Annotated in this window: 47 protein-coding genes (2 of these 47 only partly in view); 28 read left to right on the top strand and 19 right to left on the bottom strand. The window is 64.1% G+C overall.

Going from position 1 to position 57,671, the window contains the following annotated elements; genetic code table 11:
• The 3 genes from metH to BLR66_RS02375 all read left to right on the top strand — a co-directional run.
• Positions 1 to 1,347: the final stretch of a methionine synthase gene (metH, locus tag BLR66_RS02385; protein WP_093280028.1), read on the top strand. Its footprint begins 1,368 nt before the window's first position; 1,347 of the gene's 2,715 nt are visible here — the last part of the coding sequence; its start codon lies beyond the left edge, outside the window; the stop codon is at positions 1,345 to 1,347.
• A 241-nt stretch (positions 1,348 to 1,588) separates the two neighbouring features.
• Positions 1,589 to 2,293: a hypothetical protein gene (locus tag BLR66_RS02380; protein WP_093280027.1), complete on the top strand. Its 705-nt coding sequence runs from the start codon at positions 1,589 to 1,591 to the stop codon at positions 2,291 to 2,293.
• Between the two features lie 12 nt (positions 2,294 to 2,305).
• A complete protein-coding gene (locus tag BLR66_RS02375) occupies positions 2,306 to 3,487 on the top strand; it encodes an MFS transporter (protein WP_093280026.1) in 1,182 nt (393 codons plus the stop codon).
• Between the two features lie 63 nt (positions 3,488 to 3,550).
• Here BLR66_RS02375 and BLR66_RS02370 read toward each other — a convergent pair whose 3' ends face one another.
• The 5 genes from BLR66_RS02370 to BLR66_RS02350 form a co-directional block, all read right to left on the bottom strand.
• Positions 3,551 to 4,198: a DUF2058 domain-containing protein gene (locus BLR66_RS02370; RefSeq protein WP_093280025.1), complete on the bottom strand. Its 648-nt coding sequence runs from the start codon at positions 4,196 to 4,198 to the stop codon at positions 3,551 to 3,553.
• A gap of 70 nt (positions 4,199 to 4,268) precedes the next feature.
• Complete coding sequence (locus BLR66_RS02365; RefSeq protein ID WP_093280024.1) at positions 4,269 to 4,505, bottom strand: SlyX family protein; 237 nt, start codon at positions 4,503 to 4,505, stop codon at positions 4,269 to 4,271.
• The gene (locus BLR66_RS02360; RefSeq protein ID WP_093280023.1) at positions 4,495 to 5,847 is read right to left on the bottom strand and encodes a UDP-glucose dehydrogenase family protein; all 1,353 of its coding nucleotides are present in this window, start codon (positions 5,845 to 5,847) and stop codon (positions 4,495 to 4,497) included. Before BLR66_RS02360 ends, BLR66_RS02365 begins: the two co-directional genes overlap by 11 nt.
• A gap of 27 nt (positions 5,848 to 5,874) precedes the next feature.
• Positions 5,875 to 6,765: an FKBP-type peptidyl-prolyl cis-trans isomerase N-terminal domain-containing protein gene (locus tag BLR66_RS02355; RefSeq protein ID WP_255402369.1), complete on the bottom strand. Its 891-nt coding sequence runs from the start codon at positions 6,763 to 6,765 to the stop codon at positions 5,875 to 5,877.
• Positions 6,766 to 6,906: 141 nt separating this feature from the next.
• On the bottom strand, positions 6,907 to 7,437 hold the full coding sequence (locus tag BLR66_RS02350) for a glutathione peroxidase (protein WP_304442085.1): 531 nt from the start codon (positions 7,435 to 7,437) through the stop codon (positions 6,907 to 6,909).
• A 168-nt stretch (positions 7,438 to 7,605) separates the two neighbouring features.
• On the opposite strand from BLR66_RS02350, the gene BLR66_RS02345 reads away from it, so the two are divergent.
• The 7 genes from BLR66_RS02345 (at position 7,606) to BLR66_RS02315 (ending at position 12,225) form a co-directional block, all read left to right on the top strand.
• On the top strand, positions 7,606 to 7,866 hold the full coding sequence (locus BLR66_RS02345) for a hypothetical protein (RefSeq protein WP_093280020.1): 261 nt from the start codon (positions 7,606 to 7,608) through the stop codon (positions 7,864 to 7,866).
• Between the two features lie 6 nt (positions 7,867 to 7,872).
• Positions 7,873 to 8,241, top strand: coding sequence for a GntR family transcriptional regulator (locus BLR66_RS02340; protein ID WP_093280019.1), 369 nt, complete (start codon positions 7,873 to 7,875; stop codon positions 8,239 to 8,241).
• Positions 8,238 to 9,125 carry an ABC transporter ATP-binding protein gene (locus tag BLR66_RS02335; RefSeq protein ID WP_093280018.1) on the top strand — a complete coding sequence of 296 codons (888 nt, stop codon included), beginning with the start codon at positions 8,238 to 8,240 and terminating at the stop codon, positions 9,123 to 9,125. Before BLR66_RS02340 ends, BLR66_RS02335 begins: the two co-directional genes overlap by 4 nt.
• Positions 9,122 to 10,117, top strand: coding sequence for an ABC transporter permease (locus tag BLR66_RS02330; protein WP_093280017.1), 996 nt, complete (start codon positions 9,122 to 9,124; stop codon positions 10,115 to 10,117). Before BLR66_RS02335 ends, BLR66_RS02330 begins: the two co-directional genes overlap by 4 nt.
• Positions 10,118 to 10,195: 78 nt before the next feature.
• On the top strand, positions 10,196 to 11,026 hold the full coding sequence (locus BLR66_RS02325; protein WP_093280016.1) for a DUF4097 family beta strand repeat-containing protein: 831 nt from the start codon (positions 10,196 to 10,198) through the stop codon (positions 11,024 to 11,026).
• A 24-nt stretch (positions 11,027 to 11,050) separates the two neighbouring features.
• Positions 11,051 to 11,722, top strand: coding sequence for a DUF2884 family protein (locus BLR66_RS02320; protein WP_093280015.1), 672 nt, complete (start codon positions 11,051 to 11,053; stop codon positions 11,720 to 11,722).
• Entirely contained in the window at positions 11,719 to 12,225 is a 507-nt protein-coding gene (locus BLR66_RS02315; protein ID WP_218119588.1) for a hypothetical protein, read from the top strand. Before BLR66_RS02320 ends, BLR66_RS02315 begins: the two co-directional genes overlap by 4 nt.
• Here BLR66_RS02315 and BLR66_RS02310 read toward each other — a convergent pair.
• Positions 12,222 to 13,628: a class II fumarate hydratase gene (locus BLR66_RS02310; protein ID WP_093280013.1), complete on the bottom strand. Its 1,407-nt coding sequence runs from the start codon at positions 13,626 to 13,628 to the stop codon at positions 12,222 to 12,224. The two genes, BLR66_RS02315 and BLR66_RS02310, sit on opposite strands and share 4 nt — an antisense overlap.
• Positions 13,629 to 13,845: 217 nt before the next feature.
• Between BLR66_RS02310 and purB the strand changes: the two genes are divergently transcribed.
• The 12 genes from purB to pilH all read left to right on the top strand — a co-directional run bounded on the left by purB (position 13,846) and on the right by pilH (position 27,474).
• Positions 13,846 to 15,213, top strand: coding sequence for an adenylosuccinate lyase (gene purB / locus BLR66_RS02305; RefSeq protein ID WP_093284206.1), 1,368 nt, complete (start codon positions 13,846 to 13,848; stop codon positions 15,211 to 15,213).
• A gap of 143 nt (positions 15,214 to 15,356) precedes the next feature.
• On the top strand, positions 15,357 to 15,755 hold the full coding sequence (locus BLR66_RS02300) for a VOC family protein (RefSeq protein WP_093280012.1): 399 nt from the start codon (positions 15,357 to 15,359) through the stop codon (positions 15,753 to 15,755).
• Positions 15,752 to 16,684, top strand: a complete 933-nt coding sequence (bla, locus tag BLR66_RS02295) for a subclass B3 metallo-beta-lactamase (RefSeq protein ID WP_093280011.1) — start codon at positions 15,752 to 15,754, stop codon at positions 16,682 to 16,684. Before BLR66_RS02300 ends, bla begins: the two co-directional genes overlap by 4 nt.
• On the top strand, positions 16,681 to 17,856 hold the full coding sequence (locus BLR66_RS02290) for a ribosomal protein uL16 3-hydroxylase (RefSeq protein WP_093280010.1): 1,176 nt from the start codon (positions 16,681 to 16,683) through the stop codon (positions 17,854 to 17,856). Before bla ends, BLR66_RS02290 begins: the two co-directional genes overlap by 4 nt.
• Positions 17,856 to 18,764, top strand: a complete 909-nt coding sequence (locus BLR66_RS02285) for a GNAT family N-acetyltransferase (protein ID WP_093280009.1) — start codon at positions 17,856 to 17,858, stop codon at positions 18,762 to 18,764. Before BLR66_RS02290 ends, BLR66_RS02285 begins: the two co-directional genes overlap by 1 nt.
• A gap of 222 nt (positions 18,765 to 18,986) precedes the next feature.
• On the top strand, positions 18,987 to 21,827 hold the full coding sequence (locus tag BLR66_RS02280) for a 2-oxoglutarate dehydrogenase E1 component (RefSeq protein WP_093280008.1): 2,841 nt from the start codon (positions 18,987 to 18,989) through the stop codon (positions 21,825 to 21,827).
• 41 nt (positions 21,828 to 21,868) lie between these two features.
• The gene (gene sucB, locus BLR66_RS02275) at positions 21,869 to 23,098 is read left to right on the top strand and encodes a dihydrolipoyllysine-residue succinyltransferase (RefSeq protein WP_093280007.1); all 1,230 of its coding nucleotides are present in this window, start codon (positions 21,869 to 21,871) and stop codon (positions 23,096 to 23,098) included.
• 194 nt (positions 23,099 to 23,292) lie between these two features.
• On the top strand, positions 23,293 to 24,717 hold the full coding sequence (gene lpdA / locus BLR66_RS02270; protein ID WP_093280006.1) for a dihydrolipoyl dehydrogenase: 1,425 nt from the start codon (positions 23,293 to 23,295) through the stop codon (positions 24,715 to 24,717).
• 100 nt (positions 24,718 to 24,817) lie between these two features.
• Positions 24,818 to 25,411 (top strand): LOG family protein, encoded by a 594-nt coding sequence (locus tag BLR66_RS02265; RefSeq protein WP_093280005.1) that lies wholly within the window; start codon positions 24,818 to 24,820, stop codon positions 25,409 to 25,411.
• A gap of 211 nt (positions 25,412 to 25,622) precedes the next feature.
• A complete protein-coding gene (locus tag BLR66_RS02260) occupies positions 25,623 to 25,919 on the top strand; it encodes a GIY-YIG nuclease family protein (RefSeq protein WP_093280004.1) in 297 nt (98 codons plus the stop codon).
• A 70-nt stretch (positions 25,920 to 25,989) separates the two neighbouring features.
• On the top strand, positions 25,990 to 26,985 hold the full coding sequence (locus BLR66_RS02255) for a YhdH/YhfP family quinone oxidoreductase (protein WP_093280003.1): 996 nt from the start codon (positions 25,990 to 25,992) through the stop codon (positions 26,983 to 26,985).
• Between the two features lie 96 nt (positions 26,986 to 27,081).
• Positions 27,082 to 27,474, top strand: a complete 393-nt coding sequence (pilH, locus tag BLR66_RS02250; protein WP_093280002.1) for a twitching motility response regulator PilH — start codon at positions 27,082 to 27,084, stop codon at positions 27,472 to 27,474.
• Positions 27,475 to 27,511: 37 nt separating this feature from the next.
• Here pilH and BLR66_RS02245 read toward each other — a convergent pair whose 3' ends face one another.
• Together BLR66_RS02245 and BLR66_RS02240 are read right to left on the bottom strand one after the other, a co-directional pair.
• The gene (locus BLR66_RS02245; RefSeq protein WP_093280001.1) at positions 27,512 to 28,405 is read right to left on the bottom strand and encodes a DnaJ C-terminal domain-containing protein; all 894 of its coding nucleotides are present in this window, start codon (positions 28,403 to 28,405) and stop codon (positions 27,512 to 27,514) included.
• A gap of 106 nt (positions 28,406 to 28,511) precedes the next feature.
• Positions 28,512 to 28,964: an Hsp20/alpha crystallin family protein gene (locus BLR66_RS02240; protein ID WP_093280000.1), complete on the bottom strand. Its 453-nt coding sequence runs from the start codon at positions 28,962 to 28,964 to the stop codon at positions 28,512 to 28,514.
• Between the two features lie 147 nt (positions 28,965 to 29,111).
• Here BLR66_RS02240 and BLR66_RS02235 point away from each other — a divergent pair, with 147 nt between their 5' ends.
• Both BLR66_RS02235 and BLR66_RS02230 read left to right on the top strand, forming a co-directional pair.
• Positions 29,112 to 29,594, top strand: a complete 483-nt coding sequence (locus tag BLR66_RS02235; protein ID WP_093279999.1) for a peroxiredoxin — start codon at positions 29,112 to 29,114, stop codon at positions 29,592 to 29,594.
• A gap of 29 nt (positions 29,595 to 29,623) precedes the next feature.
• A complete protein-coding gene (locus tag BLR66_RS02230) occupies positions 29,624 to 30,214 on the top strand; it encodes a ferritin-like domain-containing protein (protein ID WP_093279998.1) in 591 nt (196 codons plus the stop codon).
• An 86-nt stretch (positions 30,215 to 30,300) separates the two neighbouring features.
• Here BLR66_RS02230 and pbpC read toward each other — a convergent pair whose 3' ends face one another.
• The 8 genes from pbpC to BLR66_RS02190 form a co-directional block, all read right to left on the bottom strand.
• Positions 30,301 to 32,673 (bottom strand): penicillin-binding protein 1C, encoded by a 2,373-nt coding sequence (gene pbpC / locus BLR66_RS02225; protein ID WP_176943735.1) that lies wholly within the window; start codon positions 32,671 to 32,673, stop codon positions 30,301 to 30,303.
• Positions 32,674 to 32,776: 103 nt separating this feature from the next.
• On the bottom strand, positions 32,777 to 37,702 hold the full coding sequence (locus BLR66_RS02220) for an alpha-2-macroglobulin family protein (RefSeq protein ID WP_093279996.1): 4,926 nt from the start codon (positions 37,700 to 37,702) through the stop codon (positions 32,777 to 32,779).
• A gap of 229 nt (positions 37,703 to 37,931) precedes the next feature.
• Positions 37,932 to 40,523 (bottom strand): DNA gyrase subunit A, encoded by a 2,592-nt coding sequence (gyrA, locus tag BLR66_RS02215; RefSeq protein WP_093279995.1) that lies wholly within the window; start codon positions 40,521 to 40,523, stop codon positions 37,932 to 37,934.
• A gap of 338 nt (positions 40,524 to 40,861) precedes the next feature.
• Complete coding sequence (gene mtnA, locus BLR66_RS02210; protein WP_093279994.1) at positions 40,862 to 41,920, bottom strand: S-methyl-5-thioribose-1-phosphate isomerase; 1,059 nt, start codon at positions 41,918 to 41,920, stop codon at positions 40,862 to 40,864.
• Between the two features lie 40 nt (positions 41,921 to 41,960).
• Positions 41,961 to 42,671: a DUF3011 domain-containing protein gene (locus BLR66_RS02205; protein ID WP_093279993.1), complete on the bottom strand. Its 711-nt coding sequence runs from the start codon at positions 42,669 to 42,671 to the stop codon at positions 41,961 to 41,963.
• Positions 42,672 to 42,764: 93 nt separating this feature from the next.
• Positions 42,765 to 43,724 (bottom strand): EF-P lysine aminoacylase EpmA, encoded by a 960-nt coding sequence (gene epmA / locus BLR66_RS02200; protein ID WP_093279992.1) that lies wholly within the window; start codon positions 43,722 to 43,724, stop codon positions 42,765 to 42,767.
• 100 nt (positions 43,725 to 43,824) lie between these two features.
• The gene (ligA, locus tag BLR66_RS02195; RefSeq protein WP_093279991.1) at positions 43,825 to 46,167 is read right to left on the bottom strand and encodes an NAD-dependent DNA ligase LigA; all 2,343 of its coding nucleotides are present in this window, start codon (positions 46,165 to 46,167) and stop codon (positions 43,825 to 43,827) included.
• Between the two features lie 121 nt (positions 46,168 to 46,288).
• Positions 46,289 to 46,660, bottom strand: a complete 372-nt coding sequence (locus BLR66_RS02190) for a VOC family protein (RefSeq protein WP_093284201.1) — start codon at positions 46,658 to 46,660, stop codon at positions 46,289 to 46,291.
• 118 nt (positions 46,661 to 46,778) lie between these two features.
• Here BLR66_RS02190 and BLR66_RS02185 point away from each other — a divergent pair, with 118 nt between their 5' ends.
• Positions 46,779 to 47,360: a TetR/AcrR family transcriptional regulator gene (locus tag BLR66_RS02185; RefSeq protein ID WP_176943734.1), complete on the top strand. Its 582-nt coding sequence runs from the start codon at positions 46,779 to 46,781 to the stop codon at positions 47,358 to 47,360.
• A 13-nt stretch (positions 47,361 to 47,373) separates the two neighbouring features.
• Here the strand turns inward: BLR66_RS02185 and zipA are convergent, their stop codons facing one another.
• The 3 genes from zipA to BLR66_RS02170 form a co-directional block, all read right to left on the bottom strand.
• Positions 47,374 to 48,099, bottom strand: coding sequence for a cell division protein ZipA (gene zipA, locus BLR66_RS02180; protein WP_093279989.1), 726 nt, complete (start codon positions 48,097 to 48,099; stop codon positions 47,374 to 47,376).
• A 103-nt stretch (positions 48,100 to 48,202) separates the two neighbouring features.
• Complete coding sequence (gene smc, locus BLR66_RS02175; protein ID WP_093279988.1) at positions 48,203 to 51,706, bottom strand: chromosome segregation protein SMC; 3,504 nt, start codon at positions 51,704 to 51,706, stop codon at positions 48,203 to 48,205.
• 296 nt (positions 51,707 to 52,002) lie between these two features.
• Positions 52,003 to 54,954, bottom strand: a complete 2,952-nt coding sequence (locus tag BLR66_RS02170; RefSeq protein WP_176943733.1) for a DUF748 domain-containing protein — start codon at positions 54,952 to 54,954, stop codon at positions 52,003 to 52,005.
• Between the two features lie 229 nt (positions 54,955 to 55,183).
• Between BLR66_RS02170 and BLR66_RS02165 the strand changes: the two genes are divergently transcribed.
• The 3 genes in view from BLR66_RS02165 to BLR66_RS02155 are tightly spaced (at most 53 nt apart) and all read left to right on the top strand, a layout consistent with a single transcriptional unit that may run on beyond the window.
• Positions 55,184 to 55,594: a GntR family transcriptional regulator gene (locus tag BLR66_RS02165; protein WP_093279986.1), complete on the top strand. Its 411-nt coding sequence runs from the start codon at positions 55,184 to 55,186 to the stop codon at positions 55,592 to 55,594.
• Positions 55,595 to 55,647: 53 nt separating this feature from the next.
• Positions 55,648 to 56,580: an ABC transporter ATP-binding protein gene (locus BLR66_RS02160; RefSeq protein ID WP_093279985.1), complete on the top strand. Its 933-nt coding sequence runs from the start codon at positions 55,648 to 55,650 to the stop codon at positions 56,578 to 56,580.
• Between the two features lie 28 nt (positions 56,581 to 56,608).
• Positions 56,609 to 57,671: the 5' portion of a hypothetical protein gene (locus BLR66_RS02155; protein ID WP_093279984.1), read on the top strand. The gene runs 755 nt beyond the window's last position; 1,063 of the gene's 1,818 nt are visible here — the first part of the coding sequence; its start codon is at positions 56,609 to 56,611; the stop codon falls past the right edge of the window.

Below are 57,671 nucleotides of genomic sequence, written 5' to 3'. Positions count from 1 at the left end.
CAGAAGATCCTGGATAGCGCCCGCGAGCACAACGCCGACCTGATCGGCCTGTCCGGCCTGATCACGCCTTCGCTGGAGGAAATGACCCACGTCGCGCGCGAAATGCAGCGCCAGGGCATGACCATGCCATTGCTCATTGGCGGGGCGACCACTTCCCGCGCGCACACGGCGCTGAAGATCGATCCGCACTACAAGTCGCCCACCGTCTGGGTGAAGGACGCCTCCCGTGCGGTAGGTGTGGCGCAGTCGCTGATTTCCAAGGACCTGCGCGGCCCGTTCATGGCCGCCAACGACGCCGACTACGCGGAGATCCGCGAGCGCCACAAGAACCGCGGCGATGCCAAGCGGCTGGTTCCGCTGGCCAAGGCGCGCGCGCAACGCTTCGATGGCGGCTGGGACAGCTATACCCCGCCGACGCCGAAGCAACCCGGCATCACCGTGTTCGACGACTATCCGCTGGCCGAACTGGTGGAGCTGATCGACTGGACGCCGTTCTTCCAGGCGTGGGAACTGGCGGGCAAGTATCCGGCGATCCTCACCGATGAAGTAGTGGGTAAGCAGGCCAGCGAACTGTTCGCCGATGCGCAGGCGATGCTGAAGAAGATCGTCGAGGAGAAATGGCTGACGGCCAGGGCGGTGTTTGGGCTGTGGCCGGCAAATAGTGTGGGCGATGACGTTGTAGTCGGAGGCGTAGGAGCGACGTCAGTCGCGACTGACGTCGCTCCTACGCGAGTTCTGCACTTTCTGCGTCAACAGGTGGACAAACCCGTCGAACGCCCCGACTTCTGTCTGGCCGACTTCATAGCTCCGAAGGACAGCGGCAAGCAGGACTGGATCGGCGCCTTCGCCGTCACCGCCGGTATCGGCATCGACGAGCACGTGGCCCGCTTCGAGGCCGACCACGACGACTACAACTCGATCCTGCTAAAGGCACTCGCCGACCGCCTGGCCGAAGCGCTGGCCGAGCGCCTGCACCAGCGCGTGCGTAAGGAATTCTGGGGTTTCGCCCCAGAGGAGTCGCTGGACAACGAAGCGCTGATCGCCGAGAAATATCGCGGCATCCGCCCCGCGCCCGGCTATCCGGCCTGTCCGGAACACAGCGAGAAGGGCACGCTGTTCGAACTGCTGGACGCGGGCAACAACGCCGGCATGACCCTCACCGAAAGCTTCGCCATGCTGCCTACCGCCGCAGTTTCCGGCTACTACTTCAGCCATCCGCAGAGCCAGTATTTCGTCGTCGGCCGCGTTTCCAAGGAGCAGGCCGAGGATTACGGCAAGCGCAAGGGAGCGAATCTGGCCCAGGCCGAGCGTTGGCTGGCTTCCAACCTGGATTACGATCCCGAGTAAGGCCGTGGCACTGGAAGCCGCCGGCCTCGCTAGACACGTGACGTGGGAGCGGCGTCCCGCCGCGAGCTCTCGCTCTTCTCTGCGAATCTGCGGAACAGCTCGCGGCGGGACGCCGCTCCCACCGACTGGCGCCTGTTTGTCGGGCGACGACTTGGCAGCTGTGGACACTGTTGGGCCGGTCCCACAAACTTGCCGTCCCGCAGACTTGGCCTCGGATCAACCAGAAGATCGAAACCAGAACATGGACGTCATCGAAAACCACTCCCAATCCGCCAACGCCGCCTTCATCCGCAAGCACGCCGCCCCCGGCCGTATCGGCCTGAGCGGCGGCCGCGACTGGATCAACAAGGCCATCCGCAAGGCGCAGGCGCCGCTGACTAACGACGGGCACCGCAGCCTGTGGTCGCATGCTTTCGTTTTCAGCGAGCAGCGTCTCGACGGGCATTGGTGGATGCTGGAATCCGATCTGGACCTGCGCTACCGGCAAATCCGCCTGGGAGTGCAGGAAAACCGCGCCGACCGCTATTTCGACGACGAACTGTTCCCGAACCTCGCCATTCTCGATTTCGGACTGGACGAAACCAAAATCCGTCAGGTCCAGATCGCGGGGCTGGACCTGCTATCCGGGCTTTCCAGTTATTCGCTCAGCGAACTGGTCGGTACTCTGTTCGCCATGCACAGTACCCGCCTGCGCAAGCGCGACAACCTGCTGGCCAAGGAAGGCGCACTGTACTGCTCGGCGATGGTGCAGCACTGCTACGCGGCGGCCGGCGTGGAATTCATCCCCGGCGTGCACGGCAAGAACATCGCGCCGCAGGACATCTACGACTCCGTGCTCCCGCACCAGACCCATTCGCTGATCCGCGATCTCGGCATTTCCAGCCTGCGCCGTTTCGCCCACGAAGCCAGCGAGTTGCTCAACACGCCGGTCGAGGACCTGCTCTGAGCATCCGCCGCCATGGCTGAGGCAGGACCGCAAGCGATTGCCGACGCGCGCGTGCCCATGGTCCGCCTGTCCAGCTTTTATTTCGCCTACTACGCGGCACTGGGTGCCTTCACGCCCTACTGGAGCCTGTATCTGAAGTCGCGCGGCATGGAAGTGGCCGCGATCAGCGTGCTGATGAGCCTGTGGTACGCCACCCGCATTGTCGCGCCCAGCACCTGGACCACGCTGGCCTCGCGTTCGCCGCACCCCATCCGCTGGCTGCGCCTGGGCTGCCTGCTGACCTTGGCGAGCTTCGCTGTTTTCCTGTTGCCGCTGGATTTCACCGGGTTGTTCGCGGTGATGTGCGCGTTCTGTTTCGCCTACAACGCGGTGATGCCGCAATTCGAATCGATCACCATGTCGCACCTGGGCGCACGCAGCGATCGCTACGGGCATATCCGGGTCTGGGGTTCCATCGGCTTCATTGCGGTGGTCTCACTGTTCGGCGTGTTGCTCGACCGGTTCGGCGTAAGCACCCTGCCCTGGCTGATGCTGCCGCTGCTGGCGGGCTTGCTGGCATCGTCCTTCGCCAACAACTATGCGCATCCCGTCGAAGAAGCGCATGACGAGAACCATGTGGGTTTCCGGGCGCGGCTGAAGCGTCCGCAGGTAATCGCCTTCTTCGTGGCGGCGTTCCTTGCCCAGGTTTCGTTCGGGCCGTACTACACGTTCTTTTCGATCTATCTGACCGAGCACCATTACTCGGCGACCATGCTGGGCGTGTTCTGGACCGTGGGCGTGCTGGTGGAGATCGGGGTGTTCTTCCTTTCCAGCCGCATCTTCCGGCGCTGGGACGCCGGCAAAGTGCTGATGTTCGCCCTGCTGAGCGCGGCATTGCGCTGGTGGGCGACGGCGCTCTGGCCCGACAACATTCCGGTGATGGTCCTGGCTCAGCTGACCCACGCGCTCAACTTCGGCGCGTTCTTCGCGGCGGTAATGCAGTTGCTGGTGCGCTTTTTCCCCGGGCGCATGAACGGCCACGGCCAAGGCGTTTTCTACGGCCTGTCGTCCGGCGTGGGCGGCGTGGTCGGCGCACTGACGGCCGGACAGCTATGGCACTTCGGCGGCAATGTCGCATTCCTGGCGGCAGGCTGCTTTGCCCTGCTAGCCGCTTTCATAGCCTGGTACTGGCTGGTGAGAAACCACACGACGTAGGTCGGGGCTACGTCCCCGACGCACGTGAATGCCGGCGCCGCCCGTCGGGGGCGTAGCCCCGACCTACCAAATCAGGTCATCGGGCACTTGGTACTGCGGATCGGCGTACGGATCGTCGCCAGCCGGCGCGTCCGGATCCACTTTCAAGGCCACGCATGCCGGGAAGATGCTTTCGGCTTCGGCCAGCAACGCCGCAGTGACCAGCAGGTAGCGGCCGTTCTGCTGCACCACCCCTAGTTCGCCGGCATTGAGCGCCTTCAACTGCTCCGCATTGACATGGATGCGCTTGATCTTGCCGCCGTAGGGGAAATGCCGCGCGATCTCCGCATCCGGATCGTTCAACGATTTTCCCTTCAACAGTTCCTCGACGCGGGCCTTGGCTTCGCGGCGCACGCGCGCTTCTTCCTGCTTCAGGCGCTCGGCTTCGATGCGTTCGTCCTTTTCCTTCTGCGCACGGATGGCGTAAGCCTTGGCCAGATCCATTTCCTCGCGCGAACGTGCAGGCTTGGGCTGCGCCGCACGCGGCGCATTGTCCGGCCTGGCGCCCTGGCCCGGCCGGCCAGCGGGTTTGCCGGCGGGTTTGTTGCCGGTGTGCCTGTTGCCGGGCCGGGAGTCGGGTTTGCGCTCCGGCTTACGCTCGGGTTTGCGCTCGGGCTTCGGTGCCGGCTTGAAGCCCAGCCCCAGGAGTTGGTCGCGTAGGGAATCGGTCATGGTCGTAGAGAATGGGGGGAGTCGCTGGTCCGGTATCCATCTCTACCGGAGCCAGCGGAATCGCAGAGTATCAATAGTGCGGCGGCGGCGGTTCGTCCGCGGCATCGGCGTACAGCTCGGTCCGGACCTTGCGCAGATCCGACAGCATGTTGCGCATCAGTTCGGAAGTGCGGTTGCCTTCCGCCCGCGCATCGGCAAGCGCTTCGCTCAACTCGCCAAGCGCGTGTTCCTGGAAGGCTAGCCGGGTCTCCAGTTCGATCAGGCGTTGTTCCAGCGCAGGATCCAGTGCTTTCGGATCACTCTGCATGCACCGATCTCCCCCGGCCTATGCCGTAGTACGCCAGGCCCGCCGCCTCGACGTCGGCGGGCTGGTAAAGATTGCGGCCGTCGAAAACGACCGCATCGCCCAGCGTTGCCTGCAACCGCGCGAAATCCGGACTGCGGAACTGTTTCCATTCGGTGACCACCACCAGCGCGTCGGCGCCCTGCACCGCCGCTGTGGCCGAGTCGCAAAGCACCAGATCCTCGCGCTCGCCGAAGATACGGCCGGCCTCATGCGAAGCTTCTGGATCGTAGGCACGGACCAGGGCACCGGCTCCCCACAACTGCTCCAGCAAACGGCGGCTGGAAGCCTCGCGCATGTCGTCGGTATTGGGTTTGAAGGCGAGCCCCCAGACCGCGAAGGTCTTGCCGCGCACGCCTTCATCCTCGCCCAGGTCGTAGTGGCGCTGGATCAGTTCGAACAGATGGCCTTTCTGCGATTCGTTGACCGCTTCCACGGCGTTAAGCAGGCGCGCGTCGTATTGGTGCTGCTGCGCGGTGCGGGCCAACGCCTGCACATCCTTGGGAAAGCAGGAACCGCCGTAGCCCGCGCCGGGATAGATGAAATGCCAGCCGATGCGCGGGTCGGAACCTATGCCCTGGCGAACCTGTTCGATATCCGCCCCGACACGTTCGGCGATATTGGCGATCTCGTTCATGAAGCTGATCTTGGTAGCCAGCATGGCGTTGGCCGCGTACTTGGTCAGTTCCGCCGAACGCACATCCATCACCACGATGCGCTCGTGGTTGCGGTTGAACGGCGCGTACAGGCGTTTCATCTTGTCGATGGCGCGCGAGCCGTCGGCCCCGATCACGATGCGGTCCGGCCGCATGCAGTCGTTGACGGCGTCGCCTTCCTTCAGGAACTCGGGGTTGGAGACCACGTCGAAGGCCACATCGGCCCCGCGCGACTGCAATTCCGAGGCGATGGCGGCGCGCACCTTGTCGGCCGTGCCTACCGGCACGGTGGATTTGTTGACCACCAGGGTCGGCCTGTCGATATACCGGCCGATGGTGCGCGCGACCGTGAGCACGTACTGCAGATCGGCGCTGCCGTCCTCGTCGGGCGGTGTACCCACCGCGATGAAAACCACTTCGCCATGAGCAATCGCCGAGGCCGCGTCGGTGGTGAAATCCAACCGGCCCGACGCATGGTTGGCTTTCACCATGGGCTGCAGGCCAGGCTCGAAAATCGGCACCACGCCCTGTTTCAGGCCCTGCACCTTGTCTGCGTCGATATCGACGCAGATCACGTCATGGCCTACTTCGGCAAGACAAGTGCCGGTAACCAAACCTACATAACCGGTTCCAAAAATCGCAATCCGCATGGGGGGCTCACTGGATCAGTAAAGGGACTACTGCAGGATACCCATCAGTTCGACATCGAATGTCAGCGTCGCGTCAGGACCGATCGGTCCCTGGCCGCCATTGGGGCCGTACGCAAGGCTAGATGGGATCCAAAAACGGTACTTTGCGCCCACCGGCATCAGCGAAACGCCTTCGGTCCAGCCGGCGATGACCTGGTTCAGGCCGAATTCGGCCGGCTGGCCGCGCTGGTAGGAACTGTCGAACACGGTGCCGTTGAGCAGCTTGCCTTCGTAGTTCACCCGCACCCGGCTTTGCGGCGTGGGACGTGCGCCGCTGCCCTGGCGCAGCACCATGTACTGCAGGCCGGACGGCGTGGTGATGACGCCCTTCTCGCTCTTGTTCTTGGTCAGGAAAGCGGCCCCTTCCTCGCGGTTCTTCTGACCGGCGGTGCTCTGCTTCTTGGTCATGTAGGCCTGCATGGTGGCTTGCGCTTCCTGCTCGGTCATCAGCAACGGGCTCTTGGTGAGCGAGGCGCGCACCGCCTGGATCAGCACGGGCAGGTCGATTTCGTCTTTCAGCGGCGCCAGAGACGGGCCCACAGCGAAACTACCCAGCATCAGGCCCACTTTATCCTTGGCCACGGCCGGCGGCTGCGAACCCGGCGGCATGCCGGGAACGGGCGCGCCCTGTTTCACCGCCAGACTCATGCGCAGGGCTTCATCGGTGGCCTTGGCTTCGGCCTCGGTGATCAGCGGCTGTCCTCCGGCGAAGACGTTGCCGATGGCGCGTTCGAACGCGGCCAGGTCGATGTATTCGCCGATCGGCTGGAAAGACCTGCCCACGTCCATGCCGACCGCGTAGCTGACCTTGTCCTTCTCCGTCACCAGCGCGGCCTTGCCGCCCTTCTCCGCCGTTTGTGCCGACAAGTTGCCTCCCATCATCGCCAAAGTCGCCGCCATCAATGCGGCTACGCCGCGCATCGCCCGCTTCATGCTAACTCCTGAAAAAATTAGGAACCGACGCCGATACCCGGCGCAATGCGGATATTGTCGCATGCACGGCTCCGATCACGTGGCGGCTTATTTGCCGGGACCTTTGGCCTTCAGTTCGCGTTCTATCGCAGCCACCAGCGCAGCGTCGTCCGGCTTGACCTTGCTGGGGAAATTCGCCACCACCGTGCCATCGCGCGCGATCAGATATTTGTGGAAATTCCAGCCGGGCGACACGCCGGTCGCTTTCGCCAATTCCCGATACAGCGGCGTGGCTTCGTCGCCTTTGACGTGCACCTTTTCGAACATCGGGAACTTCACGCCATAGGTGAGCGTGCAGAACTCCTTGATCTGCGCTTCCTCGCCAGGCTCCTGGCCCATGAAGTCGTTGGAAGGAAAGCCAAGCACCGTGAAGCCGCGGGCCGCATATTTACGCTGCAGCGCCTCCAGGCCCTCGTACTGGGGGGTGAAACCGCACTTACTGGCGGTGTTGACCACCAGAATGACGTCGCCGCCATAGGCTTCCTTCAGGTTCACGGCGGTTTTTCCGGCCAGCGCCCGGTAATTCTGGTCGAGCAGACCTTGTGCCATTGCGCTCTGACCGATCATCAGGAGAGCCATCAATATCAATGTTTTCAATACGTTAGCCATAATAATAACGCCTTGGGAGAAACCGGCAGGCAGTATGCCTTCAGTTGGGGTCACAAAGTTGACATGGGGTATTGACGCGTCGTGATTAGGTGTTATAGTTCAATACAACACCACTCACCCAACGCAGCGGGGGTCCCCATGAACCACAAACTATTCACCGCACTGTCCAGCCTCTCGATCAGCAGCGCACTGCTGGCCGTGGGCCTGATGGCCAACGGCGAGGCTACCCGCCTGCCGGATCCGGTCAGCGACAGTCCGCTGGTCGAATCCGTCGAAACCGGCGCCGTGCAGGCGACCGAAGAAGTGGTGGCCCCGGTTGAGCGAAAACACCGTCGCGGCCGTTCTTCGCTGTCGATGCCTTACTTCTCCTTCGCCCAATCACTGCGCCCGCGGGGCTGAACCATGATGACTCTTACTTCTATCCAGTGGAGCGACGGCGCTCCCATTTACCGCCAGCTGAAGGATCGCGTGATCGCGATGATGCTGGACGGTGTACTCAAACCGGGCGATGCCTTGCCCTCGGTGCGCCAGGTGGCGGCCGAGTACCAGCTGAACCCGATCACCGTCTCGCGCGCCTATCAGGAACTGGCGGACGAGGCACTCGTCGAAAAACGGAGAGGACTGGGGATGTTTGTCACCGACGAAGCCGCAAAGAAACTGCTCGTTAGCGAGCGCGAAAGATTCCTGCACGACGAATGGCCGGCGGTCGCCGAGCGCATCAACCGTCTGGGTCTGTCCACCGAAGAATTGCTGCGCCAGGGGGGTGCCAAATGAACGCTGTGGACAATGTGGCTGGTTCCAATACGGTCATCAGCGCGCGCAACCTGCGCAAGGCCTACCGCAACAAGGTCGCCCTGAACGACACCGGCTTCCAGATCGAAGCCGGCAAGATCATCGGCCTGATCGGCCCCAACGGCGCCGGCAAGACCACCGCGCTGAAAGCGATTCTGGGGCTGGTGCCCTTCGAGGGCGACCTGAAAGTGCTGGGGCTGGACCCGCGCAAGCAGCGCGACGAGCTGATGAACGAAGTCTGCTTCATCGCCGACGTGGCGGTGTTGCCGCGCTGGATCCGGGTCAAGGAAGCCATCGATTTCGTCGACGGCATCCACCCGCGCTTCGACCGCGCCAAGTGCGAGCGCTTCATCGCCCACACCCAGCTCAACCCCAACCTGCGCGTGCGCGAAATGTCCAAGGGCATGATCGTGCAACTGCACCTGGCGCTGGTGATGGCCATCGACGCCAAGCTGCTGGTCCTGGACGAACCCACTCTGGGCCTGGACATCCTGTACCGCAAGCAGTTCTACCAGCGCCTGCTGGAGGACTACTTCGACGAACAGAAGACGATCATCGTCACCACCCACCAGGTGGAGGAGATCGAGAACATCCTCACCGACGTGATGTTCATCCGCGACGGCAAGATCGTGCTGACCGCGGCCATGGACGAAGTGGCCGACCGCTACACCGAAGTACTGGCTTCGGCCGAACACGTGGAAGCAGCCCGCGCGCTCAAGCCCATCGACGAACGCGCCCTGCCCTTCGGCAAGACCGTGATGCTGTTCGATGGCGTTCCCAGGCAGCAGCTCGCCGCCTTCGGCGAAACCCGCAACCCCGGCCTGGCCGATCTGTTCGTGGCCATCATGAAAGGAACCTACGCATGAATGCCGTCACCGTCAAAAATCACCAGACCAATAAGTTCAAGTGGCTGCTGAAGCGGGAATTCTGGGAAAACCGTGGCGGTTTCCTGTGGGCCCCGCTGATCACCGGCGCCATCATCAGCATCCTCACTGCGATATTCGCCGTGATCGGACTGGTGCGTTTCAAGAACAGCGGCGCGGGATCGGATCTGCAATTCAGCGGAAACATGGCCGAACACGCCCGTCAGATCGGCGGCATCGGCGACACTGCCTTGCTGGTCGGCATCAGCCTGACCACGCTGGTGCTGGCCTTCGTGGTGTTCTTCTATGCGCTGGGCTGCCTCTACGACGACCGCCGCGACCGCAGCGCGTTGTTCTGGAAGTCGCTGCCGACTTCGGACCTGCAGATGGTGTTGTCGAAGGCGACCTGGGCCTTGCTGCTGGCCCCGGTCCTGTCCATCGCCGTGGGCGTGCTGATCGGCGTAGTGCTCTGGCTGATCGTCGGCGTCACCCTGGCCGCAGCGGGAATGCCGGGCATGTCCGCCGTCTTCACCCACGCCCATCCGTTGAGCGTGATCGGCAACACTCTGACCATCATCCCCGTCTACCTGTTGTGGGCGCTGCCCGCGGTCGGCTGGTTGATGTTGTGCTCGGCCTGGGCGCGTAGCAAGCCGTTCCTGTGGGCCGTGCTGATCCCGGTGCTGGCCTGCGTGATCGTGAGCATGTCGGGCATCCTGCCGGGGATGGATATCAACTACGGCGGTGTCTGGTACACGCTGGTTTACCGTGGACTGCTGAGCGTGGTGCCCGGCAGCTGGGCTCCGGCCAGCAGTGCGTTCGAATCCAACTTCAATAACAATTCGGAAATACACGGACCGGCCGATTTGATGCACCTGATGAACGTCAGCAACCTCGACGTCCTGGCTTCGCCGGACTTGTGGATAGGCGCGGCCGTCGGCGCGGCCTTCATCGCCGGCGCCATCTACCTGCGCCGCTGGCGCGAGCTGGCCGACTGATGCCGGCACCGGGCGGGTCCCCATGGACCCGCCCGGCAACGGAACCCGCATAGCACTGGTTCGAACTGGAGTTCTCCCATGCGCAAGCTATCCCTGTTGACTCTGTTGTTGCTGGCGCCCGCCGCGGCTTTCGCGGCAACGCCGGAATGCAAGCACTCCCAGCCCCGGAATCTCACGCTGGACCTGGCCGGCGTCAAGGCGGTGGTTTTCGACATCGCCGCCAACGACCTGGCCGTCGATGCCGTTCCTGGCGCCAAGCCGGCCCTCGGAGGTCAGGCCTGCGCGTCCGACGAAAAATACCTGCAGCAACTCAAGCTGACCCAGCACAAAGCGGGCGACAAGCTGTACGTCACCGCCCGCCGCGAAGGCTCGTCCGTCGGAATCTTCATGAGCAGCAACTACGCCTATCTGAAACTTGCCGCGACGTTGCCGGACAATGTCATGGTGCAGTTGAAGGTGGGCTCGGGCGATGCCGTGGTCACCGGCGCCCCGCTGCTCAGCGCCGATGTGGGCTCTGGCGATGTGGAAGCCAGGCACATACGCGGGCTGGTCGCGGCGGCCGTCGGTTCCGGCGATATCACCCTGGAGGATATCGGATCGCTGCACGTCATCTCCGTGGGTTCCGGCGATCTTTCCGCAAGGAAGGTGCGCGGACCGGCCAAAATAGGCAGCGTCGGTTCGGGCGACTTCGAATTGGACGGCGCATCGGGCGATGTCGAGATCGGATCGGTCGGCTCCGGCGACGCTAGAGTCACCGGAGTTTCCGGCAGCGTGAAGGTGGATTCGGTGGGATCCGGCGACGTCGAGGTCGATGACATCCGCGGCGATCTGTCCGTCGCTTCAAAAAGCAGCGGCTCGGTGAGCCACAATCGCGTCGATGGCCGCGTCAACGTGCCCAGCGACAACTGATTCCGTCCCGCACTCGAGACTCCCATGAAGACCACGCACTTTTCTTCCCTGCTCGCGCTTTCCCTGGCTGTATTGGTCGCCGGCTGCACTCCGGGCACGCACGTGTCCACCGACAAGGGCAATGTCAGCAGCAATGGCAAGGTCATCACCCTGCGCGCCAACGGCCAGCCCGACGCCAAAATATCCGCTGACGGCGAGCTGACCATCGATGGCAAGGCGGTGGCCATGAACGACACGCAGCGCGCGCTGCTGCAGACCTACCTCAAGGAAATGAATGCGATGACCGCCGACGGCATCGCCATCGGCAAGCAAGGCGCCGCGTTGGCGGGCACTGCAGTCAGCGAAGCCATCAAGGGCGCGATCAAGGGCGATGGCGACCAGGTCGACGCCAAAGTCGAGGCCGAAGCCAAGAAGATCGAACAGCAGGCCATGCAGCTATGCAAACGGCTGGTGACCATCAAGGCTTCGCAGGACGCGCTAGCCGAGCAGCTTCCCGCGTTCAAGCCCTACGCCACTATCGACGCTACCGATGTGGACGATTGCGGGTCCAAGGGCGGTGATAGCTACGCTGCGGGCAAGGAAGCCGGCGGTTCGCTGGCCAGAGCGATGAAGGGCGAAAAAGACCAAGCCGCCGCTGCTGGCGAAACGGTGGCCGAAGCTGAACCTACTGCCGAAAGCAACGCAAGCAAGCAATGAATTCCGGCCTACCGCCGGCGGACCGGAACGCCCGCTATCGATTACAGGGGAACGCGATGAAGCCCGCCTCAATGACCGTACTCGCGATCGCGCTTGCCCTCTCGGCCGGACAGGCCCGCGCTGCGGACGATCCCCAGCTCAATCTCGCCTACCAGGACCACATCGCCTACGTTGCGACATTCTCCTTCCCTATCCTGATCGAGAAATGCTCCAGCCTCGATCCCGGCTATCTGCAGAAGGCGGCGCCGCTCTACTTTCGCTTCATCAACAGCCATCAAGACCAGATCGAACGCGGACGGCTGCTGACGCTGGCCGAACTCGCCCCCGACCAGACGCCGAAGCGTTACCGCGAAGACGTCGTCGCATCGCGCCTGTCCAACCTGGACACCGGCACGCGCGAAGAGAAGCTTGGCATGTGCGAAAGAGCGCTTGGCGTGCTGTCCGGCGCCAAACTGCCCGGGGAATGGCCATCGCGCAAACCACCCGCAGGCGGCGCGCGCTAACCCGCACCACCGCCCGGCTTGCCGTGGATGCCGCCCTTGGCCAGCACCGCTGGATCGAGCAAGGCTTTCAGGGTTTTTTCGGATAATCCGGTGACTTCCATCGCCACTTCCAGCACCGGACGGTTCTGCTTGTAGGCCTGTTTGGCGATGGCCGCGCCCTTCTCATAGCCGATCACCGGATTCAAGGCCGTCACCAGGATCGGATTGCGGTCCAGCGCTTGGCGGATATGCGCCTGGCGTACGCTGAGGCCGGCGATCGCCGAATCGGCCAACAACCGCGACACATTGCCCAGCAACTGGATCGAGTCCAGCAGATTGGCGGCGATCAGCGGCAGGGCCACGTTCAACTGGAAATTGCCGGTCAGCCCGGCGACGGTAATCGCGGTGTGGTGGCCGATGACCTGCGCGCAGACCATCACGGCGGCTTCCGGAATCACCGGGTTGACCTTGCCCGGCATGATCGAGCTGCCGGGCTGCAAGGCAGGCAGTTCGATTTCGCCCAGGCCCGCCAGCGGTCCGGAATTCATCCAGCGCAGGTCGTTGGAGATCTTGATCAGGGCGACCGCCAGCGCGCTCAGCTGGCCCGACAGTTCCACCGCATCGTCCTGCGCGGCCAGACCTTCGAATTTATTGCTGGCCGATTCGAAACGCGTCTTGGTCATCGTCGACAAGGTACGGGCGACGCGCGTGCCGAAACGCGGATCGGCGTTGATGCCGGTGCCGATGGCGGTGCCGCCTAGCGGCAGCCGGCGCAGGCGCTTGAGGCTGTCCTGCAACCGCTCTTCGGCCGATTGCAGCTGCGCCGACCAGGCCGAAAATTCCTGCTGGAAAGTCAGCGGCATGGCGTCCATCAGATGGGTGCGGCCCGTTTTCACTACTTTGGCCAGCGATCTCCCGCGCCGGTCGATGGTCTGGCGCAAATGCTTGAGCGCAGGCAGCAAATGCTCCACTACCGCCAGCTGCGCCGAGACGCGGATCGCCGTGGGGATTACGTCGTTGGAACTCTGGCCCAGGTTGACGTGGTCGTTGGCATGCACCTTGGTCTTGCCGCCGGCAGCGGCCAGCCTGGCGATGACCTCATTGGCATTCATGTTCGACGAGGTGCCCGAACCGGTCTGGTAGATGTCTATCGGAAAATGCGCGTCGTATTCCCCCGTGGCCACTTGCAGCGACGCGGTGCGGATGGATTTGGCCACGCCTTTGGGCAGCAGGCCCAGGCCCACATTGACCTCGGCGGCGGCGGCCTTGATCAGTCCCAGTGCGCGGATGAAGCCGCGCGGCATCGGCTGGCCGGAGATCGGGAAATTGTTCACGGCGCGCTGGGTCTGCGCACCCCACAAAGCTTCGGCGGGGACTTTCAGCTCACCCATGCTGTCGTGTTCGATGCGAAAGGAATCGCTCATGGCGGTCTCCGTTGCCAGTGATCTTTCTACCGTCATTCCCGCGAAGGCGGGAACCCAGTGCCTTGGCGTGAAGATATCGCCACCTGCCCGAAAGTCGCTGGGTTCCCGCCTTCGCGGGGTTCCCAACAGCCGAATGGCTGGTCATGACGAATTGGGTTTTCTGAAGGATACGCCCACAACGTTTAGAATGTCGGCCCCACTGCCCAGCCTTGCCTACATGTCCGACTCCGTCCTGCTAGCCCTGTCCCCGCTCGATGGCCGCTATGCCGGCAAGGTCGACGCCTTGCGTCCTATTTTTTCCGAGTACGGCCTGATCAAGGCGCGGGTGAAGGTCGAAGTCGAATGGCTGCTGGCCCTCGCCGCCGAACCGGGCATCGCCGAGCTGGCCGACTTCAGCGACGCCGCCCGGCAGCGCCTGCGCGCGCTGGCCTCCGGTTTCTCCGTTGCTGATGCGGCGCGGGTCAAGGAAATCGAACGCACCACCAACCACGACGTCAAGGCGGTCGAATACTTCATCAAGGAAAAGCTGAAGTCCGACGCCGAACTGGGCCCGGCACTGGAGTTCGTGCACTTCGCCTGCACCAGCGAGGACATCAACAACCTCAGCTACGCGCTGATGCTGGAGCAGGCGCGCAGCGAAGTCCTGTTGCCGGCGCTGGACGCGGTAATCGGCAGCCTGCGCACGCTGGCCCATGCGCAGTCCGCGCAGCCGATGCTGTCGCGCACGCACGGGCAGACCGCCTCGCCGACCACACTGGGCAAGGAAATCGCCAACGTGGTGGCGCGCCTGCAACGCCAGCGCAGCCAGATCGCCGGGGTCGAGCTTACCGGCAAGATCAACGGCGCGGTCGGCAACTACAACGCGCACGTGATCGCTTACCCGGACGTGGACTGGCCGGCCTTCGCCGAAGTTTTCATCCGCGGCCTGGGCATCGTGTTCAATCCCTATACCACGCAGATCGAGCCGCACGACAACGTGGCCGAAATCGGCGACGCCACCCGCCGCGCCAACATCATCCTGATCGATCTGGCCCGCGACATCTGGGGCTATATCTCGCTGGGTTATTTCAAGCAGACGTTGAAAGAAGGCGAAGTCGGTTCCAGCACCATGCCGCACAAGGTCAACCCTATCGACTTCGAGAATGCGGAAGGCAACCTGGGCCTGGCCAATGCGTTGTTCGAACACTTCAGCGCCAAGCTGCCGATCAGCCGCTGGCAGCGCGACCTCACCGACTCCACGGTACTGCGCGCGCTGGGCACTGCCTTCGGCCATACGCTGGTGGCGCTGGACTCGCTGGGCAAAGGCCTGGGCAAGCTGACCGTGGCGCCCGAGCGCCTGGACGCCGACCTGGATGGCGCATGGGAAGTGCTGGCCGAAGCCGTGCAGACCGTCATGCGCCGCCACGGGCTGCCGAACCCTTACGAACAGTTGAAGGCACTGACCCGCGGACAGGGCATTACCGAGCAGTCGATGCGGGAGTTCATCGGTTCACTGGAGTTGCCGGCCGATGCGAAGCAAAGATTGCTGGAGTTGACGCCGGGAAGTTACACCGGTCTTGCCGATTCACTAGCAAAAAAAATATAAACGACGTCATCCCAGCAAAAGCTGGGATCCATCTTGATCTTGGCTGGACATCGGTACATTCCTGCTGAAACGCGAAAGTCAAAATGGATCCCAGCTTGACCAGCCATTCGGCTGTTTAAAGCCGCTGGGATGACGAGCAAAAGATGAAGCTGCTGATCAACATCGACGTACCCGACGTGGCGAAAGCCGAAGCGCTCTACGGCCGCGCCTTCGGCTTGAAGCCCGGTCGCCGTTTCGGCGACTCGGGCGTCGAACTGCTGGGCGCGCAGGCGCCGATCTACCTACTGCAGAATGCCGCCGGAACCTTCGGCGCGAATAACCGACCACGCGACTACGCCCGCCATTGGACGCCCGTGCACCTGGACGTGGTGGTTGACCACCTGGAACCTGCCCTGGACCGCGCCCTCAAGGCCGGCATGTCGCAGGAAAACGGCATCCGCGCAGCGAACTGGGGCCGCATCGTGCGCCTGGCCGATCCTTTCGGCCATGGCTGGTGCCTGTTGCAGTTCGTGGGCCTCGGCTACGACGAGATTGCCACATGACCCTGCGCAACACCCTGCTCCGCTACGCGTTCGCACCCGCTCTTTTGCTGCTTGCCCAGCAGGCCACCGCCTCGGACAAGCTCGCAGCGCCCCCCGCTTCCACCAAAGTGTGTGCCGACGACGCGGACTGGAACGATCCGTCCGCCCCGCTGCGCGTCTACGGCAACACCTGGTATGTCGGCACCTGCGGGATCGGCGCCTTGCTGGTGACTTCGCCGCAGGGCCACATTCTGATCGACGGCGCCACCTCGCAGGCCGCGGCGCAGATCCTGGCGAACATCCGTTCCCTTGGCTTCAGGCCGGAAGACGTGCGCGCCATTCTGTCCACGCACGAGCACTCCGACCATGCCGGCGGACTGGCCGAACTGCAACGCGCTACCGGCGCCCCGGTGCTTGCGCGCGCGCCTGCCGTGGAGACGCTGAAACGCGGCGCCAGCGACCGCAGCGACCCGCAGCTGCTGGAGCTCAAGCCCTTCCCCGCGGTCGCCAACGTGGAGTCCATCGCCGATGACGAAGTGGTCACAGTCGGTCCGCTGGCGCTGCAGGCCATCGCCACGCCCGGCCATACGGCGGGTGGCACCAGCTGGACTTGGCGTTCGTGCGAGGGCGATGACTGCCGGCAGATCGTTTATGCGGACAGCCTGACCGCCATGTCCGACGACACCTATCGTTTCAGCGACGACGCCGCGCATCCCGGCTATCTTGCGGCGTTCCGCGAAACGCTGGCGCGCGTGGGCGCGCTGCCCTGCGATATCCTGATCACGCCGCATCCCTCGGCCAGCGGTTTGTGGTCGCGTATCGGTCCCGGCGCCAACCAACCGCTGGTCGACACCGGCGCCTGCCGCGCTTACGCGCAGAAAGCCACAATACGGCTGGACAAACGTCTGGCCGACGAAGCCGCCGCCCCCGCCGACAAGAGCGCGCCATGATCGAAGTCAACGCCACCGCCAAACATTTCCTGGGCATGCCCGCGGCGAAGTTCCTGCAGGAATACTGGCAAAAGAAGCCGCTGCTGATCCGCGCCGCTTTTCCGGATTTCGTGTCGCCCATCGAACCGGAGGACCTGGCCGGCCTGGCCTGCGAAGAACTGGCCTTGTCGCGCATCGTCGCCCACGACCGTGCGGCCGATGCCTGGACGCTGCGCACCGGTCCTTTCAGCGAGGAAGAATTCCCCGGCATGCCCGACCACGACTGGACCCTGCTGGTGCAGGACGTGGACAAATGGGACGTGGACGTGCGCCGGTTGCTGCAGCACTTCGATTTCCTGCCGCGCTGGCGCATCGATGACGTGATGGTCAGCTTCGCCGCGACGGGCGGTTCGGTGGGCGCGCATGTGGACCAGTACGACGTATTCCTGCTGCAGGGCCAGGGCCAGCGCCGCTGGCAGATCGATGCCGGCAAGAATCCACCCACCCGTTTCCGCGACGACGTTGAGTTGAAACTGCTGCGCGAATTCACCGCGACCCACGACTGGGTGCTGGAACCGGGCGACATGCTGTACCTGCCGCCGGGCGTGCCGCACCACGGCGTTGCGGTGAATCCGTGCCTGACCTTCTCCATCGGCATGCGCGCGCCGTCGTCGGCCGAACTGGTCAGCGACTACCTGGACAACCTGATCGCCGAGGCGGACGAGTCGCTGCGCTACCACGACCCCGACCTGGTCCCGCCCAAGGATCCCAACGAGATCGACGCCGCGGCGATGGTCCGCGCGGTGGAGGCGTTGAACGCGTTGCGGCTCAACGATCCGGACAAGCTGGGCGACTGGTTCGGGCGCTTCATCACCACCTATCGCGCTGGCGGCGAAGTGGTGGCCGGCGGCGATCAGCGCTCGCGCATCGAGATCGAATGGGATCTGCAACAGGGCGCGGTCCTGCAGCGCCATCCCTTCTCGCGCCTGGCCTGGCGCCGCAGCGGCCGCCAGGCCACGTTGTTCTGCAGCGGCCTGGAGTTCAGTCTGCCGGTGAAGGACGCGCAGCGCCTGGCCGCTGCCGAGACGCTCGACGGCGACGCCTATGCCGGGCTTTCCGAAAGCGGCCGCGACGTGGCCATGGATCTCCATTCCCAGGGTCACTATCAACTGCTGGTGGATGAGGACGACTGATGGACGCGCGCGCCTTCCATGTGGAACCCATCGATTACGCGACCGGACTGGCCGAACTGCGCGCGGTGCGCGAAACGGTGTTCGTGCTTGAGCAACGGGTGCCGATCGAGGAGGAATGGGACGCGCTGGATCCGCTCTGCCGGCACGTCATCGCCCGCGACCGCGACGGCAAACCCATCGGCACGGGACGGCTGACGCCGGAGCGCAAGATCGGCCGCATGGCGGTGCTGGCCGACTGGCGCGGCCAGGGCGTAGGCGATGCGATGCTGGCCGCATTGCTGGCCGAAGCCCGCAAACAGGGCTGGCCGGTGGTGTCGTTGAATGCGCAGGTGTCGGCCGAAGCCTTCTATGCGCGCCAGGGATTCGTTCCCTACGGCGAACGTTTCTGGGAGGCGGGCATCGAACACCAGGCCATGCGCAGGGTCCTGCATGGTCCCACTCCTGTGGAGAATGCCGCCGGCGCCATCGCCGCGCTGATCGCCGTGACCGCGCAGACCCGCCGCTGCCTGCGCATCTACAGTAGGGAGTTGGACCCGGGCTTGCTGGACAATCCGCTGGCGCTGGACGCGCTGCGCCGTTTCGCCACCGGTACCCGTGGCGGCGAAATACAGATCCTGCTGCAGGATGCCGCTACTCCGCAGCGCACCCTCGCGCCCCTGCTTACCCTGGCCCAGCGTCTGCCCAGCGTGTTCGCGTTCCGCGAAGTCCGTGAACCCGTCGACAAGGCCTACGCGTCGGCTTTCGTCAGCAACGATGTGAGCGGCTACTACTTCCGCACCCTGGGCCACCGCTTCGATGGCGAGGCCGATCTGGACGGCGCAGGCCGTGCCCGGCAATTGTGCGAGGAGTTCGGCCGGTTCTGGGAGCGTTCACGTCCCTGCACCGAGTACCGGGCATTGGGGATCTGAGCGGCAGCTCCGGTGAAGGCGGCGTGCACGACAGTTCCGTGACAGCCATGCCCGCCGGTTGGGCGGTTTTCCTTCGCCATTAGTCCAATGCGGGTGCCCGCCCCATTCACCATGCGCGTATAATTTCCGCGTATTCATCTCGCCCGAGCGGGGCCCCACCCATACCCGCCGGAACCCCCCAAGCCAGACATCGGCCCTCCGACAAAGCCAACCTACGCCATCGTGGACAACCTCCTGAAGCAGTTTGCGCAATCCTCGCAACTCGGCGGCGGCAACGCCTCCTTCATCGAAGACCTGTACGAGCAATACCTGGTCTCTCCCGATAGCGTCGGCCCCAAATGGAAGGCCTATTTCGACGGCTTCAAGGGCCGCGAAGCTGGCGACATCCCTCACTCGGCGGTCATCGCCCAGATCACCGAGGCCGCGCGCCATGCCGCCAACAACGGCTATGCCAGCGCTCCTGCTCCAGCCGCCGGCGACGAGCGCGAGCGCAACGTCGGCCGCCTGATCACCTCTTACCGCTCGCGCGGCCATCTGGCCGCCAACCTGGATCCGCTGGGACTGACCCCGCGCCAGGACTCCCCGGACCTGGAGCTTGCGTTCCATAACCTGTCCGACCGCGACCTGGATGCCGAATTCAGCACCGGCGGCGTGGCCGGCCAGCCGCGCATGAAGCTGCGCGACCTGCTGGCGCGGCTCAAGGCCACCTACGCCGGTTCCATCGGCACCGAGTTCATGTACATCACCGACGTCGAGCAGCGCCAGTGGCTGTACCAGCGCCTTGAAGCGGCCGGCGGCAATTACGGGCTGGACGCCGATGCCCAGCGCAGGACCCTGGAACGCGTCACTGCGGCCGAAGGCCTGGAACGCTACCTGCACACCAAGTACGTGGGCCAAAAGCGCTTCTCGCTGGAAGGCGGCGATGCGCTGATCCCCCTGCTCGACCTGACCATCCGCCGCGCCGGTACCGACGGAGTCAAGGACATCGTGCTGGGCATGGCCCACCGCGGCCGCCTCAACGTGCTGGTCAATACGCTGGGCAAGTCCCCGCGCAAGCTGTTCGACGAGTTCGAAGGCAAGTTCGAGCATGCCGAAGACGACCGCGCCCATACCGGCGACGTGAAATACCACATGGGTTTCAGCGCCGACATCGCCACCCCAGGCAACCCGGTGCACCTGGCGCTGGCCTTCAATCCTTCCCACCTGGAAATCGTCGACCCCGTGGTCGCCGGCAGCGTGCGTTCGCGCCAGGAACGCCGCGGCGACAACGAGCGCAAGGCCGTACTACCGGTGATCATCCATGGCGACGCCGCTTTCGCCGGCCAGGGCGTGGTGATGGAACTGTTCCAGATGTCGCAGGCACGCGGTTTCGCGGTCGGTGGCACTCTGCACATCGTCATCAACAACCAGATCGGCTTCACCACCAGCGCGCGCGACGATGCCCGTTCCACTTTGTACTGCACCGACGTGGCCAAGATGGTCGGCGCACCGGTACTCCACGTGAACGGCGACGATCCGGAAGCGGTGGTGTTCTGCGCCAACCTGGCCTACGAATTCCGCCAGGCCTTCAAGAAGGACGTGGTGATCGATCTGGTCTGCTATCGCCGCTGGGGCCACAACGAAGCCGACGAGCCGGCGGCGACCCAGCCGTTGATGTACCAGGTGATCCGCGCCCACAAGACCACACGCGAGCTCTATGCCGCGCAGTTGGAAGAAAAAGGCGTGATCCGCCCGGGCGAGGCGCAGGCGCTGGTCGACAGCTACCGCAACAAGCTCGATTCGGGCGAAGTCACCACCGAGCTGGCCAAGCCCAAGCCCGACGAACTGGCCATCGACTGGTCCAAGTACCTGTCCGGCAAGGTCACCGACCCGGTCGATACCAAGGTCAAGCGCAAGACGCTGGACCAGCTGGCCAAGATCGTCAACACCATTCCCGCAGGCGTCACCCTGCACCCGCGCGTGGCCAAGATCTACGAAGACCGCGTGAAGATGAGCAAGGGCGAACTGCCCGGCGACTGGGGTTTCGCCGAGAACCTGGCCTACGCCACCCTGCTGTCCGAAGGCCATCGCCTGCGCCTGGTCGGCCAGGACGCGGGCCGCGGTACTTTCTTCCACCGCCACGCCATCCTGCACGACCAGAAGACCGACAGCTATTACCTGCCGCTGCGCCAACTGGTCGATAACCCGGAAGACGCCACCATCATCGACTCGCTGCTCAGCGAGGAAGCGGTGATGGCATTCGAATACGGCTACTCCACCACCGATCCCAATACGCTGGACATCTGGGAAGGCCAGTTCGGCGACTTCGCCAATGGCGCGCAGGTGGTGATCGACCAGTTCATCGCTGCCGGCGAAGCCAAGTGGAGCCGTATCAGCGGCCTGACCCTGCTGCTGCCGCACGGCTACGAAGGCCAGGGCCCGGAGCACAGTTCCGCGCGCCTGGAACGCTTCCTGCAGCTGTGCGCGCTGGAGAACATGCTGGTCTGCGTGCCCACCACGCCGGCGCAGTGCTTCCACATGATCCGCCGCCAGCTGCGCATGACCACGCGCAAGCCGCTGATCGTAATGACGCCCAAGTCGTTGCTGCGCCACAAGCTGGCGGTGTCGTCGCTGGACGAGCTGGCCAATGGCGAGTTCCAGCACCTGATTCCGGACGCCAGCGCCGACCCGAAGAAGGTCAAGCGAGTGGTGCTGTGCTCGGGCAAGGTCTATTACGACCTGCTGGAAGACCAGCAGAAGCGCGGCCAGGACAACGTGGCGATCGTGCGCATCGAACAGCTGTATCCGTTCCCGCGCGAACTGCTGGCCGCCGAGCTCAAGCGCTACACCGCCGCCAAGGAAGTGGTGTGGTGCCAGGAAGAACCGCAGAACCAGGGCGCGTGGTACCAGATCCGCCACCATCTGAAGGCCTGCACCAGCGACAAGCAGGAGCTGTATTACGCTGGCCGTCCACGCTCGCCCTCGCCGGCCGCCGGCCATTTCGCCCAGCACGTGGAAGAGCAGCTGAAGCTGGTCGCCGACGCGCTGGTCAACAAGTTCGGCAATGTCATCGTCGCCGAATAATTCCATTCGAATAAACCATCCAAACAGGAAGCCTTTCCAACATGGCCACCGAAGTAAAAGTCCCGGTTCTTCCCGAATCCGTTTCCGATGCCACCATCGCCACCTGGCACAAGAAAGCCGGCGACGCGGTCAAGCGCGATGAGAACCTGGTGGACCTGGAAACCGACAAGGTCGTGCTGGAAGTGCCCTCGCCGGTCGATGGCGTGCTGAAGGAAATCAAGTTCGCCGAAGGCGCCACGGTGACCAGCCAGCAATTGCTGGCGATCATCGAGGAAGGCGCGGCTGCTCCGGCCCCGACCGCCGAGAAGAAGGCCGAGGCCGCTCCAGCCGCAGGCGCGCAGGAAGTCCAGCCCAAGGCCGAAGCCGCCAAGGCCGCGACCGCTGCGCCCGCTTCCACCAAGCCGGCGCCGGTCGCCTCCACCGACGGCCTGCCGCCGGGCGCGCGCTTCACCGCCGTCAGCGAAGGCATCAATCCCGCTGACGTCGAAGGCACCGGCCGCAAGGGCGCGGTGACCAAGGAAGACCTGATCAACTACGCCAGCGGCAAGACCGCCGGTGTTTCCGGCGGCGCCCGCCCGGAAGAACGCGTGCCGATGACCCGCATTCGCACCCGCATCGCCGAGCGCCTGATGCAGTCCAAGAACTCCATCGCCATGCTCACCTCGTTCAACGAAGTGAACCTGGGCAAGGTCATGGCCATGCGCAAGGAGCTGGGCGAATCGTTCGAGAAGGCCAACGGCGTCAAGCTCGGCTTCATGAGCTTCTTCGCCAAGGCCGCCGCCAACGCGCTGCAGCGCCACCCGGTGGTGAACGCCTCGGTGGACGGCAACGACATCATCTATCACGGCTACGCCGACATCTCCATTGCCGTTTCCACCGACAAGGGCCTGGTCACGCCGGTGCTGCGCAATGTCGAACGCCAGAGCTTCGCCGATATCGAAAAGGGCATCGGCGAGTACGCCAAGAAGGCGCGCGATGGCAAGCTGGCGCTGGAAGACCTGCAGGGCGGCACCTTCACCATCACCAACGGCGGCACCTTCGGCTCGCTGATGTCCACGCCCATCGTCAACCCGCCGCAGAGCGCCATCCTGGGCATGCATGCGATCAAGGAACGCGCCATCGTCGAGAACGGCGTCGTCATCGCCGCGCCGATGATGTACATCGCCCTGTCCTACGACCACCGCATCATCGACGGCAAGGACGCAGTGTTGTTCCTGGTCGACATCAAGAACCAGCTGGAAAACCCCAGCCGCATGCTGCTCGGGATGTGACGCTCTAGAGCCCCTCTCCTGCGGGAGAGGGGTTGGGGTGAGGGTACGGCGAAATACTTCTGATGAACCCAGAAGATAGTAATCGGCTCTTTAAAGCACTCCTCAGCGCCACGATTTCTACTCCGCCGTACCCTCATCCGCCCTACAGGCACCTTCTCCCGACGGGAGAAGGGAAAGGCAAAGGAATTCAGAACATGGCAGAACAATTCGACGTAGTCGTCATCGGCTCCGGCCCCGCCGGCTACCACGCCGCCATCCGCGCCGCGCAGCTCGGCTTGAAGACCGCCTGCATCGACGCGGCCATCGGCAAAGACGGCAAACCCGCACTGGGCGGCACCTGCCTGCGCGTCGGATGCATTCCCTCGAAGGCGCTGCTGGATTCCTCGCGTCAGTTCTGGAACCTGCAACACCTGTTCGGCGACCACGGCATCACCACCAAGGACGCCAAGATCGACGTGGGCACCATGATCGGCCGCAAGGACAAGATCGTGAAGCAGTTCACCGGCGGCATCGCGCTGCTGTTCAAGGCCAACAAGATCACGCCCTACTACGGCTTCGGCCAGCTGCAGCCCGGCAATATCGTCAAGGTGAAGCAGCACGACGGCACCGAAGTGGAACTGAAGGGCATCAACGTCATCATCGCCGCCGGTTCCGATTCCATCGAACTGCCGTTCGCCAAATTCGACAACGAATACATCGTCGACAACGTCGGCGCGCTCGATTTCACCAGCGTTCCCAAGCGCCTGGCGGTGATCGGCGCCGGCGTGATCGGCCTGGAACTGGGCAGCGTGTGGAAGCGCCTGGGCGCCGAGGTCACCATCCTGGAAGCGCTGCCGGACTTCCTGCCGGCCGCCGACGCCGAGGTTTCGAAGACGGCCGCCAAGGAATTCAAGAAGCAGGGCCTGGACATCCGCCTCGGCGCCAAGGTCAGCAAGACCGAAGTGAAAAAGAAAGAAGTGCACGTCACCTACAGCGATGCCGAAGGCGAAAAAACCCTCGTCGTCGACCGCTTGCTGGTAGCGGTCGGTCGCAAAGCGGCCTCCAAGGGCCTGCTGGCCGAAGGCACTGGCGTGAAGCTCAACGAGCGCGGCCAAGTGGAAGTGGACGAGCACTGCCACACCGGCGTCGATGGCGTGTGGGCGGTCGGCGACTGCGTGCGCGGCCCGATGCTGGCGCACAAGGGTTTCGAGGAAGGCATTGCGGTGGCCGAACTGATCGCCGGCCTGCCCGGCCACGTCAATCTCGACACGGTTCCGTGGGTGATCTACACCGAGCCGGAAATCGCCTGGGTCGGCAAGACCGAGCAGCAGCTCAAGGCCGAAAGCATTCCGTACAAGACCGGCAGCTTCCCGTTCGCGGCGCTGGGTCGCGCCGTAGCGATGGGCGAGCCCGTGGGCTTCGTCAAGGTCATCGCGCACGAAGAGACCGATCGCATCCTGGGCATGCATCTGGTGGGCGTGGGCGTTTCCGAACTGGTGCACGAAGGCGTACTGGCGATGGAGTTCAGCGGCTCGGCCGACGACCTGGCGCGCATCTGCCATGCGCATCCGACGCTTTCCGAGGCGGTGCATGATGCGGCGATGTCGGTGGCCAAGCGGTCGATCCACAAAGTCAATTGATCCAAATGTGCTCGCTCCGGCGGGCATGGCGAAGGGGTGAACCGTGTCACGCACGTTCACCCTTTTTCCGTTTCAGCAACACAATAAGGAAGTGCCGGCAATGAAATCGATCTGCGTGTATTGCGGTTCAAACTCCGGAAGCAAGCCGGCCTACACCGAACGCGCCGCCGCTCTTGGCGACCGCATCGCCAAGGAAGGGCTGCGCCTGATCTACGGCGGCGGCAATGTCGGCCTGATGGGTGTGGTCGCCAATGCCGTACTGGAAGCCGGTGGACAAGTTACCGGTGTGATTCCGAAGCAACTGGCCGATTGGGAAGTGGCGCACCGCGGCCTGACCGAACTGGAAATCGTCGGCTCCATGCACGAGCGAAAGGCGCGCATGTTCGATCTGGCCGACGGTTTCGTCACCCTGCCCGGCGGCTTTGGCACCATGGAAGAGATCTTCGAGATGCTGACCTGGCGCCAGCTTGGCATCGGCAACAAGCCCTGCGCTTTTCTTGATGTGGATGGCTTCTACTCGCCTCTGATCGGCATGATCGATCGGATGGTCGAGGAGCGATTCCTGCACGCGGACCAACGCCACGATCTATGGCACGGCGAAGATATCGCCGCGATGCTGCAATGGATGCGCGATTACCTGCCGGCGCAGGCTTCTAAATGGATAGACGAGAAGAGGCGGGCTGCGTTGCGGTGAACGAATCTGCACTCTACCTGCGGGTTCGTTCGATATTATCTTCGACGTCATTCCAGCGAAAGCTGGAATCCATTTTGACTTTGCCCTTCGTGGTATTGGGTCGTTCGAGTCACGCGAGTGACCGGGACTCCCGCCAAGATCAAAATGGATCCCAGCTTTCGCTGGGATGACGATTCACTAATTCATGTAATCGTGGGCTAAGGACAGCCAAATGCAACGAGAACGCATCCCCTGCGTCTACATCCTCGCCAGTGCACCACGCGGCACTTTGTACGTCGGCGTCACCTCCACCCTCCCCGCCCGCATCTGGCAGCACAAGAACGACCAGGTGGGTGGCTTCAGCAAGAAGTACCGGATACATACTTTGGTCTGGTATGAGGTGCACGGGGTCATGGAATCTGCAATCCTGCGTGAGAAGGCGATCAAGGCCTGGAAGCGGCTTTGGAAGATCGAGCTGGTGGAGAAGTCGAATCCGGAGTGGCTGGATCTTTACTCCGGAATACTCTGACTCGACGCTGGAGCAAGATCAAAATGGATCCCGGCGTTCGCTGGGATGACGACTGGAGAAGTTCATTGTCATGACCATCCCGAATCAGTTCCCCGCCTTCCGCATCCACAGCGACGCCTCGGGCTACCGTGCCGGCATCGAATCCATTTCGCTGGATGACCTCAACCCCGGCGAAGTGGTCATCAAAACCGAATACTCCTCGGTCAATTTCAAAGACGCTCTGGCCGGCACCGGTCAAGGCAAGATCCTGCGCAAGTTCCCGCTGGTGGGCGGCATCGATGTCGCCGGCCATGTAGTGGCCAGCACCGACCCTGCTTTCAGGGAAGGCGACGCGGTGCTGGTCACCGGATCCGGATTGAGCGAAACCCGCGACGGCGGCTACGCCGCCTATGCGCGGCTCGAGTCGAAGTGGGTCATCCCATTGCCGGTGGGCCTGAGCCTGCGCGAGAGCATGATCCTGGGTACGGCCGGCTTCACTGCGGCGCTAGCCCTCTACCGCCTGCTCGACAACCGGCAGACGCCCGAACTGGGCCCTTTGGCCGTGACTGGCGCCACTGGCGGCGTAGGTTCGCTGGCGGTCGATATCTTCTCCAGCGCCGGTTTCGAAGTGCACGCCATCAGCGGCAAGGCCGACCAGGCGGGCTACCTGAAGTCGCTGGGCGCTGCGCAGGTGCTGGGACGCGATGCGCTGGCCACCACCCGCCCGATGGAATCGGTGCGCTTCGGCGGCGGCCTGGACAACGTGGGCGGCGGCATGCTGACCAGCCTGCTGGCGCAGACGGCCCCCTACGGCAACGTGGCTTCCGCAGGGCTGGTCGCCAGCCATGAACTGCCCACCACGGTCATGCCTTTCATCATCCGCGGCGTTTCTTTGCTGGGCGTGGCCTCGGCCGGAACCGCCCGTGGCATACGCGACGATATCTGGCGGCATCTGGCCGACGACTGGAAACCGAGGCGCCTGGAGGTCATCTGCACCCGTGAAACGGCGCTGGACGGGCTTCCAGAGGTGTTCAACGGCATGCTGTCGGGCCAATCGTTCGGGCGTACCCTGGTCAAAACGGGCTAAACGCGAACCCGGTCACGCCAGCCCATGACCACCCCCCATTTTCCGTTGACACAAAGTCACACTACAATCGCCACTGGGGACTACTTGGGGTAAAGCATGGCGCGCATTCTGATCGTCGACGATTCACCTTCTCAGCTGCTGGGCATCCAGCGGATCGTCGAAAAACTTGGCCACGAATCACTCACCGCCGAAGACGGCGCCGCAGGCGTCGAAGTCGCCAAGCGCGAACTTCCGGACATGGTGCTGATGGACGTGGTCATGCCCAACCTCAACGGGTTCCAGGCCACGCGCACCCTGAGCCGCGAAGCCACCACCCGGCACATCCCGGTCATCCTGGTCACCACCAAGGACCAGGACACCGACCGCATGTGGGGCCTGCGCCAGGGCGCCAAGGCCTACCTGACCAAGCCGTTCTCGGAAGACGAACTGGCCGAAGTCATCGAACGCATTTTCAGCACCAGCGAAATGCCGCCATCCACCGCGGCCTGACGCGAACAATCCAGACAGCTACGAAAACGACGGGTTCTTACCCGTCGTTTTCTTTTTCCTCGAACGCATTGGCCAGCATCCGGTAGACGGTACGCTGACGCTCGTTCACTGCGCGCGGCGCAGTGATCTCCAGCTCCACTATCTGATCGCCCGTGGGCGTGCCCGGTAGCCCGCGCCCACGCAGCCGCAGCTTGCGCCCGGCCTCGGAGTCAGCGGGAATCTTCAGCTCCACCGGACCGCCCAGAGTGGACACGCTGACCGTGGCGCCGAGTGCGGCCTGCCAGGGAGCCACCGGCAGCACATAGATGACGTTGCGCCCATCCACCTCGAACTGCGGATGCGCGGCGTACTCGATTTCCAGCAGCAGGTTGCCGCCACCGTCGCCCTGCCCGGCCAGGCGGATCACCTGCCCGGGGCGTACGCCCTTGGGCACGCGCACATCCAACTGCTTGCCGTTGAGCCCCAGGCGCACGCTGCCGCCGTCGTAGACCGCTTGTAGCGGCACCGACACCTTGGCGCGCGTATCGCTGGGAGCACGCGGCCCGCGCGCGCCTGCGCCCGGATGCGCACGGCGGCCGAACAGGCCTTCGAAGAAATCGCTGAAGCCGCCGCTCGAGCCGTCGCTGCCGAACACTTCCTCGAAATCGAAACCCGGGCCGCCAGCGCCGCCGCGGCCGAAATCGGGCGGCGGACGGAACTCCTCGCCGGGCCGGTAACCCTGCGCGCGCAACTGGTCGTAGGCCTGGCGCTTCTGCGGGTCGCGCAATGCCTCATAGGCTTCGTTGACGCCTTTGAACTTCTCCTCGGCCCCCGCTTCCTTGCTGACATCGGGATGGTACTTGCGCGCCAATCGCCGGTAGGCGGTCTTGATCTCGGCATCGCCAGCGGTCGGTTCGACCCCGAGCACCTGGTAGTAGTCCTTGAACTGCATCGTTTACCTCATGAACAATCGGCCCGCAATCCTGCGACTGCGAGCCGATTCTACTTAACTGCGAGGCGCGGGCGGCGCTACACGCCGAATGCCGTGCCCGCACCGCTTACTGCACCGTCGGTTCGCCCACCTGGATGCGCCGCGGGGTCGACTGGGCCTTCTTGGGAATGCTGATCTCCAGCACGCCATTGCTGCCCTTGGCGACGATGCCTTCGGCGTCGGCGCTGTCCGGCAAGGCGAACTCGCGGTGGAACGCGCCCTGGCGCCGCTCGGTGCGCGAGTATTTCTCGCCTTCGCCGAGCGCCGGATTGGCGCGCTCGCCCTTGATGCTCAACACGCCCTTGTCCATCTGGATCTCGATGGCGTCGGCGGCAATGCCCGGCAGGTCGGCCAGGATCACGAAACGCTCCGCTTCCTCGCGCACGTCCACGCGCGGCACCCATTGGGCTTCTGCGGGACCGTTGGCGGCGGTCTTGTCGAAGAAGTGCTCGAACAACTGGTTGATCTGCTGCTGGCGCGCGATCTGGCGCGGCCAATGGCGGTAACGAACGGCATGCATGGTATGACTCCTGGAATCTGTTTCCGGTAGGGAGCGGCACTCGGCCGCCATGGCCAAGAGATAGGCGTGAAACGGCTGGTTTCAAGTACCTTTGACGCGGCCTTACCATTCACGCGCCTACCCTTCGTTCATTCTCAAGGAGCTTCCATGACCATCCAGACCGGCGACGCAATCCCCGAAGTCACGCTCAAACGCATCCGCGAGGGGGTGGAAACGGTGGACACACCAAGCTTGTTCCAAGGCCACAACGCGGTACTGTTCGCGGTGCCTGGCGCTTTTACGCCCACTTGCTCCGAACGCCATCTGCCCGGCTTCATCGAACACTTCGACGAGTTCCGCAAACGCGGCGTCGATGTGTATTGCGTGTCGGTCAACGATCCGTTCGTGATGCAGGCCTGGGGACAGTCGCAACACGTGCCCGAAGGTTTGCAGATGCTGGCCGACGGCAACGCCGATTTCACCCGCGCGCTGGGCCTGGAAATGGACGCCAGCGGCTACGGCATGGGCGTGCGTTCCAAGCGCTACGCGCTGTACGCCGAAGACGGCGTAGTCAAGCAGCTCTGGGTCGAATCCCCCGGCGAGTTCAAGGTGTCTTCCGCCGAGCACGTATTGGAAAACCTGCCGGGCTGATTTCTCTCCCTCCCCCACAAGGCCTGCCAATGTCCAAGCCAGCCAGCAAATCCAAATCCAAGCCGCAGCGGGCCTCCGCTCCCGGCAAGTCGCCCTTGACCGACACCGCCACCCTGCGCGCCAATGCGCGCAAGAACATTGAGGATGGCGCGGTCACCAGCACTTACGGCGCCGACAAGGCGGTAGTGATACGCCTTTTGAACGATGCGCTGGCCACCGAATGGATCTGCGTGTTGCGTTACTACCGCCATTACTTCATGGCTTCGGGCATGCTGGCCGATTCGGTCAAGGCCGAGTTCCTGGAGCACGCGCAGCAGGAGCAGGAACACGCCAACAAGATCTCCGAACGTATCGTGCAATTGGGCGGCGAACCGGACTTGAATCCGGACACGCTGAGCAAGCGCGCGCATGCCGAATACAAGGTGGGCCACAACCTTCGCGACATGGTCAAGGAAGACCTGATCGCCGAACGCATCGCCATCGACAGCTATCGCGAAATGATCAACTACATCGGCGATCGCGACACCACCACCAAGCGCATCCTGGAATCGATCCTGGCCCAGGAAGAAGAGCACGCCGACGAGTTCTCGGACCTGCTGGACGGCTGGATAGGCGACTGACCGGCCTTGTAGGAGCGGGCCCTGCCCGCGACGCTTTCATCGTGCGGAACGAAAAGCATCGCGAGCAGGGCCCGCTCCTACAATCCTTATAGAAGGACGCGGAAACCTATCTGCGTCCAGGCGCCGTTCTCCGCCAGCGCGGTCAGGGTGTGGTCGCCGGGCTCTTCGTAATCGCGCTGGAAAGCCTGCGCGCCTTGGGTCTGCGCTATCCACTTTCCATCCAGCAGCCATTGGATCTTGGCGTCGCTGCCCAGCGCGCGTATCTGCAATCTCGCGGCATGCGCGCTGCCGGGCGCGCGGGCGATGGTGGCGCGGTCGTTCAGGCCTTCGATGCGAAGTTCGGCGGAAGCTTCGCGTCCATCGGCGATGCAGTCCGGAGACAGGGCCGGCAATCGGGATTGCTTGCGCGTTTCCGCCGACAGCCACGGCGACGCCAGCGCCGGCCAGCGCGCGATCTGGGCCGTACGCGGCTCATGCGGTTTCGCGCACTCGCCCGAGAGCCTGAGACCTGTTTTCGCATCCACCTCGAAGCGCTCGCGTCCCGCATTCCAGAGTCTGGCATCGCGTTCGGCGAAAGTGGGCGGTACGGCTCCGTCCAGCGTCCATGCCTTCATCCGCCGCTGGCACAGTTGCGGCGCTTCGGTTTCTGGCGGCAGCCCGAGCGGCCAGCAAATCTCGGCTTCCACCACGTTGACCGGCGGCGGGACAGCAACGCCATCGCTGCGCGCGCGCGGCAGACTGTCGATCACTTCGAACATCAAAGGCAGCGCGGTGACCGCGCCGTACTGGCCCGGCAAGGGCGTGCCGTCCGGGCGCCCTACCCACACACCGACCGTATAGCGGCGCGTGCCGCCGATCGCCCATGCGTCGCGGAAACCGTAGCTGGTGCCGGTCTTCCACGCTACCCGCGGACGCGAACCGATATCGAAAGTACCCAGCCCATAACCGGGCCTCGGGTTGGCTTCGAGTATTTCGCGCAGGATCCAGGCCGCACCCGGCGACATCATGCGACGGTCCACCACCGGGTCGGCATCGGTATAACGCACGCGTCCGGCGAGGCCTTCGCGGTTGAACGCAGCGAACGCGCCCACCAGGTCTTCCAGCCGCGCGCCGGTGCCGCCCAGGATCATGGCCAGGTTGGGTTTGCCGCCGCGCGGATATTTCAGCTCGATTCCGCCATTGGCCAAGCGCGCGGAAAAGCGCGCGGGGCCCACGCGATCCAGCAAGTCCACCGCGGGCACATTCAAGGAAAGCCGCAAGGCTTCGGCCGCGCCGATGGGACCGTTGAATGCGGAATCGAAATTGCCGGGACGATAGCCGCCGAAAGTCTGCGGCGCATCGATCAGCAGGCTTTCCGAATGGATCAGCCCGTCGTCCAGCGCCAGCCCATAAAGGAAAGGCTTCAAAGTGGAGCCCGGCGAGCGCCAGGCCTGCACCATGTCCACGTGGCCAAGCCGTTGTTTGTCGCCGAAAGTCACCGAACCCACGTAGGCGCGCGCTTCCAGACTGGCGTTATCGACCACCAGCAGGGCCGCCGAAGTGCGTTCGGGAAGATTGGAGAAATAAGCGGAGACGCGTTCTTCCAGCGTGCGCTGCAGTTCTGGGTCGATGCTGGACACGATGCGCGCGGCTTTGGGGTCTGCCTGATGCAGACGTTCGGCCAGCAAGGCGGCGCTGAGCGGGGGCTTCAGGGAACGGGCGACCACCGATTCGACGCGGGCATCGTCCACTTCCGCTTGCGACCAGACACCCAAGGCGACCATGCGCTTGAGCACTTTGTCCCGTGCCGTGCGCGCGGCTTCCGGGTGCCGGTCCGGGCGCAGGCGGCTGGGCGATTGCGGCAACACGGCCAGCAAAGCCGCCTCGGCCTGCGACAGCCGCGAAGCCGGTTTGCCCAGATAGGCCCAGCTGGCCGCTTCCACGCCCTCAATGGTGCCGCCGAACGGGGCGCGCTCCAGATACAACTGCAGGATTTCCCGTTTGGACAGATGCGCTTCGAGCTGCAGCGCGCGCAGCAGTTGCTTGGCCTTGCCCCAGGGCGTGCGCGAGTGCGGATCGAGGATGCGCGCGACCTGCATGGTCAAAGTGGAACCGCCGGAGACGATGCGCCCGCCACGCAGCCACTGTCCGCCGGCGCGCAGCAGAGCCCAGGGATTGATGCCGGGATGCTTCCAGAACCAGCGGTCTTCGTAGTTGAGCAGCGCCTGCAGGTACAGCGGCGACACGGTCTCGGGAGTGGCCGGGTAGCGCCAGACGCCATTGCGGTCGGCGAAGGCGCGCAACGGAGTTCCGTCGCGCGCTACCACCAGGGTGCTGGTGTCGCGGGCCTTGGGAAGTGGCGGCGGGAAGGCGATATCCAGGACGAGGATCGTCACCAACAGGATTACCGTGCCCCAGCGCAGCCAAGGCAGTCCACGTCGTCGTAGCCAACCGTCATTCCAGCGCAAGCTGGAATCCAATTTGCTTTTGAACCATCCGGACAAGAGAGAACCAGGAGCAAGATCAAGATGGATCCCGGCTTGCGCCGGGATGACGTCGGTTAATTATCCTGCCAACCGCCGATCACGGCTGCACCACCGTGATCGAAGCCGGAGTCGACTTGCCCACCCCGCGGATATCCGGGCGATACATGTCTTCCACCAGCGGCGGCGGCACGCTATAGGTGCCGGGCGTGACCGCGCGGACCAGATAGAACACCTTGGCCGCGTCGCCGCGGTCCAGCTTCAGCGCGGCCACGTAGCGATCGTCGCGGTACTCCTCGTGCTTGACGTCGGCCGAACTGGAACGGTCGGTGATGTTGATGCCGTCCACCACCACATCCGCCCACTGCTTGGCATCGCCCAGATTGAAGTTCTCGATCTCAAGGCCGGCCGGCAGCAGATCGGTGAACAAGGCGTCGGGCATGCTCACATTGGCGGTGATGCTGACGCGGACGATCAAGGCCTCGCCTTCCTTCAAGACGCCACCTTTCCACTCCTTGCCGTCGGTCGTGTAGTAATCGCGCTCGATGCCGATCTGCTTGTTGTCGAAGGCCGGCGCACTGCGCGGAATGCCGGCGATTTCCAGGCTGGCGAACAGCGGCGGCGCGCCTTCCGGCGTGAACTTCACGCCCTTGGCCAGGGTGGCGTAGTCGAACGCACGGCCGAACAGCTTGGTCGGCGCAATGCTTTCGCTTTCGCCGCCTACGCTGTAGCTGCCGGATACCAGTTTCGTCTGGTCGGCCATCAAGGCTTTGCCCAGCCGGGCCAGCGCGACTTGCTCCTGCGTGCTGAGATACATCCAGTCGCTGTTGCGTCGCGCATCCAGTTCCCGGCCCAGCGCGACCGAACGCGCATCGTAGGCTGGCTTGGACAGCTTGCGTTCGTGCACCAGCGCGATCATCAGCGCATCGTCGCGCACGCGGCTGCCGTAGTCGCCCAGGTAACCGGGACGGTCGCCGGTCTTGGCGAAACCATCGGCGATGGCCTTGTCGCCCCGCTTCTTGTCGCCCTGCAGCGACAGCGCGATGCCTAAATGGACCAACGGCAAGCCGGTGAGGCTCTTGCCGCGCTCGTTATCGTACAACGCGCGCAACGTGCCCAATGGCGCACGGTTCACGCGCGCCAGCACGTAGCCCGAATAAGCCTGGCTGGCGAACTTCAGATGGTCGCGCGAGTCGTAGCCGTAGAACTGCGCGCCACCGGCCAGCAGATCCTCGCTCAGGCGATTGAGCGCCTTCTGCAATACGGTATCCGGCACGGCGAATCCGCCCTCCTTCGCATCCAGCAGGAACTCGACGATGTACGGGGTCAAGCCGGGATTGACGTAACCGTCATCGCCCCACATGGAGAAGTGCCCGGTCGAGACCTGCATAGAAGCCAGCCGCCCGAACGCGCCCTCCATGCGCTCGCGCCGCTTCTTCGGATCCAAGCCCTTCACGCCCAGCATCTTGGCGGTGGCGTCGTCCAGTTCCAGCGCTGCATAACCCTTGCTGGTGGTCTGCTCGGCGCAGCCGTACGGATATTCAAGAGCGCCTTGCAGCGCGCTTGCGAACGGAATCGGCGGCAATGCGCTGACCATCATGCGGGCGGTGACCGAGCCGGTCATCAGTCCATCGGCGAATCCGCTGCCCAGTTCCACCGGCGACAACGTATCGAGCACGCGGGTCTGCGAACGCAGCACCGACGGCCAGCCGGCGCGCACCGGCACGTCGTACTTGCGATCGACCTTGAAGCCGCCGCCATCCACGCGTACGCGCACCTGCGCAGTCGTGTAGCCCTCTCCCGCCGTGATCGGGAAGCTCAACGTGGTCTTGGCGTCCTTGCCCAGCTTGGCGCTGCGCGTCGACTGGGCGATGTCCAACGGCCCAATGCCATCCACCTGCACCTTGAAATCGCCCGGCTGGCCGGTGAAATTCTGCACGTCCAGAGTCACGGTGCTCTTGTCGCCCGGCGCCAGCACGCGCGGCAGGCTGGCTTCGGCCACGATGGGCGCGCGCACTAGCGTCTCGCGGTCCTTGTTGCCGTAACGGTCGTCGGAATACACCAGCACCGACACGCGCAAGGTGCCGTTGAAATCCGGAACCTTCAACTTGACCCGCGCATTGCCCTTCGCATCCAGTTGCACCGGGCCTGCGAACAGGTCCACGGTCTGCACACGCGAGGTCGGGCGCTTGGCCTGCGGCAATGCCGCCAGCGCCATGTCGCCGCCGAAACGGATCTTGGCGGTATCGCCTTCGAAGCTTTCGATCACGCGGCCGTACACGTCGTAGGCATCCACGCCCAAGCGGCGCTGGGCGAAGAACTGCGCGTTGGCGTCGGGTACCGGGAAGCGGGTGATGTTGAGGATGCCCACATCCACCGCCGACACCGTCACGAACGCCTGCTTGCCGGCCAGTTCCGGCACGCTGACCGTCACCGGCATGTCCTGCTCGGGCCGCATCTGCTTGGGCGCGACCAGCCCCACCGAGACCCGCCGCGCCCGGCGGTCCATCGGCACATGCGCTACGCCCACGGCACGCGCCGGGGTGATCTTGCTGGGCACCGAACCGCCGCGGAACACCAGCGCAGTGACGTATACGTCATGGCGCTCCCAGTCCTTGGTCACCGGAATCTCGAACGTGCTGCCCGGCTTGGCGTCGATCTCCTGCACGTACAGCATGCGGTCGCTCTCGACCATCAGCAGGCCCTTGCCGGGGTGCGGCGGGGTGACCGTGACCTTGAGCGTATCGCCGGCCTTGTAGCCGGTCTTGTCCAAGGCGATCTTCACCTTGTCGGGACGCGCGTCCAGGCCGCGGTTCTCGTCGTCCCAGCTCCAGCCGGCATTGAACGGATAGCGCGTGGTCAGACCGGTGGCCGGATCGAACACTTCCAGCCGGTAGCCGCCCCACTCCACCGGGTAATCGATCTTGGCTGCGGTGGCGCCGACATCGAGGGTCTTCACTTCCAGATTCTCGAAACGCTGGGTGAAGTCGTAGTCCCAACCGTCGTCCTCGTCGTAGTTCCAGTGGTAGTCGCGGTGTTCGCGCACCAGGGTGACCTTCAGGCCCTTGGCCGGTTGCGGTTTGCCGGCGGCGTCCATGCGCACCACTTCGAAGCGCGCGTTGCTGTTGGCGTCGGCGCCGTCCTTGTCGTCGAACAGCGGGCGCACGCCGACCAGCGCTGCGGCTGGCCACAGCACGCGCTTGAGCGTGCGGTTGACGGTGCGGCCGCCGGTTTCGTACACGCTGCCCGATACCACTGCCGCTACCGTGGTGGTGGGCTTGGCTTCGGCCGGCAGCGCGATGTCTTCCTCGTACACGCCTTCGGCATTGAAGGTAGTGTCGATGATGTCCTTCGCTTCCTTGGGCAACTGCACGGTGGGGTCGCCGAAGAAGTAACCGGGCAGCTGTTCCAGCGGATGCTGTTCCACCGCCACGGCAAGCTTGGCGGTGAAGCGGTTGCCGTCGGCGGGCGCGCCGTACAGATACGCGGCCTTGGCTTTGAGCTTGAAGGGTTCGCCCGGTTTGAGTACCGCCTGGGCGGTTTCCAGATCCAGCTTCATGCGCTCGGGCAGGAATTCCTCGATGCGCAGGGTCATGCCCTGCACTGCTTCCTTGCTGGCCGGATCGGTGCGGAATTCCACCTGCCAGCGGCCGGTCGGCGCTTCCACCGGAATGGTCTGTTCGAAGCTGAAATAACCCAGCGCCCCAGGCTGCAGGCGTGTCTCGCGGAAAGTCTTGCCGTCCGGCTGTTTCAGGCGCAGGAACACCGGTTGCGGCTTGGTGGGCTTGCCGTCGTTGTCGCGCAACAGCGCGTTGATGCGCACGGTTTCGCCTGGACGGTAGAGATCGCGTCCGGACCAGGCGAAAACATCGAACCAGGCAGCTTCGCGGCCCGCCACCGAGAACTCGGACAGGTCCAGCGCCGGCTGGTTGAACGGCAGCATGGACACGTCGTTGCCGCGTTTGGCGATCAGCACCTGTCCCGCATCCAGCTTGTAGTTGAGCAGGACGTTGCCGTTGCCGTCGGTCTCGCCCTTCAGGAACACTTCGCCCTGCGGGTCCAGGACCTTCAGCTCCACCCCGCCGATGGCGTCGCCGTTGTTGAGCGAGGCGGTGTGCACGAACAGCTTGTCCTTGTAGGCTCGCGCATGCAGGCCGATGTCGCTGACGGTGAAGAAGGCGGTTTCGAAATCGCCGGAGAACTTGCCGGTGCGCTTCATCACCGCGAAGTACAGGCCGGGCTCCTGCAGTTCCTTGATGTCCTGGATGGGCAGGTAGGTCAGCATGCGCTCGTTGGGCTTGCCGCCCAGCACGAATCGGTTGACGTAGACCGGTTCGGCCAGATCGCCGATCGGCGTGTTGTCGCCGTAGTCGCTGTCCAGGTCCCAGCTGCCGCGGCGGCCGCCGCGCTGATACTCGGAAAAGAACTTGGGCAGGTTCTTCTCGCCGACGCGCAGGAATTCCACGTCCACTTCCTTGACGTTGATCGACACCACCGGCAGGCCGCGGCTTTCGCGCGCCGGCAGCACGCTGCCTTGCGAAGCGAAACCCACCGCAGGATCGAGCTGACCGGTATGGACTTTCTCCTTCAGCTCCTTGCCCAGGCGGCTGCCGTCGGCGGCCAGCAGGTCGGCGCGCACCAGGACCTGGTAGTCCTTGGCCGCCTCCACGTAAGGGAAACGCAGGATCAGGCCTTTTTCGTCAAGCACCCAGCTGCCTTTGACCGCAGCGCCCTTGTCGTCGGTCACCGCCAGCAGGTCGTCGAAGTTCTGCGAGCCCACCAACGGACGGCTGAATTCCAAGGCGATGGAAAGGTCGCCGTCGTGTTCGTCCGGATAGATACTGGCCAGAGCGAAGCCTTTGATCTCCTGCTTCTGCGCCTTGATCGGCTCGCCGCTGGGCTCCGGAAGCTGCCCGCTTTCGTTGCGCTTGCAGGCGCCCAGCGCCAGCAGCAAAAACACTGAAACGAAAAACGCGCGCACCAGATGGGTACGCGCGTTTGCCTTGCTCTGCGATGCCGATTCCATTTGCATTTCCCTGCCTAGGATGTGTTGGCAGTATAGAACGCAAATCTGACCTGTTCGGGGTCAACCCTTCTCACAATTGCAAGATTCCGTCTCGCTCAACGCGGGGTTTGCGTCAGCGATCGGCTCTTGCTTTGCCCCCTTTGGAAAAGGGGGCTACGGGGGATTTGCTCTTGGCGCCAAAAGCAAATCCCCCTCGATCCCCCTTTTTCAAAGGGGGAGGCGACTTCGCTTAGGCTTCCGGACTGAGAGTTGGCGGTGGCTCGCTGTCTGCAACCACATCGTCTTCCTCGTCCAGCGAGGCATCCAGCCGTTCCACCGCCTGCAGCGTTTCTTCCTTGGCCAGCTTGATCAGGGTCACGCCCTGGGTGTTGCGGCCGACCTGCGAGATTTCCGCGGCGCGGGTACGTACCAGGGTGCCGCCATCGGAAATCAGCAGCACTTCATGGTGGTCGGACAACTGCACGGCGCCGACCAGCTGGCCGTTGCGGGCGGTGGTCTGCAGGGCGATCACGCCCTGAGTGCCGCGGCCCTTGCGCGGGTAGTCCTCGACCGGCGTGCGCTTGCCGTAGCCGCGCTCGCTGGCGGTCAGGATGTCGCCGTCGCCTTCGACCACGATCAGGCTGCGCACCTGCTCGCCCTTGGCCAGGCGGATGCCGCGCACGCCGGTGGTGTTGCGGCCGGTGCTGCGCACTTCCTTCTCGGCGAAGCGCACGGCCTTGCCGTTGGAGGCGAACAGCATCACGTCGCGGGTGCCGTCGGTCATGGCCACGCCGATCAGCGCGTCGCCCTCGTCCAGGTTGATGGCGATCTTGCCGCGCGACAACCGGTAGGCGAATTCTGTGAGCGGAGTCTTCTTGACCGTACCGTCCTGGGTGGCGAACAGGACGTAGTGGGCTTCGTCGTATTCGCGCACCGGCAATACGGCCTGCACGCGTTCGCCGGCTTCCAGCGGAATCCAGTTGATGATCGGGCGGCCGCGCGCATTGGAACCGGCCTCCGGCAGTTGGTACACCGACAGCCAGAACACCCGGCCGCTGCTGGTGAAGGTCAGCAGGGTGTCGTGGGTGTTGACCAGCCACAGCTGGTCGATGAAATCCTCTTCCTTGGTCGCCGCCGCGCTACGGCCGCGGCCGCCGCGGCGCTGGGCACGGTAGGCGCTGGCCGGCTGGCGCTTGGCGTAACCGGCATGCGACAAAGTCACCACCACGTCTTCCGGGGCGATCAGGTCCAGGATGTCCAAGTCCTCTTCGCTGTGGCGGATTTCGCTGCGGCGCGCGTCGCCGAATTCTTCCTTGATGTTCAGCAGCTCGGTGCGGATCACTTCCAGCAGCACATCCGGGTTTTCCAGGATGCGGATCAGGCCGGCGATGGTTTCCAGCAGTTCCTTGTATTCCTCGGTCAGCTTTTCCTGCTCAAGGCCGGTCAAGCGGTGCAGGCGCATTTCCAGGATCTGGGTGGCCTGCACCTCGGTCAGCTGGTAGACGCCATTGAGGAAACCCACGCCTTCCGGCAGATCCTCCGGACGCGAGGTGTCGGCACCGCTGGCCGCCAGCAAAGCGCCGACCAGACCCGGTTCCCAGGTCTTGGCCAGCATGCGCTCACGCGCTTCCTGCGGATTGGCCGAGGTCTTGATCAGCTCGATCATCTCGTCGATGTTGGCCAGCGCGACGGTCAGGCCTTCGAGGATATGCGCGCGGGCACGGGCCTTGCGCAGTTCGAAGATGGTGCGGCGGGTGACCACTTCGCGGCGGTGGCGGATGAACGCCTCCAGCATCTGCTTGAGGTTCAGCGTCTGCGGACGGCCGTCGACCAGCGCCACCATGTTGATGCCGAACACCGACTCCATCTGCGTCTGCTGGTACAGGTTGTTGAGAACCACGTCGGCCGAATCGCCGCGCTTGACCTCCATGTAGATGCGCATGCCGTCCTTGTCGGATTCGTCGCGCAGCTCGCTCAGGCCTTCCAGCTTCTTTTCCTTGACCAGCTCGGCGATCTTCTCGATCAGCCGCGCCTTGTTCACCTGGTACGGAATCTCGGTGACGATGATCGACTCACGGCCGGTGTCGTCGTTGACCTCGATGGTGGCGCGGGCGCGCATTCGCACCCGGCCGCGGCCGGTACGGTAGCCAGCCACTATCCCGCTGGTGCCGTTGATGATGCCGGCGGTGGGGAAATCGGGGCCGGGGATGTACTGCATCAGCCCATCGACATCGATTTCGGGGTCGTTGATCAGCGCGATCAGGCCGTCGATGACTTCAGTGAGGTTGTGCGGCGGGATGTTGGTGGCCATGCCCACGGCGATGCCGGCCGAGCCGTTGACCAGCAGGTTCGGGAACCGGGTCGGCATGACCGTCGGTTCGAATTCCTTTTCGTCGTAGTTCAACTGGAAATCGACGGTTTCCTTGTCGATGTCCGCCATCAGTTCGTGGGTCAGGCGCGACATGCGCGCCTCGGTGTAGCGCATGGCCGCGGCGGAGTCGCCATCGACCGAGCCGAAGTTGCCCTGCCCGTCCACCAGCAGATAACGCAGAGAGAACGGCTGGGCCATGCGCACTAGGGTGTCGTACACCGACTGGTCGCCGTGCGGATGGTACTTACCGATCACGTCGCCGACGATACGGGCCGACTTGAAGTGGGCCTTGTTGCTGTGCGCGCCGAGTTCGTTCATCGCGAACAGGACGCGGCGATGGACGGGTTTCAGGCCATCGCGGACATCGGGAAGCGCGCGTCCCACGATCACGCTCATGGCGTAATCCAGGTAGCTCTTGCGCATCTCGTCTTCGAGGTTGACCGGGATGATTTCCTTGGCGAGTTCTGCCATTCGGGTTCCGTTTTCTGGTTATTTCTTACGGCCAAAGACCGGGCTGCCGAAGCGGGTTCGGCGGGCCTGGAATCGGTGGGATTTTCAACCTGAAAAGTGTACCACAAAACAGGGCTTTTCCGCGGGTGTATTTTTCGGAAAAACAAGCACTTGCAGCTCGCGCAGCCCATCTTCCCTTCTCCCTCCGGGAGAAGGTGCCCGTAGGGCGGATGAGGGCGTGGATTGTCAGTTGCAATGGCGCTTCCGTGGGTCTGGACTATGCCGCCCTCATCCGTCGCTTCGCGCCACCCCGTATCAAGGACGGGGGCAGGCTCTTCTCCTGATGGGAGAAGGGAAAATCAATGACCGAAAGCAGCCCGCATCTTTTCGACAGTCGGCCGCTCTATCACGCCCTTCTCGGTAACGATCGCATCGATCAGCTCCGCCGGGGTCACGTCGAATACCGGATTCCAGGCATGGATGCCTTCGGCCACGATGCGGGTGCCGCCGATGCCCAGCATCTCCGCCGGATCGCGCTCCTCGATCTCGATCAAGTCGCCGCTGGCAGTGGCCATGTCCACCGTCGAAGACGGCGCTACGACCATGAACTTGACCCCGTGGTGGTGTGCGGCGATGGCCAGCTGGTAGGTGCCGATCTTGTTGGCGGTATCGCCGTTGGCGCAGATGCGGTCGGCGCCCACGATGACCCATTGCACCGCGCCGGTCTTCATCAGATGCGAGGCCGCCGAGTCGGCGATCAGGGTCGCGTCGATGCCGTCCTGCTGCAATTCCCACACGGTCAGGCGGGCGCCCTGCTGCCAGGGCCGGGTCTCGCCGGCGAAAACCTTGGCGATGCGCTGCTGGGCCACGCCCGCGCGGATCACGCCCAGTGCCGTACCGAAGCCGGCCGTGGCCAGGGAGCCGGTATTGCAATGGGTCAGCACGCCGCTGCCTTCGTTGATCAGGGCCGCGCCCAACGCGCCCATGCGGCGGTTGGCGGCCAGATCTTCCTCGGCGATGGCCTGCGCTTCGCGCTCCAGCACCTGCCGCCAGTCGGCGCCTGCGGCCTGCATCACCCTGCGCATGCGCGCGAGGGCCCAGGCCAGGTTGACCGCGGTGGGCCGTGCCGCATTGAGGCGCTGCAGGGCCGGCTCGAGCTTGAGGGCTGCTTCGGCCCCATTTGCTGCGTCGATCTGACGCGCGGCCAGCACCACGCCCCAAGCCGCGGCGATGCCGATGGCCGGCGCGCCGCGCACCGCCAGCGAATGGATCGCGGCGGCGACTTCATCGCTGTCGTGCGAACTGAGGTGTTCCACCTGGAACGGCAGCTTGCGCTGGTCCAGCAGGTCCAGCGTTTCGCCGGTCCAGAGGATCGGGCGGATCCGGTCGTAGCGGGCGTAGTCGATGTCTTTTTCCATGGCTCAAGTTTAGAGCATCGACGTAGACGAAACGTTGCGCTCAATGCACTCCAAATTCCGCCCTGCAACCTTTGTCCACCCATATCCCGGCGGCGTTCCAACCCCAATTGGCGCCCTTCACGCAGCGCGTGCGCGACAGCTGGCGCAACAGGTCAACGCCGTTGGGTACAAGCACCTCGCAGAGTTTCCTCTGCCTGTCGTCGGAGGCACATTCGATCTTGATCGAGTGCGTTGGGGCGGAAGCCGACACCGGCGCATCGGCAAAGCCGACCCTGAATTCGGCGCGGCAACCGTTTGCGGTCCAGATGCCCGCTTCGTCAGAACCCCAGTCGAGATTTTCCACGCAATCGGAACTGGACAAAAGCTTGGTCAGACGCACGCCGCGATCCGTGTCCGCCGGGCAATGTTCCACCCGGTTGGCGAGCGATTCGCAACGTACCAGCGTGCCCGGGGCCGGGCCCTGCACCGGAATTTCCTTGCCGACGACGAATTCCGCCCGGCAACGATGCGACACCCAGACCCCGTGACGGTCGTAGTCCCAGTTACGGCCTTGCATGCAGGGGACTTTCGATAGCTGCTTGACCAGGGTGATCCCCTCCCCGGTATCGACCTCGCAGTAGTGTTGCTGGGTGCTATCGGTTTCACAACGGAAACGCATGCCGCTGGCGCCCGACGCCGCCGGCTCGGCGGCAGACACAAGGGCCTGACAAACCAGCAGCGACACCAAGCAGCTCTTAACAACGATGTTCATGCCCGCCCCCGTAACCTCGGCAACAGGGTCGCATTAATGTCGTTAACGAATATGTAAATCAGGCGTCCGAACACTTTCCGCGCGCCCTATTGTTCAGGCTTCGCTGAACGAGAAAGCCAGCACCTCGGCGATGCGGTCGGTGCCGACCATGGCCATGAGCAGCCTATCCACGCCCAAAGCCACTCCCGCGCACGCGGGCAGGCCGCCGGCCATGGCGTCGAGCAGACGCTCATCCAGCGGCGGCAGCGACGCGATTCTGGACTCGCGCACCGACAGGTCGCGCAGGAAGCGCTGGCGCTGCTCGTCCGCATCGATCAGTTCGTGGTATCCGTTGGCCAGTTCGTGGTGGCCCAGGTACAGCTCGAAACGTTCGGCCAGCGGCGGATCGCCGGGGCGTATTCTGGCCAGCGCGCATTGCGAGGCCGGCCAATCGCGGACCACGGTGATGCGATCGGGCGGAAAGGCGGGTTGCAGCAGGTGCGTGATCAGCAGATCCAGCCAATCGTCGCGGGTCAGGCCCTGCGCATCGATGTTCTGGTCGGACAAGGGCGCACGTAGTTGCGCTTCGGTGGCGGCGAAGGGATCCAGGCCCAGGCCCTGCAGGAACAGCTCGCGGTAGGTGCAGGAAACCACCTCGGCCTGACGGCCGATCAGGCCCAATGCGCGCTGCACCAACTGCACGGTTTCTTCGATCAGGCGCAGGTGGTCCCAGCCCACGCGGTACCACTCAAGCATGGTGAACTCGGGGTTGTGGCGCCCGCCCGCTTCGCCATTGCGGAATACGCGGCCCAGCTCGTAGCAGTCGCCCACGCCCGCGGCAAGCAGGCGCTTGAGCGGATACTCGGGCGAGGTGCGCATCCAGCGCGTGCGTGCGCCCGCGCCGGAATGGCCGGTGAAATGGGTGGTGAAACTCTCTATGTTGGGTTCGGTATTGCCGGCTTCGGACAGGATGGGCGTTTCCACTTCCAGCACATCGCGTTCGGCGAAATACAGACGGAACAGCGCGTTGACGGCCGCACGCAGGCGCAGCGTGTCCAGGGTGGCCGTGGTCAAAGCACCCGCCCTCCGTAGGAGCGACGCAAGTCGCGAAGATGCTTTGTTCGGGATGTTTCATCGCGACTTACGTCGCTCCTACGGCGCTCGCACATCTGGATCATTCGTTTGCTTCCAGAAACTCCAGCAGCTTGGCTTCGTCCCATATTTCGATGCCCAGCTCTTCGGCCTTCGCCAATTTGGAACCGGCGGCTTCGCCGGCCACTACCAGGCTGGTCTTCTTCGAGACGCTGCCCGCGATTTTCGCGCCAAGCGCTTCCAGCTTGGCGCCTGCTTCGTCCCGGCTCATCGAACTCAAGCCGCCGGTAAGCACTACAGTCTTGCCGTCCAACGGGCCGGCGACGACTTCTTCGCTTTCCGGCACCAGCGCGCGCAGCTGTGCGATCGCTTCTCCACCCCGCAGCAATAGTTCTGCGTTTTCCGGATCTTCCAGCCATGCAGCCAGCGCGTTGGCCGATTCGGAAGGCAGGCCGGCACTGACGAAGTTGTGCGTGGGCGCATCGACCAGCGCTTGCGCCGTGGCGAAGGCATTGCCGAGCTGTTCGGCGCGGATGCGGGTCACCTTGGGGATTTCCAGGTCCGCCAGCAGGGCCGCCATATCCAATCCTTCGCGCAGTTTCGCGGTCGGCGGATGCGTATCCGAAATCGTCACCCCGCGCGCAAGCAGGTCGTCGATCACCTGCTGGTTGCCGGGCTGGTCCAGGAAATGGCCGATGGAGCGCGCGACTTCGCCGCCGACGTCGGGGACATGCTTGAACAAAGGCCAGGGCAAGCGGCGGATCAATTCCAAGTCGCCGAACCATGCCGCCAGCGCCTTGGCGGTGCTCTCGCCGACGTGCTGGATGCCGAGCGCGAACAGGAAGCGCTCCAGCGTGGTGGAGCGGCTGCGGTCGATGGCTTCGATCAGGTTCTCGGCCCACTTGGTGGCGATCTTTCCCGACTTCACGGTTTCCGGGGTGGTGCCGTCGCGTTCGTCCGCCCGGCGCTTCATTTCCAGCAGATCTTCCAGCTTCAGTTTGTACAGATCGGCTACCGATTGCAGATAGTCCAGGTCCGACAAAGCTTCGATGAAGCGGTCGCCCAATCCTTCGATATCCATCGCGCGGCGCGATGCGAAATGACGGATCGCTTCCTTGCGCTGGGCCGGACACGACAGCTCGCCGGAACAGCGCCATACCGCTTCGCCTTCTTCGCGCACGATCTCCGAACCGCAAATGGGACAGACTGCCGGCATCGCCCAGGACCTGGCGCCTTTGGGCCGCTGCTCCAGCATCACGCTGACCACTTCGGGAATCACATCGCCTGCGCGCCGCACGATCACGGTATCTCCCACGCGCACGTCCAGCCGCGCGATCTGGTCGGCGTTGTGCAGAGTTGCGTTGGTGACGACCACGCCGGCGACCTGTACCGGCTTCAGGCGTGCGACCGGCGTGGCCGCGCCGGTGCGGCCGATCTGGATCTCGATGGCCTCGACCGTGGTGGACTGCTCCTGCGCGGGGAACTTGTGCGCGATGGCCCAGCGCGGCGCGCGCGAGACGAAACCCATCTCGCGCTGGCCGGCGTTGTCGTCCAGCTTGTACACCACCCCATCGATGTCGAAGGCCAGTGCGTCGCGCTTGCCGCCGATGCGCTGGTAGTAATCGAGCAGGCCCTGGGCGCCTTCGACCACTTCCGATTCCGAGCTGACCGGAAAGCCCCATTCGCGCAATCGCTTGAGCGTGGCCGAATGGGTGTCCGGCAATGCGCCGCCTTCGACCAGACCTACGCCATAGGCGAAGAAGGACAGTGGACGTTGCGCGGTCAGCCGCGGATCGAGCTGGCGCAGCGACCCTGCCGCACCGTTGCGCGGGTTGGCCAGCACCTTGCCGCCGTGCAGACGCGCCTGTTCGTTGTATTTCTCGAAAGCCGCGCGCGGCATGTACACCTCGCCGCGGACTTCGAGAATGGCAGGCCAGCCTTTCCCGCGCAGATGCAACGGAATGGCCTTGACCGTGCGCAGGTTGGCGGTGACGTCCTCGCCGCTGGCGCCGTCGCCACGGGTGGCGCCCTGCACGAATCGGCCGTTCTCGTAGCGAAGGCTGATGGCCAGGCCGTCCAGTTTCGGTTCGGCGGAAAACTCCAGCACCGGCCGCTTCAGCTTGTCCTCGATGCGGCGCGCGAAGTCGCGAACTTCGGTTTCGCTGAAGGCATTGCCCAGGGAAAGCATGGGAATGGCATGGCGGACTTCGGCGAACTTGGAGGAAGGCGCGCTGCCGACGCGCTGGGTCGGGGAATCGGGCGTGGCCAATTCGGGGTGCGCGGCTTCCAGTTCGTCCAGCTCGCGCAGCAGCTTGTCGTACTCGGCGTCCGGGATATTGGGCTCGTCGAGGACGTGGTAGCGGTAGCTGGCGTCGTCGAGTTGCTGGCGGAGTTTGGCGGCGCGGATGGCGGGCGTGGCTGTCATGCCTGGATTCTACCGTCGCCACGGTCGCTGTAGAACGGTGCTACCTCCCCGACGCACGCACTGCATTACATACGTCGTTCACGAGGCCGACCTACAGCCTCGCCGCATCTGGGCTATGGCGCTATTGCCATTGGCATAGGTGCAGCAGGACCCCCGACGGATCGTGGACAAAAGTGACCACGGCCCCATACGGCTGGAACTTTGGCGGCTGCACGCGCGCATCGGCGAATTTCCTGCCCCGGAGAACGGATGCCACGTGCCTGTGCCAGGCCTGGGCATCGTCCACGGTCACGTGCAGCATGCAATTCTCTGCGACTTCCTTCATGTAATAAGCTTGAATGTAGAAGTGTTGCTGATCGGCAAGCCGCACCAATGCCAATCCATCCGCAACATCTTTCGTTTCCCAGCCCAGACTGGAGTAGAACTCTTTCGACAAGGCGAAATCCCTTGCCGGGATGAAAGGACGAAGATCAGAAACCTTCAGACTGGACATAATCGATCCGGCAATCCTGTTGCGGACGACGTTACCAGATCGTCCCCGGCCGTTCCCGGACAATCAGCGGCATATGTCCGCCATCCGAGGGGTCGGTGCATGCGAAGATGCCGCTGCCATGAACCGCCCTATTCCTGCTCTCGATCCCCGCCAACGCCGGACTCGCGAAGCGTTGCAATCCGCGTTCATGCTGCTAGCCACCAGCCGGCGCTACCACGAGATCCGCATCAACGACATCCTGCAGGCCTCAGGTGTCAGCCGGTCGGCGTTTTACGAACACTTCGCGAGCAAGGACGCCCTGCTCGCCTCCAGCATGGAGGACGCTATTTCGCTTCTCGTCGGCATGCTTTCGGACCAATCCAATCCCCGCCAGGTCGAGGCGCTTCTCGATCACTTCTGGGAAAAGCGGACCCTGGCGCGAGGCATTCTCCAAGGGGCCTCGTCACGCGTGATCCGCAATGCCTTGGTGCAACGAATCGAAGCTCATCTAGGACGGCGCGGCGGGAAGCGACTGAGGATTCCCCACCGCCTGGTCGCTCACGCGCTGGCGGATGGCATGTTCTCCCCGATCATCGCCTGGCTGGCCGGCGAATCCGCCTGCACTTCCACAGAACTGGCTTCAGCTCTACAGGATGCTTCCAAGGCAACTCTGGCCAGCATGTCGGCCGCTGCAGCCCAGACCGCAAGCCCATCCCGCTAAAGGCGCGTCAAACTCACCAGCGCGGCGACTTGGTCAGCGGCGGCGCTTCGTGCTGGCGATCGTAGGCGCGCAGTTCCTCGCGGATATGCATGATGCGCTGGCGGCCCAGCGCGTTGCGGCTGTCGTCCAGCACCACGCCGTCCAGCAGTTCGGCCATGCGCTGCACGTTGGGCAGCAGTTTCTCCCAGGCGTCCAGCGCGGTCAGCGGTGCCGGCAGGGTGAGGAAGAAGGCGATCGCCGGCGTTTCCAGTTCGCGGATGTTGGCCATGTCGAAACTGCCGGGCTGCAGGATGTTGGCCATGCTGAAGATGGGGCCGCGCTCGGGATGGTTTTCCACCAGACGGTGGAACACGTTCATGTGGCCGAAGGTCAGGCCGGTCTTTTCGGCGGCCACCACGATGTCCTCGCCGCGCAGGGTGTGGCCTGCGCGCGCGGCGACGTAGAGCGAGACGATCTTGTCGAAATCCTGGCTGGGGCGCTTGCCCAGGTCGGTCTCGGTGGCGCCGCCGGGCAGGCCCAGCTCGGGTTGGGAAACGGCGTCGCTGCTGTAGTCCAGGCCCGAGCCGTCCGCGGAAAGGTCGCCGGCCAGGCTGGGCTCGGTACGCGCCGCGTCCCGCTCGCCGGGTTCGATGCGCTTGCCCTGTTTGGACTTCTTGGGGCGGCCGAAGAAGACGATCGCTGCGATCAGCAGTACGCCTGCGATCAGGATGCCGATTCTAAGCAAGGCCATGTCGGACATTTATCTGTTTCTCCGCGTGGGGGTCGCTGAGGGAATCATGCTGAAGGTCGTGCTTTCAGGGTAACGCAACGGCCATGCTGCACAAGGTCGATGTCCTCCAAAATCAGGCGGCTCCGGCCAGGCGCGCTGCCTCTTCCAGGTCCACCGAGACCAGACGGCTGACGCCAGGCTCCCGCATGGTAACGCCGCTGAGCTGGTGTGCGGCCTCCATGGTCGACTTGTTGTGGCTGACGAACAGGAACTGCACCTTCTCGCTCATTTCCTTGACCATCGCCGTGAAGCGGCCGACGTTGGCCTCGTCCAGCGGTGCGTCCACCTCGTCCAGCAGGCAGAACGGCGCGGGATTGAGCTGGAAGATGGCGAACACCAGCGCCACCGCGGTCATCGCCTTCTCGCCGCCGGACAGCAGCGAGATGTTGGAGACGCGCTTGCCGGGCGGACGGGCCATGATCGCCACACCGGTATCCAGCAGGTCTTCGCCGGTCAGTTCCAGGTAGGCATGGCCGCCACCGAACAGGCGCGGATACAGTTCCTGTACGCCCGAATTGACGCGGTCGAAAGTGTCCTTGAAGCGGCCGCGGGTCTCACGGTCGATCTTGCGGATGGCTTCTTCCAGCGTCTCCAGCGCCGAAGTCAGGTCGGCGTTCTGCGCTTCCAGATATTCGGAGCGCTGCGAGGCTTCGCCGTACTCGTGGATGGCCGCCAGGTTGACCGGCTCCAACCGGCGCATCTTGCCGTCGATGCTGTTGACCGCTTGTTCCCAATCGGCCACGGCAGCGACTTCGGGCAGGCTGTTGATGACGTCTTCCAGCGTGAAACCCGCATTGACCACGGCCGACGACAGCTGCTCGGCCTTCAGGCTCAGCGCCTGCTGGTCCAGCTTGCGCTGCGAAATCACTTCTCGCTGGGTCAGCGATTGTTCGTCGCGCTGGTGGCGGATCTGCTCGAAGTTGCGCAGGTCGTTGTCTATCCCTTCCAGCGCCGCGCGCGCTTCGCCCAGCTGGCGATCGGCCAGCACGCGCTGTTCCAGCGCGGCCTGGCGCTCGTTTTCCAGGGATTCGACCGGAGAGTCGCCGGCGCTCAATTGCGAGGACAGTTCGCCCAGGCGCGAATCCAGCTGGCCGCGCTGGCCGCTCATGCGCTCCAGGGCCTGGCTCAGGGCGACGATCTGGGTACGCTGGGATTCCAGAGTCAGCGCCAGCGCATGGGCGGCGTCGCGTGAATTGCGGGCCGCGTCGCGCGCGGCGTCGCGCGCTTCGGCCAACCGGCGGCGCTCGGCTTCCAGCGCCTGGCGCGTGGTTTCCAGCTCGCCCATGCGGCTGATGGCGTCTTCCAGCTTCGAACGCGCCTCGCGGGCCTGTTCGCGGCTGTTGTCCAGGGTCTCGTGCAACTGCAGCAGTTCGCCGTCGATGCGGTCGATGCGGTTGCGCGCCGATTCCACTTTGCCCTGCTGGCTCTGCAGCTGCCCGGCCAGTTCGGAAACGCCGCGGTGAGCCATGTACAAAGCGCGCTGTGCGTCTTCGCGATGCTGTTCGGCGGCCAGCAGCTGGTCGCGGAAGCTGGTCAGCAGCTGGTCGAGTTCGGCCTCGCGTTTCTGCAGCGCTTCTATGTCGATGCGCAAGGATTGGATCTCGCGCTCGCGCAGGAGCGCGCCCTGCTTGGCCGCGCCCGAGCGCAGCACGCGCACCCAGCCGGCGCCCATGCGTTCGCCGCCGCGGGTGATGACCGAATCGCCCTCGCCCAGCTGCGGCAGCAGGCGGCGCGCTTCGGCCAGGTCTTCGGCCACGTGCAAGCGTGCCAGCAGGCGACGGATCGCCAGCGGGCCCTGTACTTTGGCTGCGAGCGAGGTGGGCGCGAAGGAAGAGCCGTCGTCGTCGGAGGACACCAGCGCGATGCGGCCTTCGCCGAGTTCGCCCAGCGCTTCGACCAACGATTCCGGAGCATCGACCAGCACGCCTTCGATCAATTGGCCGAGCGCGCCTTCGACGGCGTTCTCCCAGCCCGATTCGACGGTCAACTTTTCGCCGACGCGGCTGGCCGAATCCAGGCCCCGCGCTTTCAGCCATGCCACCGCCGCGCCCTGCTCCTGACCCAGCGCGGCATGCTGCAGGGTTTCCAGCGAGGACAGGCGGCCGCGCGCGGCCTGGGTGTTCTTGCGGACCTCCGCCAGCTCCGACTGCGCGCCGCGCTGCTGCTCCTGCAACGCGCCGACGGCCTGCTTGCGGGTTTCCAGATCGGTATTGAGCCCATCCAGCGACGCCTTCTGGGTTTCGTGCTGTTGTTGCGCCTGCTCGAAGGCCACGGCCAGCGCGTCCAGGTCCAGGCCGCTGCGTTCGCTGGTCAGGATCTCGCGGCGGCGGTCGGCTTCCAGCGACTGCTTGTCCAGGTAATCGACGCGGGTGCGCTCGACTTCGCCGGCGCGCGCAGCTTCGGAGGATTCGCGGCTATGGCCTTCCCAGCGCTGCTGCCAGTCGGAGAGCCGGGTCTCCGCTTCGCGCAACGCTTCCTGCTTGTACTGGTCGTCTTCCTGCAGCTGCGCCAATTGCGGCTCGGCTTCGGCCACCGATTCGCGCAACACCGCCAGCTTGGTTTCGTCGCCGCTGATGTGCTGGCCGAGTTCGGAGAGCGCGTTCTGCGCTTCGTCGCGGGCTTTCTGCAAGCGTTCGGCGAGCTCGCGCTGGTGCTGGATCTGCTGTTCGATGCGAGCCAGCGCGCTGCCGACCTGATAGACCTCGCCCTGCGCTTTATTGAGGGCATCGCTGGCCGATTCGCGGCCGGCGCGGCCGGTTTCCAGCTGGCGTTCGGCTTCGCGTTGTTCGGCGATCAGCTGCTGCAGTTTGGTCTCTTCCTGCGACAGGCCTTCGCGCAGTTTCTGCAATTCGCCGTCCAGGCCGCGGTATTCCAGCGCCTTCCACTCGGCGTCCTTGATCTTTCGCTCTTCCTGCAGCGCCTGGTACTGCTCGGCCTGCTTGGCCTGGCGTTTCAGGTGCTCCAGCTGCTTGGTGATCTCCTCGCGCAGGTCGCCCAGACGGTCGAGGTTTTCGCGGGTGTGGCGAATGCGGGTTTCGGTTTCCTTGCGGCGCTCCTTGTACTTGGAGATGCCTGCGGCTTCTTCCAGATAGATGCGCAGGTCTTCCGGGCGCGCCTCGATGATCTGGCTGATCATGCCCTGCTCAATGATCGAGTAGCTGCGCGGACCCAGGCCGGTGCCCAGGAACAGATCGGTAATGTCGCGGCGCCGGCACTTGGTGCCGTTCAAGTAATAGCTGCTGGTGCCGTCGCGGCTGACCAGGCGCTTGACCGAGATTTCGTTGAAGGCGGCGAATTCGCCGGCGATGGTGTGGTCGCTGTTGTCGAAGATCAGCTCGACCGTGGCCTGCGAAACGGGCTTGCGCGCGGCCGAACCGGAAAAGATCACGTCGGTCAGCGAGTCGCCGCGCAAACGGCTGGCCGAACTCTCGCCCATTACCCAGCGCACGGCATCGATGATGTTGGATTTGCCGCAACCATTCGGGCCGACCACGCCGGTCATGTTGGTGGGCAGATGCAAGGTGGTCGGATCGACGAAGGATTTGAAACCGGACAGCTTGATGGTGGAAAGGCGCATGCGGCGGTTGCTTCCGGGCCTCGCGGCCGGATTGGCCGGCGCGCTGCCACATTTGTTAATCGGGATTAGGTTTCAACGCCAAATGATTGATTCAAATGACGAAGACACTCCGCAAACAGAGTATCAACCAAGGAGTATAACGGGCCACAGGGATGGAACGGCTGTCGCTGCAAGCCTGGACCTTATGTAGAGCCGGGCTTGCTCGGCTGCTCCTGGTCCGGGAGGGAAAGCAGCCGAGTAAGCTCGGCTCTACAAAGCGCACGGCCACCAGCCACTCCCGGCGACCTGCCGATCCGTCACTCCAGCCCCAGCTCCAGCCGCACCTGGCCCTCGTGCGCGGCCGGCGCCTTGTTGGCCGTGATGAAGACCCGGACCGGGTCCAGTTCGCCGCCCGCCAGCAAGGCGTCCTGGATGGCGCTGGCGCGGGTACGGCCCAGCTCCTGCAATTCGGCGGGCGTTGCCTGGTAGCGGGTCAGCAGCTCGGTCTTGAGCCAGGCGGCCTGCGCCTGTTCGCGCAATGCCCGCTTTTCCTTGCGGCTGGCTTCTTCTTCAGCCGCCGGGGGTTCCGGATCGGGCAATTCCGGCTTGCTGCCGATCACCTGCTTGTAGAGCTTGCTGAGCAATTCCACCTGCCGCTCCGGCTCCATCGTCGCCAAAGCTATTCCGGACTCCCCTGCTTTCTCCTGACCCGCCAGCGCTTGTTGCAGCCGCGACTCGGCCAGTGCGCCCGGGTCCAGTTCAGCGACCACGCCGGAAGGAATGTCCAGCTTCAGCGCAGGTCTGTCCACCAGGCCCTTGGCCAGTGCGGCGAGCTGGGTCTTGGCGCTTTCGGAAAGCTCGGCCGAGCCCGGCGCGAAGCTCACGTACTGCGCATCCTCTGCTCCGGCGAACAGCGAACCGAGAAAGGAGAACGGCGCGGTCACCACTTTGGTCAGGATGTTCTTGACGATCTGCCAGACCACCGGACCGACGCGGAATTTGGGGTCGTCCAGGGTGCCGTTCACCGGCAGATTAAGGTCGATGACGCCGTGGCGGTCCTTCAGCAGCGAGGTCGCCAATCGCACCGGCAGCGAAACCTTGTCCTTGCTCTCGGTGGCCTGACCCCATTCCAGCTGATCCAGAATCACATGGTGGGCGGCCTGCAGTTTGCGGTCGTCGATCTGGTAGTGCAGCTCGGTGGTCAGCTTGCCCTTGGCGATGGCGTAGCCGGCGAAGCGTCCCGAATACGGATTGAAGATGGGCAAGTCGATGTTGCGGAAGGTCATCTTGATGTCGGTGTGCTTGTCGTAGGCGAACAGGTTGGTGCCGCCCTGGATGGTCACCGGCGAATACTTGTTGATGATCTGGCCCTTGAGGTCGATGTCGGCCACCGAGTCGGTGGCGGTGGACAGGCCAGCGATACTGCCGCTGAGCGCGTCGATGCGCGCCTGGAAGTTGGGCTCGATGGAATAGTCAGCGAAGCCCATCACGCCGTTCTCCAGCGACAGGCGTCCTATTTTGATGGGCATCTCCGCCGTTTCTTTTCCGCTGGATGCGGCAGGCGCGGTGCCCGACGGCGCGGACAGGATGCTGACTAGGTTGATGGTCCGGTCCGGCGCCACGATCACCCGGGCGAATGGCTTGCGCGCCTTTATCTGTTTGATGGAAACCGAATCCGGCGCCTGTGCGAAGGCGATGCCCTGCGCATCCAGGCGGTCCCAGGAAATGAATTCGCGGGCGCCGGCGGTTTCCAGCAAGTCGAAGGCCGATACCGAAGCGTCCCCATCGAAACTAAGCGACGGGCCCGGCGCCTGTTCGGGCTGCAGACGCAGCTGGCCTTTCGCGCCCACAACCCCGGACTTCAGAGTCAAGGTGGGGTACTGCGGCAGGTAGGCCATCACCTCACGCAGCGGCAAGCCGGACAATTCCACTTGCAGATCCGCCGCTGCCGTTTCCGGCACCACGCTGCCGCTCAGCGACAACGGCGCCTTGCCGTTGAGCGTGGTCTGCAAAGTGAGCGACAGCGGCTTGGCCAGGTCGAGACTGACGCCATCGACATTCAACGCCAACGGCGAGAGCTGGAATTTCGCCGCCGGGCTCACGCTTCGATCTTCGAAATCCAGCCGCCCCTGCTGCAGCGCAAGCTGGCCCAGCGCGACCTTCCAATCCGACGACGCGGCCGCCGGTTTGGAGGCCGGTGCGACCGTAACGGTTTGCGGCGACGGAGCCAACAGGCGGTCCAGATTCAACGAGCCGTCGCGCTCCCGCCACAGCGTAGCCTGCATGCCTTCCAGACGCAGGGCATCGATGTCCACCGTTCGCCGCGCCAGCGACAGACGGGTATTGTCCAGTGCTACTTTCGGCAGCGTCACCCAGTTCCGGTCCACGCCGCGCGCACGCAGGGCCAGCCCGGTGGCCATGGCCTTGGACAGGGTCGCATCCAGCTGCGTACCGGCCTGTTTGCCGGCGGAGAACACATAACGCCCGTCCACATCGAAACTGCCGGCACTGAGTTCCATCGGCAATTCGTCGCTCAGGAATTCGTACACGCTGCGCGCCTGCAGCGCAGCGACGCGGAACTGGCCGGTGGAAGCCAACGGCTGCAGGTTCAACTTGCCCTGCCAATCGAAGCGCTCGCCCCGCTCGCTTGCTGCGGCCAAGGTGAAACCGCCGCTCTCGGCAGTGGTGCGGAAGTCGCGCAGGCTGAAATCGATGGGTGTCAGGGTTTTTTCCGGCTTCAGGCGACGGCTCTGGTCGGCGAAATCGACACGGCCGCGATTGACTTGGAATTGCTCTATCAGCACTTCCGGCGTAGGCGTTTCTTCCTTTTCCTTCGGTATCAACTCCGCCAGGTTCAGCGAACCGTCCGCACGGATGATGGCACGCGCGAACGGCTCGTCCAACGCGACCTGGCGGAATACGTAGCCGCTTTCCCACAACGAGGAAACCTGGAAATCGGCGGACAAACGCTTCAGCGCCACCAGCGGTTTGCCGCGCGCGACGCCGCGATCGCGGATGGCGATGTCGCGGATCTCCAGTTGGAAGGTAAAAGGATTGAACCTGATCTCACCCAGGGCCAGATCCTTGCCCAGTTCCGTGGCCACGTATTCGACGGCTTGGGAGCGCATGTACTTGGGCAATGCCCAGAAACCCAGCAAGGCGTACAGACCGACCAGCAGCGCCAGTGCGAGGGGGGCGAAGAAAAGCAGCCTGGATTTTTTCCAGAACGTCATGACGCCACCGCATGCCCGCTTGGGGGCGATCATCATGCAGTAGTTTTCGTTATAGCGGACAGGCCGGCTAAGCGGCATGGGTCGCAGATCGAGTTCCTCGAATCGTGCCCATGAATGCGCTTCGCTTGGTGCGGCATTCCGCACCGTCGATCCGGATCGAAGCGGGCTTCCCCCTCGTTTCGCATGACTTTCAGGGGGTTGACAGCGGGTAATGTTCGTACTGTACTAATAGTCACAGTACAGAAGACACAGTAGAGACGAACTAATGGCGCGCACCCAGGCATTGATGATCCAGATCGCCACTGGCGATCCCCGCCCCATCAGCAAGCAGATCGTGGATGCGATCCGCATGAAGATCGCCACGGCCGAACTGGCCACCGGCGACCAGCTGCCCAGCGTGCGCGGGTTGGCGCAGCAGCTGACCATCAACCCCAATACCGTGGCCAAGGCCTATGCCGAACTCACTACCGAGGGCTGGCTGGAATCGCGCCAGGGACTGGGCCTGTATGTGGCCACCCCACGCCAGCGTTTGAACGACGCCGAGCGCGAACGGCGACTGGACGAGGCGATCGGGCGCTTCCTCAACGACGTGATCGCGCTCGACTACCCGCCTGGCGAGGTGCAGGCCCGCCTGGAAGCCGAGTTTCGTGCGTTGGCGCCCCGCAAGACCGCCTGACTCCGCCACCTGATCCCTTCCTTTCGCCCGTTCCCGCTACGCACGAGACCGCCATGTCCGTTCCGCAAAACGAATACGTGATCGAAACCCAGGCGCTGAGCAAGCGTTACGGACGCAAGTTGGCGCTCGACCGCCTAGACCTGCGTATTCCGCGTGGACGCATCCACGCCATTGTCGGCGCCAACGGCGCCGGCAAATCCACGTTGTTCCGCGTCCTGCTCGGCTTCCTTCCGCAGACGGCGGGCCAGGCGTGGATCCTGGGGCGCGACAGCCGCAAGCTGACGCCCGGCGACCGCGAACGCGTCGGCTTCGTCAACGAAGAACACACGCTTCCCGGCTGGATGAAAGTGTCGGCGGTCACCAGGATGCACCGTCGCCTGTATCCGCGCTGGAACGAGGCCGCTTTCCGCGGCGTGCTGGACCACTACCACGTACTGCCGGAACAGAAAGTCGGCCAGCTCTCGCGCGGCGAGCGCGCCGGTTTCAACTTGGCCCTGGCGCTGGCGCAACGCCCCGAGCTGCTGGTGCTGGACGAACCGACCCTGGGCCTGGACGTGGTCGCCAAGCGCGCGTTCCTGGAATCGCTGATGTACAGCAATGCCGCCGACGAATGCACGGTGATCTATTGCTCGCACCAGATGGAAGAGATCGAGCGCGTCGCCGACAACCTGATCATCCTGGAGCGCGGACAGTTGAAGAACATGTCCGCACCCGACGACTTCTGCGCGCGGGTGACGCACTGGGTCGCCGACATTCCGTTCAAGGGCCCGGAGCCCTCCTCCGTGCCCGGCTTGCTGGAGGCGCAGCGCCTGGACGGCCTGCACCACTATCTGGTGCTGGACCAGGACGAGCGTTTCGGCGATTTCCTGCGCACCCACGGCGCACGCTCGGTGCAGAGCATGCAAGTGAGCCTGGATCGCGCTGTCAACAGCTTCCTGGCCAAGAACCACGCCGCGCCGCAAGCGCTCGCAAGCGCGTCCGCCTGACGCGGCGCCAACCCCGGAGAATCGGAACATGTGGGATTTGTTCAAGGCCGAAATACTGCGTTTCCGCAGCTGGGCCATCGCCTACGCCGCGCTGCAGCTGGTCCTGCTCGGCTTCATGAGCCGCGTGGTCGACATGGCGCAACAACCGCTGCTGGTCTACGAAGTCATAGGCGGTCTGTACGGATTGAGCGGCTTGCTGCTTGGGCTCTACCAGATGGGCGGCTACCGGCGCCCCAACACCTGGTTGAACCTGCTGCATCGGCCCATGCCGTCCTGGCGAATCGCCGCCGCTCTGTACGGCGCCGGCGCGCTGTTGCTGGCGATCGCCGTGCTGCTGCCGTTGCTGGTGCTGGCCGGTTGGCAGGAATCGATGACCGCGCGCGTGGTCGATACGCGCCATTTGCTGTTGGCGCTGTCGGGCTGGCTGGTGGCGCTGTGCGCTTATCTGGCCGGCAGTTACGCCATGCTGGCCAACAAGCGCTACAGCTTCTGCGCACTGGTGTTCGTGCTGTTGCTGGTGTTCTACAAGGCTGTGGGCATGGGCGCTATCGCGGTGCAATGCATGGCGCTCGCGTTCCTGGCGGCCATGAACCTGACCGCGTTCAAACCGGATCTGGACGCGGCGCCACGCAATCTTGCGGGCATCGTGGTCACCGCGCTGCCGCTGCAGATGGCGATGTGGTTCGCACTGGTGATGGTGGGCTTCGGAGTGGAATTCGTCTGGATAGCGCAGGGTTCGCATCCCAACAACATGGCGGTGCCGCTGCCGGGTGGCGAGAAAGAAGCGGAAAACGCCGAGGCCAAGGATCTGATGATCGCCGGGCTGAGAAACAGCGCCGATCCGCAGGCGCCGCTATGGCGCGAACAGGCCGGCATTTCCGAGATGTTCGGGATAGAGTCCTACCTGCGTGCGGTGCCGGTGCGCAACGAACTGACCAACCTGGCGCCGATGGAATTCGACGACACGACCCGCCGCATACGCTGGGTGTTCAGCCACGACGACATGCGTTTCCACGGCTACAGCCTGGTGGACAAGCGCCCGGTGGGCACGCTGGGCGTCGCTGGGCAGCAGCCGTTCCCCTCGCCTCCGC

The organism is Pseudoxanthomonas sp. CF125, assembly GCF_900104085.1.
Classification (GTDB): domain Bacteria; phylum Pseudomonadota; class Gammaproteobacteria; order Xanthomonadales; family Xanthomonadaceae; genus Pseudoxanthomonas_A.
This window is presented reverse-complemented; position numbering and strand designations above follow the sequence as displayed.

Coding starts and splice junctions, on each gene's coding strand:
- BLR66_RS02365 (WP_093280024.1), bottom strand. CDS start 4,505: ATGCAGAGTGATCCGAAAGCACTGGATCCTGCGCTGGAACAACGCCTG.
- zipA (WP_093279989.1), bottom strand. CDS start 48,099: ATGTCCGACATGGCCTTGCTTAGAATCGGCATCCTGATCGCAGGCGTA.
- BLR66_RS02325 (WP_093280016.1), top strand. CDS start 10,196: ATGCGCAAGCTATCCCTGTTGACTCTGTTGTTGCTGGCGCCCGCCGCG.
- BLR66_RS02190 (WP_093284201.1), bottom strand. CDS start 46,660: ATGTCCAGTCTGAAGGTTTCTGATCTTCGTCCTTTCATCCCGGCAAGG.
- smc (WP_093279988.1), bottom strand. CDS start 51,706: ATGCGCCTTTCCACCATCAAGCTGTCCGGTTTCAAATCCTTCGTCGAT.
- BLR66_RS02355 (WP_255402369.1), bottom strand. CDS start 6,765: ATGGGAGGCAACTTGTCGGCACAAACGGCGGAGAAGGGCGGCAAGGCC.
- BLR66_RS02370 (WP_093280025.1), bottom strand. CDS start 4,198: ATGACCGATTCCCTACGCGACCAACTCCTGGGGCTGGGCTTCAAGCCG.
- BLR66_RS02245 (WP_093280001.1), bottom strand. CDS start 28,405: ATGCAGTTCAAGGACTACTACCAGGTGCTCGGGGTCGAACCGACCGCT.
- BLR66_RS02375 (WP_093280026.1), top strand. CDS start 2,306: ATGGCTGAGGCAGGACCGCAAGCGATTGCCGACGCGCGCGTGCCCATG.
- BLR66_RS02160 (WP_093279985.1), top strand. CDS start 55,648: ATGTCCGTTCCGCAAAACGAATACGTGATCGAAACCCAGGCGCTGAGC.
- BLR66_RS02265 (WP_093280005.1), top strand. CDS start 24,818: ATGAAATCGATCTGCGTGTATTGCGGTTCAAACTCCGGAAGCAAGCCG.
- BLR66_RS02345 (WP_093280020.1), top strand. CDS start 7,606: ATGAACCACAAACTATTCACCGCACTGTCCAGCCTCTCGATCAGCAGC.
- BLR66_RS02235 (WP_093279999.1), top strand. CDS start 29,112: ATGACCATCCAGACCGGCGACGCAATCCCCGAAGTCACGCTCAAACGC.
- BLR66_RS02255 (WP_093280003.1), top strand. CDS start 25,990: ATGACCATCCCGAATCAGTTCCCCGCCTTCCGCATCCACAGCGACGCC.
- BLR66_RS02335 (WP_093280018.1), top strand. CDS start 8,238: ATGAACGCTGTGGACAATGTGGCTGGTTCCAATACGGTCATCAGCGCG.
- ligA (WP_093279991.1), bottom strand. CDS start 46,167: ATGACAGCCACGCCCGCCATCCGCGCCGCCAAACTCCGCCAGCAACTC.
- bla (WP_093280011.1), top strand. CDS start 15,752: ATGACCCTGCGCAACACCCTGCTCCGCTACGCGTTCGCACCCGCTCTT.
- BLR66_RS02315 (WP_218119588.1), top strand. CDS start 11,719: ATGAATTCCGGCCTACCGCCGGCGGACCGGAACGCCCGCTATCGATTA.
- BLR66_RS02185 (WP_176943734.1), top strand. CDS start 46,779: ATGAACCGCCCTATTCCTGCTCTCGATCCCCGCCAACGCCGGACTCGC.
- BLR66_RS02170 (WP_176943733.1), bottom strand. CDS start 54,954: ATGATGATCGCCCCCAAGCGGGCATGCGGTGGCGTCATGACGTTCTGG.
- gyrA (WP_093279995.1), bottom strand. CDS start 40,523: ATGGCAGAACTCGCCAAGGAAATCATCCCGGTCAACCTCGAAGACGAG.
- BLR66_RS02260 (WP_093280004.1), top strand. CDS start 25,623: ATGCAACGAGAACGCATCCCCTGCGTCTACATCCTCGCCAGTGCACCA.
- sucB (WP_093280007.1), top strand. CDS start 21,869: ATGGCCACCGAAGTAAAAGTCCCGGTTCTTCCCGAATCCGTTTCCGAT.
- purB (WP_093284206.1), top strand. CDS start 13,846: ATGTCCGACTCCGTCCTGCTAGCCCTGTCCCCGCTCGATGGCCGCTAT.
- BLR66_RS02320 (WP_093280015.1), top strand. CDS start 11,051: ATGAAGACCACGCACTTTTCTTCCCTGCTCGCGCTTTCCCTGGCTGTA.
- BLR66_RS02240 (WP_093280000.1), bottom strand. CDS start 28,964: ATGCATGCCGTTCGTTACCGCCATTGGCCGCGCCAGATCGCGCGCCAG.
- BLR66_RS02205 (WP_093279993.1), bottom strand. CDS start 42,671: ATGAACATCGTTGTTAAGAGCTGCTTGGTGTCGCTGCTGGTTTGTCAG.
- BLR66_RS02300 (WP_093280012.1), top strand. CDS start 15,357: ATGAAGCTGCTGATCAACATCGACGTACCCGACGTGGCGAAAGCCGAA.
- BLR66_RS02220 (WP_093279996.1), bottom strand. CDS start 37,702: ATGGAATCGGCATCGCAGAGCAAGGCAAACGCGCGTACCCATCTGGTG.
- BLR66_RS02290 (WP_093280010.1), top strand. CDS start 16,681: ATGATCGAAGTCAACGCCACCGCCAAACATTTCCTGGGCATGCCCGCG.
- BLR66_RS02230 (WP_093279998.1), top strand. CDS start 29,624: ATGTCCAAGCCAGCCAGCAAATCCAAATCCAAGCCGCAGCGGGCCTCC.
- BLR66_RS02285 (WP_093280009.1), top strand. CDS start 17,856: ATGGACGCGCGCGCCTTCCATGTGGAACCCATCGATTACGCGACCGGA.
- BLR66_RS02340 (WP_093280019.1), top strand. CDS start 7,873: ATGACTCTTACTTCTATCCAGTGGAGCGACGGCGCTCCCATTTACCGC.
- BLR66_RS02310 (WP_093280013.1), bottom strand. CDS start 13,628: ATGAGCGATTCCTTTCGCATCGAACACGACAGCATGGGTGAGCTGAAA.
- BLR66_RS02380 (WP_093280027.1), top strand. CDS start 1,589: ATGGACGTCATCGAAAACCACTCCCAATCCGCCAACGCCGCCTTCATC.
- lpdA (WP_093280006.1), top strand. CDS start 23,293: ATGGCAGAACAATTCGACGTAGTCGTCATCGGCTCCGGCCCCGCCGGC.
- BLR66_RS02330 (WP_093280017.1), top strand. CDS start 9,122: ATGAATGCCGTCACCGTCAAAAATCACCAGACCAATAAGTTCAAGTGG.
- BLR66_RS02165 (WP_093279986.1), top strand. CDS start 55,184: ATGGCGCGCACCCAGGCATTGATGATCCAGATCGCCACTGGCGATCCC.
- pilH (WP_093280002.1), top strand. CDS start 27,082: ATGGCGCGCATTCTGATCGTCGACGATTCACCTTCTCAGCTGCTGGGC.
- BLR66_RS02350 (WP_304442085.1), bottom strand. CDS start 7,437: ATGGCTCTCCTGATGATCGGTCAGAGCGCAATGGCACAAGGTCTGCTC.
- mtnA (WP_093279994.1), bottom strand. CDS start 41,920: ATGGAAAAAGACATCGACTACGCCCGCTACGACCGGATCCGCCCGATC.
- BLR66_RS02360 (WP_093280023.1), bottom strand. CDS start 5,847: ATGCGGATTGCGATTTTTGGAACCGGTTATGTAGGTTTGGTTACCGGC.